The 57,286-nt window shown below is 44.9% G+C and carries 61 protein-coding genes and 2 other annotated features (2 of these 63 cut by a window edge); of the genes, 14 read left to right on the top strand and 47 right to left on the bottom strand.

What is annotated here, in order from left to right:
• The 5 genes from KNQ14_RS03865 to KNQ14_RS03845 form a co-directional block, all read right to left on the bottom strand.
• Positions 1-155: the start of a potassium channel family protein gene (locus tag KNQ14_RS03865; RefSeq protein ID WP_023468857.1), read on the bottom strand. It extends 514 nt beyond the left edge of the window; only the first 155 of its 669 coding nucleotides appear in the window; its start codon is at positions 153-155; its stop codon lies off the left edge, out of view.
• A gap of 104 nt (positions 156-259) precedes the next feature.
• Positions 260-1,282: a cytochrome d ubiquinol oxidase subunit II gene (locus tag KNQ14_RS03860; RefSeq protein ID WP_214859687.1), complete on the bottom strand. Its 1,023-nt coding sequence runs from the start codon at positions 1,280-1,282 to the stop codon at positions 260-262.
• Positions 1,283-1,294: 12 nt separating this feature from the next.
• Positions 1,295-2,692 (bottom strand): cytochrome ubiquinol oxidase subunit I, encoded by a 1,398-nt coding sequence (locus tag KNQ14_RS03855; protein WP_023468859.1) that lies wholly within the window; start codon positions 2,690-2,692, stop codon positions 1,295-1,297.
• A gap of 234 nt (positions 2,693-2,926) precedes the next feature.
• Positions 2,927-4,039 carry an N-acetyldiaminopimelate deacetylase gene (locus KNQ14_RS03850; protein ID WP_023468860.1) on the bottom strand — a complete coding sequence of 371 codons (1,113 nt, stop codon included), beginning with the start codon at positions 4,037-4,039 and terminating at the stop codon, positions 2,927-2,929.
• A complete protein-coding gene (locus tag KNQ14_RS03845; RefSeq protein WP_029342184.1) occupies positions 4,023-4,913 on the bottom strand; it encodes a transcriptional regulator CcpC in 891 nt (296 codons plus the stop codon). The genes KNQ14_RS03850 and KNQ14_RS03845 overlap by 17 nt, the downstream gene beginning before the upstream one ends.
• A 65-nt stretch (positions 4,914-4,978) precedes the next feature.
• Between KNQ14_RS03845 and KNQ14_RS03840 the strand changes: the two genes are divergently transcribed.
• Entirely contained in the window at positions 4,979-5,374 is a 396-nt protein-coding gene (locus KNQ14_RS03840; RefSeq protein WP_029342185.1) for a disulfide bond formation protein B, read from the top strand.
• Positions 5,375-5,629: 255 nt separating this feature from the next.
• Here the strand turns inward: KNQ14_RS03840 and KNQ14_RS03835 are convergent, their stop codons facing one another.
• From KNQ14_RS03835 to KNQ14_RS03805, 7 genes are all read right to left on the bottom strand, one after another.
• Positions 5,630-6,901 (bottom strand): FAD-dependent oxidoreductase, encoded by a 1,272-nt coding sequence (locus KNQ14_RS03835; protein WP_214859678.1) that lies wholly within the window; start codon positions 6,899-6,901, stop codon positions 5,630-5,632.
• A gap of 115 nt (positions 6,902-7,016) precedes the next feature.
• Entirely contained in the window at positions 7,017-7,835 is an 819-nt protein-coding gene (gene nadE / locus KNQ14_RS03830; protein ID WP_149427639.1) for an ammonia-dependent NAD(+) synthetase, read from the bottom strand.
• Between the two features lie 33 nt (positions 7,836-7,868).
• Positions 7,869-8,315 carry a BsuPI-related putative proteinase inhibitor gene (locus tag KNQ14_RS03825; RefSeq protein ID WP_149427640.1) on the bottom strand — a complete coding sequence of 149 codons (447 nt, stop codon included), beginning with the start codon at positions 8,313-8,315 and terminating at the stop codon, positions 7,869-7,871.
• Positions 8,316-8,395: 80 nt separating this feature from the next.
• A complete protein-coding gene (locus tag KNQ14_RS03820; RefSeq protein WP_023468866.1) occupies positions 8,396-8,608 on the bottom strand; it encodes a hypothetical protein in 213 nt (70 codons plus the stop codon).
• Between the two features lie 360 nt (positions 8,609-8,968).
• Positions 8,969-10,060: a conserved virulence factor C family protein gene (locus KNQ14_RS03815; protein ID WP_214723676.1), complete on the bottom strand. Its 1,092-nt coding sequence runs from the start codon at positions 10,058-10,060 to the stop codon at positions 8,969-8,971.
• Between the two features lie 86 nt (positions 10,061-10,146).
• A complete protein-coding gene (locus tag KNQ14_RS03810) occupies positions 10,147-10,860 on the bottom strand; it encodes an alpha/beta fold hydrolase (RefSeq protein WP_214858068.1) in 714 nt (237 codons plus the stop codon).
• A gap of 8 nt (positions 10,861-10,868) precedes the next feature.
• Positions 10,869-11,426: a GNAT family N-acetyltransferase gene (locus tag KNQ14_RS03805; protein ID WP_214859676.1), complete on the bottom strand. Its 558-nt coding sequence runs from the start codon at positions 11,424-11,426 to the stop codon at positions 10,869-10,871.
• A gap of 132 nt (positions 11,427-11,558) precedes the next feature.
• Here KNQ14_RS03805 and KNQ14_RS03800 point away from each other — a divergent pair, with 132 nt between their 5' ends.
• The 4 genes from KNQ14_RS03800 to KNQ14_RS03785 all read left to right on the top strand — a co-directional run bounded on the left by KNQ14_RS03800 (position 11,559) and on the right by KNQ14_RS03785 (position 15,444).
• On the top strand, positions 11,559-12,290 hold the full coding sequence (locus tag KNQ14_RS03800) for a hypothetical protein (RefSeq protein WP_050677560.1): 732 nt from the start codon (positions 11,559-11,561) through the stop codon (positions 12,288-12,290).
• 247 nt (positions 12,291-12,537) lie between these two features.
• Complete coding sequence (locus KNQ14_RS03795; protein WP_050677561.1) at positions 12,538-12,831, top strand: hypothetical protein; 294 nt, start codon at positions 12,538-12,540, stop codon at positions 12,829-12,831.
• A 346-nt stretch (positions 12,832-13,177) separates the two neighbouring features.
• Complete coding sequence (gene brnQ, locus KNQ14_RS03790; RefSeq protein WP_214858069.1) at positions 13,178-14,503, top strand: branched-chain amino acid transport system II carrier protein; 1,326 nt, start codon at positions 13,178-13,180, stop codon at positions 14,501-14,503.
• A 65-nt stretch (positions 14,504-14,568) separates the two neighbouring features.
• A complete protein-coding gene (locus KNQ14_RS03785) occupies positions 14,569-15,444 on the top strand; it encodes a DegV family protein (protein WP_214805206.1) in 876 nt (291 codons plus the stop codon).
• A 55-nt stretch (positions 15,445-15,499) separates the two neighbouring features.
• Here the strand turns inward: KNQ14_RS03785 and KNQ14_RS03780 are convergent, their stop codons facing one another.
• From KNQ14_RS03780 to KNQ14_RS03770, 3 genes are read right to left on the bottom strand one after another with little or no spacing between them, the layout of a single operon-like run.
• Positions 15,500-15,997, bottom strand: a complete 498-nt coding sequence (locus KNQ14_RS03780; RefSeq protein ID WP_214859674.1) for a hypothetical protein — start codon at positions 15,995-15,997, stop codon at positions 15,500-15,502.
• A complete protein-coding gene (locus KNQ14_RS03775; protein WP_214859672.1) occupies positions 15,997-16,617 on the bottom strand; it encodes a phosphatase PAP2 family protein in 621 nt (206 codons plus the stop codon). The genes KNQ14_RS03780 and KNQ14_RS03775 overlap by 1 nt, the downstream gene beginning before the upstream one ends.
• The gene (locus KNQ14_RS03770; RefSeq protein WP_034786059.1) at positions 16,617-17,159 is read right to left on the bottom strand and encodes a phosphatidylglycerophosphatase A family protein; all 543 of its coding nucleotides are present in this window, start codon (positions 17,157-17,159) and stop codon (positions 16,617-16,619) included. The genes KNQ14_RS03775 and KNQ14_RS03770 overlap by 1 nt, the downstream gene beginning before the upstream one ends.
• Positions 17,160-17,304: 145 nt before the next feature.
• On the opposite strand from KNQ14_RS03770, the gene KNQ14_RS03765 reads away from it, so the two are divergent.
• Positions 17,305-17,817, top strand: a complete 513-nt coding sequence (locus KNQ14_RS03765; RefSeq protein WP_023468877.1) for a YjcG family protein — start codon at positions 17,305-17,307, stop codon at positions 17,815-17,817.
• A gap of 4 nt (positions 17,818-17,821) precedes the next feature.
• On the opposite strand, the gene KNQ14_RS03760 is transcribed toward KNQ14_RS03765, so the two are convergent.
• A complete protein-coding gene (locus KNQ14_RS03760; RefSeq protein WP_023468878.1) occupies positions 17,822-18,040 on the bottom strand; it encodes a hypothetical protein in 219 nt (72 codons plus the stop codon).
• Between the two features lie 110 nt (positions 18,041-18,150).
• Positions 18,151-18,924, bottom strand: coding sequence for an enoyl-ACP reductase FabI (gene fabI / locus KNQ14_RS03755; protein ID WP_029342212.1), 774 nt, complete (start codon positions 18,922-18,924; stop codon positions 18,151-18,153).
• Positions 18,925-19,068: 144 nt separating this feature from the next.
• On the opposite strand from fabI, the gene KNQ14_RS03750 reads away from it, so the two are divergent.
• A complete protein-coding gene (locus KNQ14_RS03750) occupies positions 19,069-20,238 on the top strand; it encodes an FtsW/RodA/SpoVE family cell cycle protein (RefSeq protein WP_029342211.1) in 1,170 nt (389 codons plus the stop codon).
• 50 nt (positions 20,239-20,288) lie between these two features.
• Here KNQ14_RS03750 and KNQ14_RS03745 read toward each other — a convergent pair whose 3' ends face one another.
• From KNQ14_RS03745 to yjbM, 3 genes are read right to left on the bottom strand one after another with little or no spacing between them, the layout of a single operon-like run.
• Positions 20,289-21,176, bottom strand: coding sequence for an RluA family pseudouridine synthase (locus KNQ14_RS03745; protein WP_214859670.1), 888 nt, complete (start codon positions 21,174-21,176; stop codon positions 20,289-20,291).
• Between the two features lie 18 nt (positions 21,177-21,194).
• The gene (locus KNQ14_RS03740) at positions 21,195-21,998 is read right to left on the bottom strand and encodes an NAD kinase (RefSeq protein WP_023468882.1); all 804 of its coding nucleotides are present in this window, start codon (positions 21,996-21,998) and stop codon (positions 21,195-21,197) included.
• A gap of 10 nt (positions 21,999-22,008) precedes the next feature.
• On the bottom strand, positions 22,009-22,653 hold the full coding sequence (yjbM, locus tag KNQ14_RS03735; RefSeq protein WP_035396676.1) for a GTP diphosphokinase: 645 nt from the start codon (positions 22,651-22,653) through the stop codon (positions 22,009-22,011).
• Positions 22,654-22,749: 96 nt separating this feature from the next.
• Between yjbM and KNQ14_RS03730 the strand changes: the two genes are divergently transcribed.
• Positions 22,750-23,331, top strand: coding sequence for a CYTH domain-containing protein (locus KNQ14_RS03730; RefSeq protein WP_371743322.1), 582 nt, complete (start codon positions 22,750-22,752; stop codon positions 23,329-23,331).
• A 94-nt stretch (positions 23,332-23,425) separates the two neighbouring features.
• A complete protein-coding gene (locus tag KNQ14_RS03725) occupies positions 23,426-24,217 on the top strand; it encodes a DsbA family protein (RefSeq protein WP_029342209.1) in 792 nt (263 codons plus the stop codon).
• 218 nt (positions 24,218-24,435) lie between these two features.
• Here the strand turns inward: KNQ14_RS03725 and pepF are convergent, their stop codons facing one another.
• The 3 genes from pepF to cls all read right to left on the bottom strand — a co-directional run bounded on the left by pepF (position 24,436) and on the right by cls (position 28,783).
• Entirely contained in the window at positions 24,436-26,238 is a 1,803-nt protein-coding gene (pepF, locus tag KNQ14_RS03720; protein WP_050677569.1) for an oligoendopeptidase F, read from the bottom strand.
• 64 nt (positions 26,239-26,302) lie between these two features.
• On the bottom strand, positions 26,303-27,253 hold the full coding sequence (locus KNQ14_RS03715; RefSeq protein ID WP_214859668.1) for a competence protein CoiA family protein: 951 nt from the start codon (positions 27,251-27,253) through the stop codon (positions 26,303-26,305).
• Positions 27,254-27,271: 18 nt separating this feature from the next.
• Entirely contained in the window at positions 27,272-28,783 is a 1,512-nt protein-coding gene (cls, locus tag KNQ14_RS03710) for a cardiolipin synthase (protein WP_214859666.1), read from the bottom strand.
• Positions 28,784-28,851: 68 nt separating this feature from the next.
• Here cls and KNQ14_RS03705 point away from each other — a divergent pair, with 68 nt between their 5' ends.
• On the top strand, positions 28,852-29,574 hold the full coding sequence (locus KNQ14_RS03705; RefSeq protein ID WP_058705426.1) for an SDR family NAD(P)-dependent oxidoreductase: 723 nt from the start codon (positions 28,852-28,854) through the stop codon (positions 29,572-29,574).
• A 62-nt stretch (positions 29,575-29,636) separates the two neighbouring features.
• Here KNQ14_RS03705 and mecA read toward each other — a convergent pair whose 3' ends face one another.
• From mecA to KNQ14_RS03690, 3 genes are all read right to left on the bottom strand, one after another.
• Complete coding sequence (gene mecA, locus KNQ14_RS03700) at positions 29,637-30,272, bottom strand: adaptor protein MecA (RefSeq protein WP_369815310.1); 636 nt, start codon at positions 30,270-30,272, stop codon at positions 29,637-29,639.
• A 162-nt stretch (positions 30,273-30,434) separates the two neighbouring features.
• Positions 30,435-30,833, bottom strand: a complete 399-nt coding sequence (gene spxA, locus KNQ14_RS03695; protein WP_012370920.1) for a transcriptional regulator SpxA — start codon at positions 30,831-30,833, stop codon at positions 30,435-30,437.
• Between the two features lie 172 nt (positions 30,834-31,005).
• On the bottom strand, positions 31,006-31,143 hold the full coding sequence (locus KNQ14_RS03690) for a hypothetical protein (RefSeq protein WP_023468890.1): 138 nt from the start codon (positions 31,141-31,143) through the stop codon (positions 31,006-31,008).
• Positions 31,144-31,367: 224 nt separating this feature from the next.
• Between KNQ14_RS03690 and KNQ14_RS03685 the strand changes: the two genes are divergently transcribed.
• Positions 31,368-31,901 carry an HD domain-containing protein gene (locus KNQ14_RS03685; RefSeq protein ID WP_029342203.1) on the top strand — a complete coding sequence of 178 codons (534 nt, stop codon included), beginning with the start codon at positions 31,368-31,370 and terminating at the stop codon, positions 31,899-31,901.
• A 46-nt stretch (positions 31,902-31,947) separates the two neighbouring features.
• On the opposite strand, the gene KNQ14_RS03680 is transcribed toward KNQ14_RS03685, so the two are convergent.
• From KNQ14_RS03680 to KNQ14_RS03660, 5 genes are all read right to left on the bottom strand, one after another.
• Positions 31,948-32,901, bottom strand: coding sequence for an ABC transporter ATP-binding protein (locus KNQ14_RS03680; protein ID WP_029342202.1), 954 nt, complete (start codon positions 32,899-32,901; stop codon positions 31,948-31,950).
• A complete protein-coding gene (locus tag KNQ14_RS03675) occupies positions 32,901-33,974 on the bottom strand; it encodes an ABC transporter ATP-binding protein (protein ID WP_029342201.1) in 1,074 nt (357 codons plus the stop codon). Before KNQ14_RS03675 ends, KNQ14_RS03680 begins: the two co-directional genes overlap by 1 nt.
• Before the next feature lie 27 nt (positions 33,975-34,001).
• Positions 34,002-35,033 (bottom strand): oligopeptide ABC transporter permease, encoded by a 1,032-nt coding sequence (opp3C, locus tag KNQ14_RS03670; RefSeq protein ID WP_029342200.1) that lies wholly within the window; start codon positions 35,031-35,033, stop codon positions 34,002-34,004.
• Positions 35,033-35,959: an oligopeptide ABC transporter permease gene (gene opp3b / locus KNQ14_RS03665; protein WP_029342199.1), complete on the bottom strand. Its 927-nt coding sequence runs from the start codon at positions 35,957-35,959 to the stop codon at positions 35,033-35,035. The genes opp3C and opp3b overlap by 1 nt, the downstream gene beginning before the upstream one ends.
• A gap of 334 nt (positions 35,960-36,293) precedes the next feature.
• Positions 36,294-37,907: a peptide ABC transporter substrate-binding protein gene (locus KNQ14_RS03660; protein WP_214723694.1), complete on the bottom strand. Its 1,614-nt coding sequence runs from the start codon at positions 37,905-37,907 to the stop codon at positions 36,294-36,296.
• Positions 37,908-38,178: 271 nt separating this feature from the next.
• Between KNQ14_RS03660 and KNQ14_RS03655 the strand changes: the two genes are divergently transcribed.
• Both KNQ14_RS03655 and trpS read left to right on the top strand, forming a co-directional pair.
• Complete coding sequence (locus tag KNQ14_RS03655) at positions 38,179-38,559, top strand: DUF3899 domain-containing protein (RefSeq protein WP_029342197.1); 381 nt, start codon at positions 38,179-38,181, stop codon at positions 38,557-38,559.
• 56 nt (positions 38,560-38,615) lie between these two features.
• Positions 38,616-38,821, top strand: a binding site (T-box leader).
• Between the two features lie 51 nt (positions 38,822-38,872).
• Positions 38,873-39,874, top strand: coding sequence for a tryptophan--tRNA ligase (trpS, locus tag KNQ14_RS03650; protein WP_149427655.1), 1,002 nt, complete (start codon positions 38,873-38,875; stop codon positions 39,872-39,874).
• 97 nt (positions 39,875-39,971) lie between these two features.
• Here the strand turns inward: trpS and KNQ14_RS03645 are convergent, their stop codons facing one another.
• The 15 genes from KNQ14_RS03645 to recD2 all read right to left on the bottom strand — a co-directional run bounded on the left by KNQ14_RS03645 (position 39,972) and on the right by recD2 (position 56,130).
• On the bottom strand, positions 39,972-41,615 hold the full coding sequence (locus KNQ14_RS03645) for a peptide ABC transporter substrate-binding protein (RefSeq protein ID WP_214859664.1): 1,644 nt from the start codon (positions 41,613-41,615) through the stop codon (positions 39,972-39,974).
• 203 nt (positions 41,616-41,818) lie between these two features.
• Entirely contained in the window at positions 41,819-43,375 is a 1,557-nt protein-coding gene (locus KNQ14_RS03640) for a peptide ABC transporter substrate-binding protein (protein WP_214859662.1), read from the bottom strand.
• Positions 43,376-43,472: 97 nt separating this feature from the next.
• Positions 43,473-44,711, bottom strand: a complete 1,239-nt coding sequence (fabF, locus tag KNQ14_RS03635) for a beta-ketoacyl-ACP synthase II (RefSeq protein WP_214859660.1) — start codon at positions 44,709-44,711, stop codon at positions 43,473-43,475.
• A gap of 1 nt (position 44,712) precedes the next feature.
• Entirely contained in the window at positions 44,713-45,657 is a 945-nt protein-coding gene (locus KNQ14_RS03630; protein WP_050677578.1) for a beta-ketoacyl-ACP synthase III, read from the bottom strand.
• A gap of 107 nt (positions 45,658-45,764) precedes the next feature.
• Positions 45,765-46,463 carry a 5'-methylthioadenosine/S-adenosylhomocysteine nucleosidase gene (gene mtnN / locus KNQ14_RS03625; RefSeq protein ID WP_023468903.1) on the bottom strand — a complete coding sequence of 233 codons (699 nt, stop codon included), beginning with the start codon at positions 46,461-46,463 and terminating at the stop codon, positions 45,765-45,767.
• A gap of 52 nt (positions 46,464-46,515) precedes the next feature.
• On the bottom strand, positions 46,516-46,989 hold the full coding sequence (gene greA / locus KNQ14_RS03620; RefSeq protein ID WP_029342224.1) for a transcription elongation factor GreA: 474 nt from the start codon (positions 46,987-46,989) through the stop codon (positions 46,516-46,518).
• A 56-nt stretch (positions 46,990-47,045) separates the two neighbouring features.
• Positions 47,046-47,693, bottom strand: coding sequence for a uridine kinase (gene udk / locus KNQ14_RS03615; RefSeq protein ID WP_023468905.1), 648 nt, complete (start codon positions 47,691-47,693; stop codon positions 47,046-47,048).
• Between the two features lie 16 nt (positions 47,694-47,709).
• Positions 47,710-48,348, bottom strand: a complete 639-nt coding sequence (locus tag KNQ14_RS03610; RefSeq protein WP_023468906.1) for an O-methyltransferase — start codon at positions 48,346-48,348, stop codon at positions 47,710-47,712.
• Positions 48,349-48,419: 71 nt separating this feature from the next.
• Positions 48,420-49,568 carry an endolytic transglycosylase MltG gene (mltG, locus tag KNQ14_RS03605; protein ID WP_149427657.1) on the bottom strand — a complete coding sequence of 383 codons (1,149 nt, stop codon included), beginning with the start codon at positions 49,566-49,568 and terminating at the stop codon, positions 48,420-48,422.
• A gap of 78 nt (positions 49,569-49,646) precedes the next feature.
• Entirely contained in the window at positions 49,647-49,940 is a 294-nt protein-coding gene (locus KNQ14_RS03600) for a DUF1292 domain-containing protein (protein WP_023468908.1), read from the bottom strand.
• On the bottom strand, positions 49,927-50,214 hold the full coding sequence (locus tag KNQ14_RS03595; RefSeq protein WP_023468909.1) for a DUF1292 domain-containing protein: 288 nt from the start codon (positions 50,212-50,214) through the stop codon (positions 49,927-49,929). The genes KNQ14_RS03600 and KNQ14_RS03595 overlap by 14 nt, the downstream gene beginning before the upstream one ends.
• Before the next feature lie 14 nt (positions 50,215-50,228).
• On the bottom strand, positions 50,229-50,651 hold the full coding sequence (ruvX, locus tag KNQ14_RS03590; RefSeq protein ID WP_023468910.1) for a Holliday junction resolvase RuvX: 423 nt from the start codon (positions 50,649-50,651) through the stop codon (positions 50,229-50,231).
• Entirely contained in the window at positions 50,648-50,917 is a 270-nt protein-coding gene (locus tag KNQ14_RS03585) for an IreB family regulatory phosphoprotein (RefSeq protein WP_029342229.1), read from the bottom strand. The genes ruvX and KNQ14_RS03585 overlap by 4 nt, the downstream gene beginning before the upstream one ends.
• A 34-nt stretch (positions 50,918-50,951) precedes the next feature.
• Positions 50,952-53,594, bottom strand: a complete 2,643-nt coding sequence (alaS, locus tag KNQ14_RS03580; RefSeq protein WP_214859651.1) for an alanine--tRNA ligase — start codon at positions 53,592-53,594, stop codon at positions 50,952-50,954.
• A 57-nt stretch (positions 53,595-53,651) separates the two neighbouring features.
• Positions 53,652-53,862 (bottom strand) — a binding site (T-box leader).
• A gap of 42 nt (positions 53,863-53,904) precedes the next feature.
• Positions 53,905-56,130: an SF1B family DNA helicase RecD2 gene (gene recD2, locus KNQ14_RS03575; RefSeq protein WP_023468913.1), complete on the bottom strand. Its 2,226-nt coding sequence runs from the start codon at positions 56,128-56,130 to the stop codon at positions 53,905-53,907.
• A 116-nt stretch (positions 56,131-56,246) separates the two neighbouring features.
• On the opposite strand from recD2, the gene KNQ14_RS03570 reads away from it, so the two are divergent.
• On the top strand, positions 56,247-56,795 hold the full coding sequence (locus tag KNQ14_RS03570; protein WP_214859649.1) for a VOC family protein: 549 nt from the start codon (positions 56,247-56,249) through the stop codon (positions 56,793-56,795).
• Positions 56,796-56,839: 44 nt separating this feature from the next.
• Here KNQ14_RS03570 and KNQ14_RS03565 read toward each other — a convergent pair whose 3' ends face one another.
• On the bottom strand, positions 56,840-57,286 hold the 3' portion of the coding sequence (locus KNQ14_RS03565) for a tetratricopeptide repeat protein (RefSeq protein WP_064299569.1). It continues 219 nt past the right edge of the window; 447 of the gene's 666 nt are visible here — the last part of the coding sequence; its start codon lies off the right edge, out of view; its stop codon occupies positions 56,840-56,842.

Genomic DNA, 57,286 nt, shown 5'->3' with positions numbered 1-57,286 from the left:
TCCGCGATGACGGAATGCGTCGCAATTCCCATGAATTCGTTGACGCGCTCCTCGTCGGAGTCAATCGCTAAGACATCATAGCCATTTTTCGATAATTCACGGACAATCGAGCCACCAAAGCGCCCTAGTCCAATTACTGCAAACTCTCCATTCATTTTCACAACTCTCCTTCACAATCGCTCTTCCTTAGTAGTGTACCCGATTCAATTTAAAAATACTATAAACGCCCCTGCGATTCGCAGAGGCGTTTATTCATCCATTATTTTGAGGATTTCCCACGTACATAATCGTTATCGAACAGGAAGAGTCGTAAAATCAAGTACAACGCCGGAATCAAGAGTAAGAGTCCGAAGATGAAGACAACGACGAGTGCGGAAGCCATTGTTTCGTTAACGACCGCTTTGTTGATATCGATATATGGATACAAGATGTATGGTAAGTGCGTATAACCGTAACCAAACCATGCCACTCCATACTGTAGCATGACCGCGACGAAAGCAATTCCGTAATTCTTCTTCATGTAGACGAGTGTCACCGCAACGAGGAAGAAGATGAAACTAGCAGCGAACCACCACCAGTTCCCGTTTAAGATGTTCTCATAGTGCCATGCCGCTTGATTTTTCAATCCAAAGAAGACGAGTGCACAGACAATAATCGTCGGACCACTCCAGAAGAGTGCCCATTTACGAATTAGCGGAGTAGCCCCTTCATCCTTCGCTTTATCTGCGTAGAACAAGAGGAACATCGCACTGATATAGAGGACGGATACGATAGCGAGTGCTACGACCGACCAAGAGTAAAAGTTCGTAAATAATTTTGTTCCTAAAAACTCGACTGTTTCATTCGTTTTACGAATGAAACCACCTTGACTGATCGTCAATGTCGTTGACATCGCCGCCGGAATCAATAGACCAGTTGCTCCATATAAGAACGTATAGAACATGCTGTCGTTTGATCCATAATTGGCAAATGCATAGAAGCTACCACGAATCGCAATCAATACGAGAACGATCGAGGCTGGCACGAGCAGTGCCGTACCGAAATAGTAAGCGGTATCCGGGAAGAACCCGACTAGTCCGACGAAGAAGAATACGAAGAAGACATTCGTTACCTCCCACACTGGTGAGAGATAACGAAGAATCAATCGATTCGTTAAATGATCCCGCTTCGTATATTTTGAATAAAAGGCGTAAAATCCAGCACCGAAGTCAATTGAGGCAACGATGAGATATCCGTACAGGAAAGTCCAGAGGACCGTAATTCCTAGTGTTTGAACGTCCAAATCGTTCCCTCCTTACTTGTTATCATCCACGAACATAGCTTCCCCACGTGCGTGGTGGTTTTCAGCAAGTTCTTGAAGTTCTTTTCCAACCGGGTTTTTCTTGAACATCCGTAATAATACGACTGTACAAATCGTACCGAGCATCAAGTACAAGGCACTGAATAGAATCAACATCGGACCGACGGCAGTTGATGTCGTCGCCGCATCTGCTGTCCGCATGATGCCGTAAAGTGTCCAAGGTTGGCGACCAATTTCAGCATACATCCAACCTGCTTCAATGGAAATCATCGCCAGAGGTCCACCGATGAAGACACCTCTTAAAATCCATTTGTTATAAGGATTTAATTTTTTCAAACGGAATGCCAAGATGAACAAGGCAGAGATGGCAGCCAAATACATACCAATCGAAACCATGATATCGAAGAAATAGTGAACGATCAGCGGTGCTTGATCTTCTTTTGCGAACTCATTTAGACCAATGACTTCTGTATCTGGAGCTCCACCCGCAAGGATCGAGAGTGCATATGGGATTTTGACGGCTCCCTTGATTTCATAACTACCGTCTTCTTGCTGATCAAGTATCCCACCAAAGATCAATTCTGCTTCACTTGTCGTTTCAAAATGCCATTCAGCAGCCGCGAGTTTCTCTGGCTGATATTTCGCCAAGTATTTCCCTGAGAAGTCCCCGACAAGTGCAGTCGAGAAGGCAAAAATCAATCCAGCCATAACCGTTAAGCGAAGTGCTTTTTTGTGATACGCTGTTTCCGCTGCTGAGAGTGTTTTTTTGCGGAGTAAGTGGAACGCCGCGATTGCCGCCAAGATGAAGGCGACTGTCAAATAAGCCGATACGATGACGTGTGTTGCTTTTGTAGGTGTTGCTGTATTGAACATTGCTTTTAATGGTTCAATTTGCGTTAGCGTTCCGTTGACGATCTTAAATCCTTCTGGTGAGTTCATGAAGGAGTTGACCGTCGTAATGAAGAATGCTGATGCTGTCGCACCGATGACGACTGGAATCCCGATCAACCAGTGTAACCATGGGTTTTTGAATCGATCCCATGTATACAGGTAAATACCGAGGAAAATCGCTTCAAAGAAGAATGCGAATGTTTCCATGAACAGTGGTAATGCGATCGTTTGACCAGCCACTTGCATGAGTGACGGCCAAAGTAGTGATAATTGCAATCCGATGGCCGTCCCTGTCACGACACCGACTGCGACGGTAACGACGTATCCACGCGTCCACCGTCTTGCTAATAAAATATAATCCGGATCTTTGCGTTTCAGACCGATGAATTCAGCAGCGAGTACCATGAGTGGTACCCCGACGCCAATCGTCGCGAATATAATATGAAACGCTAATGTGAGCCCTGTCAACAATCGACTGAGCAATACGGGATCATTGAACATGTATATAGCCCCCTCTTCCTAAAACATACTTCTCTATATGGTCTATAACCGTATCATAGAGAACATAACCCTTTATGTCTGTTTATAATGTTTGATGTAACAAATTGTTCACATGTGCACGTGATTTTTTTCACAAAATGTTCGAAAACTCCTATTCTTACATATATAAAAAGCTCTCCCATTCTTGATTTCGAAAGGGAAAGCTTAATGTCCTTCATTATTTCATAAAACTTTTTAAACATATTCTCGGAAATAATGATCGAGTAAATCAATCACAAATGGAATCGCGGATTCATCCGGATTCAAGGTTGGTTGGTGAAGTCCAGATGTCGGATTGTCGACTCCGAGCCAAAACATCATCCCTGGAATTTCCTTCAACATGAATCCGAAGTCTTCTCCTGTCATTGCTGCATCACATTCAATGTAGTTCGCATTCATCTTGACGAATGATGAAAATTTATCAACGATGTGTCGGTCATTGACGACCTCGTAATAACGATTTCCGAATTGTAGATCAATCTTGACGCCAAAGGAAGCTTCGATTCCTCGAATGATGTCACGAACGCGTCGTTCCAGTTTTTCCATGTCTTCTCCATTGAGTGCGCGCATCGTACCGTCAAGAACAGCTCTACCGGCGATGACGTTTTCCCGAATCCCGGCATCGACCTTTCCGATCGTAATGACGCTACAGTTCATCGGATTGATCGATCGACTGACGATTGTTTGCAATTGCATGATTAAGGCTGCTTGCGCAACGACCGTATCAATCGTCAAATGAGGAAAGGCCGCATGACCACTTTGACCATAGATCGTGATATGGACTTCTCGAGCACTCGCGAACAAGACGCCGGGACGGCTCGCAATCGTACCGACTGGATATTCCGGTGCGACGTGAAGACCATACATCTCACTTGGACGATATTTTTCAAACAACGGACTTTTAATCATCGGTTCTGCCCCGCCCGGACCTTCTTCCGCTGGTTGGAATAAAAAGACGACATCATCCATGACCGGCAATTCAATGATTCGTTTCATCAATCCCAACGCAATCGACGTGTGCATATCGTGACCACAGGCATGCATGAAGCCTGGATGTTCCGAACAAAATGGAAGACCTGTCGCTTCTTCGATCGGTAACCCATCAATGTCTGCACGGTACCCAATTGTCCGATTTCCAGTCAATCCTTTCACTCGAACGAATACTCCCGTTTCAAACGTGTCATACGTGACACGATCTGGTGGATAGGCACGAATTTGTTCCAATATAAAAGCTTGCGTCTTAAATTCCTTGAACCCTGGTTCTGGTATTTTATGAAGCGCGCGCCGCATTTCAATGGCGTATTCCATCTGACTGACTTCCTCCTTCTTCTTTTACGATATCCCAAAATGCTTGAACTTGTTTTAGTTCAAGCATCGATTCCGTAGACAAAATCCATGTATCTCGCTTTAATATTTTTCCAGACGATGTTTTTAAAGGAAGCTGCATGACTTCATTTGATTGTTGGATCGTCGACTCGGGTAAAATCGCAAATCCAATTCCATGTAGAGCCATCTGCTTACATGTCTCGATTTGATCGACGACCAACGTCCGAGATGGTGGACTTGCGAACCGATCTTGCCACCATTCTAAAATTTCCTGATAGTACGTTGAGTCACTCTTGAACTGGATGAATGGTCGATCCGTCACGCGTAACTGTTCGATTGACGTCAACTCACTATCGACTAAATAGAGCGGATCCGAGAAAAGACGTTCTTTGACACCTTTCCAGTCCGGGTTTCCACGAATGATCCCAATATGAAAATGTTCCTCTAACATATGACGCATCATCTCACTGGACCATCCCGTGACAAGCTGAACACGGACATGCGGATAACGCTCAACGAATCGTTTTAAGACACGCGGGAGCCAATATTGCCCCATGATGGAAGCGACGGCAATCCGAAGCGTTCCATAAACGGCACCCTCTTCTGCTGTCAATTCACTTTTTAACTCAAGTTCCTTCCGATTCATCTCTTTTGCGAGACCGATTACTTTTTCTCCTTGTGGTGTGATGCTTAACCCACGCGATGAACGAATGAATAATTTTGTTCCCCAGCGTCTTTCAATCGCAACGAGACGTTGACTAAGCGCAGGTTGCGAGACGAATAATCGTTCAGCAGCGCGCCTCATATTCAATTCTTCCGATAAGGTGATCAACATTTCCATTTCCGACACTTGCAATGTGAGATTCGACTCCTCATGATATAAGATGGCATTAGTTTAACACGTTAGAAAGGACGATACATATGACACGCTATCATTTTATGTTCATCATCTCAACGATTGCAACGCTTGGCAGTCTCTATTTCAGTGAAATTCGCGGATTCATCCCCTGCCCTCTCTGTTGGTGGCAACGACTATTCATGTATACGACTGCCTTTTATTTGCTCATCTCGCTATTCCGGTCGAAAACGATTGATCCGCTCTTCGTCCGCCTGTATGTGCTTGCCGGCTTTGGTGTCGCCTTGTACCACGTCATCCTTGAGCGCTTACCCGATGGCGAAGCGTTATGTACAAGCGGCTGTCTCATCAAGTGGGTCAACTATTTTGGTTTCTTGACGATTCCGATGATGAGTCTCATTGCCTTTACATTACTCTTGGTTCTAGCATTCTATCCAGCACGTTCGAACAATGAAGCATAAGATGGGGCTGACTCAAAAGTCAGTCTCTACAAAGATAAGTGTGGCAGAATGATGATCTGCCATCCTTATCTCGTAACAAAAAGAATGACGCGTCACACGCCACTCCTACAGGAACAAGCGCATTTATGCGCTGTCAGAGACGAACAAGACCCGCTTTCCTGCTTCAACGAAGCAGGAAAACTGGCTTGTGTCTCGCCTGAGGAAAGGGCGTGAAAAGACGCGTCATTCTTTTTTTGAGTCAGCCCCCGTTTGACATCACGTCCAGCGATTGAAGACGCTCACGGCACTTGAGAACGCAAGCTCCGAGAGTTGTCCCGTACCTTCACACCAGTCCCCGACGAAAGCGACACCTGCATGATCCGGAATATGAGTCGCAAGCGGCGTTTGCCCCATTTTCCATTTGATTTCTTGTACGACTGCTCGTTTGATCGTTCGTTCTGCGACGATACGTTGTCGCCAATCTGCAAAATGAACGTCAAGCATCTGTTCAATTCCTGTTCGGACATGTTCAATATAATCAGGATCCTCAAGTCGATCGTGTTCAAGGTAGGCGATTGCTTGAAGGACTTGACCATCCTTCGGTGCGAGACTTGCATCATAATGTGATAAATCCGTGATGAACGCTCGATGCGAACGGTCGTAGATGTATGAATACGGTGTTTGAATATACGGATGAAGTCCAAGATCATACACGAATACTTCTACCGGTTCATGACTTGCATACGGTGTAACAAATCGTTGAATGGCAGTGGGAGTCGCCATTTTTAAGATTTCACGCGGTGGTACAGCAAAGATGATCCGTTCGACGTTCCATTCTTGTTTCTTTCGATCACGTACTAAGAATCCTGTCGTAGTCGATTCGACTGCTGTTATTTTTGTTTTTTTCAGGATCTCTCCGCGGTTCTCTAGAATGATCCGTTCCAACTCCTGTACTAACCCTTGCCATCCTCCTTCGATGTATGAGACAGGCTTTCGCGTCCGAAAAAGTTTTTGATAATACTCGAAATAGACGTCTGACGGAATTTTTTCGGGTTCTGCCGTAAAAAAGTTCGTTGATGCCAAATCAAGCATCAACTGTGCCACTTGTTCATCGACTCGTTCTGTTTTTAACCATTGCCCGATCGATTGTTGCGGATCCCCTCGTTCGACTCGTAAAATCGTTTTAATGATTTCCCATGTGAAACGTACTTTGTTCGTTCCTTCGATGACTTCTGTTTTCAATAATCCCCAGGCATTCGCAGGAACTGCCGTCAAATGACCTGAAAACTCATATTTCGCACGACTCGCTGAGAAATCCAGCCACGTCACTTCGATACCGAGCTGTTTCGTTAGTTTGCGAAGAATCGATTGATCGCGTCCATAAATCGCATGAGCACCGTAATTAAACGTAAATCCTTTTACGGTTTGAGAGGTGGCACGTCCTCCAAGTAATCCCGCATCCCAAAGCATGACCGGCGTTCCTTGTTTTGCGAATAATGCAGCTGCCGTCAAGCCGGATAACCCTCCACCTATAATCCCAATCGCCATACTCTCGCCTCCTTAATCATCGTTTCTCTTCTTTTCCCATAACAATTGAAGAAGAATCGAAGAACATGAAAAAAGACGTGATTTCACGATTGAAATCACGTCTCCTTATTTTGGATTAGGCTTTCCACCATTCATCGAGTGGTGAGACCGGCATATGATGCTTATGCCCAACACGTTTATACTGCGTCTCTAACTTTTCTTGACTTGCTTCTGAAATCGTCTTTCCTTCCAAGTAGTCATCGATTTCTTCATATGTCATACCAAGTGCCACTTCGTCTGGTAATGCCGGACGATTTTCTTCAAGATCTGCTGTCGGAACTTTTTCAATCAAGACTTCTGGTGCGTTCAAGTAACGTAAGAGTTGTTTCCCTTGCCGTTTATTCAGTCCTGTCAATGGCGTCAAATCACATGCACCATCACCATGTTTCGTGTAGAATCCCGTCACGAATTCAGCTGCATGATCCGTTCCAACGACTAAACAGCCATAATGAGCGGCTAAATCATACTGGCTTTTCATTCGCTCCCGCGCTTTCGTATTTCCTTTACTAAAGTCGGAAAGTTCTGCACCTGTCGCTTCTTTGAACGCCTGCATCGATGCTTCGACTGCTGGTTTAATGTTCACACGTAGCGAATGATCCGGTTGAATGAACGTCAAGGCTGTCTGTGCGTCTGCTTCATCTTGTTGTTCCCCGTAAGGCAAGCGGACCGCATAAAATGCGACATCTTTTCCCTCTTCTTTTCGTAACTCTTCAACTGCCAGTTGGCACAGACGACCGGCGAGCGAAGAATCTTGTCCCCCTGAGATGCCCAGTACGAATCCTTTTGCACTTGTATGCTTGAGATACGCCTTCAAGAAGGATACCCGCTCGTTTACTTCTTGTGCTGGGTCAATGACAGGCTTTACTCCTGTTACTTGGATGATTTCTTGTTGCATGAATCGCTTCACTCCTTCACATTATGTTGATCGTCATTTCGAATCAATCATTTGTTGGTCCGTCGTTTGTTTCGCACTTGCTCCTTTAAACTGACGGATTGTCGATACGCGAACTTCCGTGCTATCACCTAAAGAGGAGATCGGTAATTCAACTGTATACTGTTTCGTTTCACGTTTCGTGAACGTATCCTTTTCAATCGCTTGCGTGAATACTTGCTCTTTCTCAAAATCATACGTTACGTGTTGTTTCGCATCAATTAATTGAGCCTGAAAACGTTGTGAGGAAGGATACGTCACGTTCACACTGTGATCATTTGGATTCGTTAAAGAAATGTTTAATTGCATCATGTCGTCCTGCTTTGTCGTTTTGACTGCAATCTGAATCGGTTCGTTCGTGGTTGTTGTTGCCTGTTGTTTCTTTTCTTGGCAACCTGCTAAACAAACAGTAAGCAGTAGCAGAATGAAAACGAGACGTTTCATCTCATCCCTCCTTTTATCTCTAATAATTTTATCACAAAAAAAAGCGAGAGAGGATTCTCCTCTCTCGCATGTTTATCCACTTATGCCACAGGTAAAGTCGATGGATTCATCTTGAATGAAAACAATTGCTCTAATCCTGTCGCAAACAGTTCGTCACAAATATCCTCTGCCGCGTTTGCTGGCGCGACTAATGTAATCGTACGACTGTCGATTGTTTCGATCGTTACATATACCCCTGTTTTTGTCCGTTCCTTGTATCCTACTGCTAAATCTGTTTCAGCGAAAAGTAACATATCCCCGATTCTCCCCTTTTCTCATTCATAATGCCCAGCCAAGAGATGACCTACATGATTCGAATTCGTTATTGTAGATTAACTGTACCAAAGGGCAGGAAAAAGAAGAAAATTGTCATTCGACATTTCATTTCAAAACAATATTTCAATTTCATCAGGGATATTTTGGAATGCTTGATTTAGTTGTTAGATGCAAGCGTTTTAATAAGCATTTCCAACACATTTCATTTCGATTTCAAAAAGATGACAACATAATTTTGATTATTTTACCAGCGTTTTTAGACAACAGGGAAAATATACCTAGACAATTGGTGACTCATTTTGTCGAATGATTCTTTTAAGCAATTATTTTTTAAGTTCTTATGAACTTTCATCTATCATTCGATTCATTTGCTGCCAAACCGTTCCTAGGGCTTCTTCCCCACTTTCGATCCGAGTTAATGCGAGTTCGGCTTGTAGAGCCACTTCATATTCCCGGTCTCGAATGGCTTCACGCAGTCTTGGAATTGATTGTTCCGTTCCGACATCAAACAGGAAGCGAGCAGCTCGCCAGCGTACTAATTTATTTTTATCCGCTAGCGCTTCCATCATCATTGGTTCAGCTTCCGGCATCGCCCAATCTGAAATCGTATCGCCTGCTGTCCGGCGAACGATCCCTGACGGATCATGCAGTGCACTCGTCAAATACTCTAACAGTTCTTCACGGTGATCTTCGAACATCCCAAGCTTTACGATCGCTTGACGTCGAATTTGCATCTTCTCATCCTGTAACAGGCGAGCATAAGCTGGAACCCATTCCATCTCAACAGGTAGTTCATCGAGCGCCGCGAATCGTTCTTTCCAATCGGATGATTGAATCGCTTGACCGCTAAACGTAATATCTTCTCCTGCTGCGAGCGACTTGAGACGTTCGAGACGTTCGACTGGATAGGCAATCTCAATCTCATTCGCTACTTCACGCAAGCTTTCGTCAAGGTCACCGTATCGAGGTGCTTGTTCTACCCAGCGTCGATCGCTAATGACATTTTGAACGAATGGTTGGACGAATAGCGCTGCTTCTCGGAAACGTTCCGACAGCCCTTCTCGTTTTTCTTCTAATCCTTTCACACCTTTGATTTGCATCGGTACGCCTAAAATGAATTGCACGAATAGATGGACAGGCTCATACTCAGCATCTGTCTCGTGTTGTTCAACGTCATTTAACGTTTCACCGAACGCACGTCGTATATCGATGACAAGCGAGCGCCAATCATATTTTGGATAACGCTCGATCGATAAAAAGTCACTGACCTGATAAACGAACTTAACGCCAGGTATTTCAAGTAATCGCTGAATGTGTTCCGGTGCGCCAAAGGCATGCTCGAATGTCTGCCCCTTTTCCGAAAAGACCTCATCAACGATGACTTTCATGTTATTTGGACTTGGTGTTGGTTCAATCGCTACGATTTTCATGTGTATCCCCTCCACTTCTATCATTTCAGATATCTCATCTGAAATGCAAAGCAAATGCCCTACAGACATGACCGTAGGGCAAAAACTTACTTGAATGCTTCTTCGATGATTGCAACGAAAGCATCCGGTGTCTCAAGCATCCCCATGTGTCCACTGTCTGTTGACCGATGTATGAGATGATCATTCTTTGGTGCAAATGCGCTTTCCTCTGAAATCAGTTGATCTTTCGTGCCGTGAATGATGACACCCTTCACGCTTGCTTTCGTCAAGACCTTCGTCATATCTCGCCGATCTCGCATCGCAGAGAGCGCACGGATAGCTCCTTCGACCGTCATCATGTACCCGATCTCAAGTGCTTCAGCGACAGCGAACTCATCTGCCCCTTCAGCGAATAAGGATGGAACAAGACCATTGACGAATTCTCTAACACCGACTTCTTCAACGCGCGTGATGTTTTGATTTCGTTTTTGTTTCGCTTGTTCATCATCTGCTTTAGCTGTCGAGTACACCAGACCGTATCCACTGATTTGATCCGCATACCCTTCTACGATTGCAGCTGTGATATATCCACCAAATGAATGCCCGATGATGATCGGCTTTTCGATACCACGTCGATCAAGTTCATGCATGACCCATTCGGCAAAGCCTTCAATCGTATCCGGACCAACATCAAGTCCCTCATGCCCCGGTAAACTTAGTGGTAATACATCAAAGGAATGTCGTAAATTTGCCTCTACCCGATTAAAATAATCTGTTCCTCCTGTAAATCCATGCAGGAGTACGAGTGTTTGTTTTTCCATTGACTACCTCATCCCTTCCATTCAGATGCGAGCATACGGTACATCGTCAAATCCATGAAACGACCATGACTGTATGCATAATCTTCTAGTAATCCTTCTGCTTTGAATCCTAATTTTTGAACCAATGCGTTAGAAGCGAGGTTTTCAGGTGCGACGAGGGCGCTGATTCGATGGAGAGCAAATTCTTCAAAGCCATATGTCAGAACAGCTCTTGCCGCTTCCGAAGCGACACCACGTTGCCAATAATCTTGACTAACTTCAAAACCAATTTCAGCCCGATGGTATTGAGACAGCCAGTTATGAAAACCGATCGTCCCGATCAATTGATTCGTTTGTGCATCAGCAATTGCCCAGCGAATCGCTTTACCTTGCGTGAACTGTTCTTTAAAGTAACTGATGACATTTTTAGCTTCATAGACCGTCATGAGTGGATCTGATCCGTAATAGTACATGACTTTATCGTCCGATAGGATTTTAAACAATTCGCGTGCGTCACGGTTTTCGAGCTCACGTAATATGAAGCGCTCGGTCCGCAATTCCGGGAAAGGCTTTCGCAAGCCCCACATGCTCCATCACCTCTCTTTATGCTTCTCTATGTAGTATGCCCGTTTTCAGAAGTAAATATCCTTTCAGGCAATTCGAAGTTTTGCTACTATTAAATTATGAAGTAGTTAGTCATGGAAAGGAAGCGAAGTGGTATGTCGAGTGCGTTACTTTACTTATATGAGGACGAGGAAAATCAACGATTAACGATGTCAGGAGTACACTTCTCTGATTTCGCTGCAGCCGTCGATTTGAAACGTCCTTTACTCATTTCAGGAAGTGATTTCAAACAGACGAAACAATCGTTTCGAACGATGCTTCATTACATCGAAGCGCATGAGATCGAACAGTTTTCACAATCAACGGATGTCCAGCGTCATCCTTTGACTGCTATTGATATTCGATCTTCCCATTCGCTCGATGTATTGACGGATGTCGAAATCGCGGAATTATTATTTTTAATGCATATGAAACGAGGGACACCGCTTCCTTTCCTTGACTCGATCGAGAATGAACTGGTCTATTTTAGCGAACACGATGGGCTTCATGCTTCTGTTTACTTGAAGGATTGGTCAAGGGTAGAACAACTTATCTCCGATCTCGTACAACGGAAATTTCGTCAGCACGCACGATCCGTTGCTTCGATCGCCTTAACGGCTGAAATCATGATTCATATCCGTCATCTCCTCAAAGAAGGAGTATTGATTGATTTTGAAAGTGCAAAACGGTCTGTTTTCTCAAGAAATATCACGATTCCTGTATATGTAGCAGGACGCTACGAAGATATGAGCGTATTACATGAAGATTTTGAAGCGGAGAAAGAATCGATCCTTCGACGAGGAACGCTTGTTTGTCGCAAGAAAAAATGGAGTTTTGAGTTAGATTGACCTTTAGCATCTTTTTCTTTTAGAGAAGGATGCTTTTGTTCTATTTGAATTTCACATGATGATTCCCTCTTAACAGGTATTCCTATCCATATGACAATATTGTTAAAAAATTTTTCGAATTTTCACACAAAATAAGACTAGCATCTGGTGAAGACTTCGCTATAATGAGGATAACCTTTTCAAGATAGAAGTTAGACCCGGTTTTTTATAGGGACAGTACTGGAATCAACAGAAGGAGGAATTCAATATGGATCAGTTAAAAGTGAACGGAATTGGCTCATTCACGAAATTTGCGACAAATGGAAACATCCTGAAATTAAAGGATGCGACACTCGGTGAAGTAAAATTGTCGCTGAATGAAGCGAGTTCAATGACCATCGCCCCTGTCGATGAAGAAAATGGACTTTTCATCATTAAAGGGCAACAGCAGGAATCGCTTGTTGAACTGACGTTACCACGTCAATCCTGTGAGGTCGTTCACGCTTGGCTCCTCCATAAATTGAAACGCCACAAAAAAACGCGCTCGATTGCAACGAGCTGATGTGTAACGTAAAACGTCTTGAGTAGAGACCCTTATCTCTCCTCAAGACGTTATTTGTTTTCAAAAATTCGGCGGTGAATTTTCAGAAAATATTGTTTTATTAATTTCTTCATGTTATCCTTAGAAAAATTCAAACAGGAGGTTTTAAACATGACACACGCAACGCTCATCCAAGAACGACTGATTGTGATTAAGAGTAGGGACTGAAGATTCATTTCTCGTTTGAGAAAATGAAGATCCAGGCCCTTTTCGTCATTTCGACAAGGCGTCTGAGCAAACGACGCCTATCCACAAATTTAGTGGATGAGGCTTTTTTTATGAAATTAGGATGAATGGAGGACAACACATGTTTAAGACAAAAGATACATTTGCTCTAGGATTTATGATTTTTGCTTTATTTTTCGGTGCGGGTAACCTGATCTTCCCACCGGAACTCGGTGCGCTTGCGGGTTCACAGTTCCTTCCTGCCATCCTTGGTTTTATCGTAACGGGTGTCGGTCTTCCTTTGCTCGGCTTACTTGCAGTTGCCTCTATCGGAGGTGGCATCAAAACACTTGCTGCACCACTCCCTCGTTTTGTAGGTGCTGCCTTGACGTTCGCACTCTATGTTGCGATCGGTCCCTTTTTCGGGATTCCGCGAACATCGGTTGTCACGTATGAGCTCGGAGTCGTACCATTCCTTGGTGCTCCCTCACAAATGACGTTGATCATCTCATCGAGTCTCTTTTTCCTTGCCACACTTTATCTTGTACTACGACCAGGAAGATTACTTGAGATCATCGGGCGTTTCATCACACCATTATTACTGATTGCTCTTGCAGCATTAAGCATCAGTAGCATCATTTCGCCACTTTCGAGTGTCTCTTCACCAAACGAAGCGTATGAGACGACTGGACAGGCATTCATTCAAGGTTTCCTTCAAGGATACTTAACACTTGATGCACTCGGTGCCTTGGTATTTGGTGTCGTCGTACTGCATACATTGAAAAGCCGAGGCGTTCATGAACGAAAAGCACAATTTAAAGTCGTCACTCGTGCCGGAATCATCGCTGCCACTGCTTTGACTCTCGTCTATGTCGGACTTGGAATGATCGGACGTAACACATTTGCCGCCATCGGAAAAGTTGATGGTCCAGCACTTCTTCAGCATTATGCAAATACTGCCTTCGGCTCAATCGGTTTAGCTGTACTTGGTCTTGCGATCTTGCTTGCATGTTTGACGACATCAGTTGGTCTCGTCACCGCATTTGCAGAATATATGATGACGATTTCCAACCGTGTATCTTTAAAAGCGGCAAGTATCTTCACGACTGCTCTTGGTCTTACGGTATCCATCGTCGGATTGCAGACATTGTTATCCATCGCTGTTCCGGTATTGATGTTCCTTTATCCAATAGTCATCGTCTTGATCGCATTGACATTCATGCGTCACCTGTTCCGTCGTAAGTCGGTTGTTTATCAATCAACTCTTGGTGTAACGATTTTCTTTTCATTCTGTAGTGCGTTGAATCAACTTTCGCTTTTCCCGGGAAATCTTAAAACGTTCTATCAATCTTTACCTTTAGTGGATCAAAGTTTAGAATGGTTATTCCCAGCACTCATCGCCTTCGGTATCAGTTCATGGTTTGGACACGTTTCCAGTGCTTCTATTACACAAAAACGCGCTAGCTAGTGATTCCGCTTTCATCGCTATGGTATGATGAACAAAATGGTTCTATTAATGGAGGCGTCATATACATGGATAAGATTGCTTGGATTACCGACAGCATGGCTTTTTTTGAGCCAGGAGAGGCTGAAAAAATCGGAGTCCATGTGATACCGACTTTACTCATCTTAAACGGAGAGTCTTACCGGGAGTATGTCGATATCTCGATTGAACAGCTTGATCAAAAAATGCGAGAAGATGCTCACGCTTCACCGACGACTTCTCAACCGTCATTCGGTGACTTCGTGACCTTGTATGAACAATTACTTGAAGATGGCTATGATTACGGGTATGCGATTCATATCACGAGTGGATTGAGCGGAACGTATTCGAGTTCCGTCGCTGCAGCTGAAGCTGTCGGTTTCCCTTTATACGCGATTGATTCGTATACAGGTGCTGCGAATCAGCAAGAACTTGTCCGGATCGCACAACGACTCGTTGCTGCTGGTAAAGGTCCCGATGAAGTCATGTCTACGCTTGAGACATTCAAGCACAAATCGCATTTTTATCTGATCATCGGAAATATGGAGACGATGCGACGGAGCGGACGTGTCTCTGGAAGTCAGTTTTTATTAGCAAACATGCTCAATATTAAACCAATCGCTCAATTTAATGAGGAAGGACGGCTTGTCCCATTTAAAAAGGTCCGTTCCATCAAAAAAGCTTTTAAAGAAATGGTCAGTGAAATTTCATCAAAAGTCAGTGCTCATGGTGTATATGATCGGACGCTTTATGTCAGTCACACGCTCGCTCATGCCGCTGCTGAAGAATTACGGCGCTTGATTTCTACAGAACATCCGGAGCTTCAAGTACGCATTACCCAATTTGGTCCTTCCATCTTGGCACATGCTGGTGCTGAGACGGTCGGTGTGTACTGGTTCGATGAGATTCCTTTACCAACAACTTGATATCTTGCACGAAACGATGAAAACCGGACGGTCTGCTTGAGACCGTCCGGTTTTTTCATGTCGTTTCATACTTACGAAATAGTTCTTCTAATAATACGGCTTCGTCCGTCGTCCGTTGAATCGGCTCATGTGGAAGTGTGATTACTCTGGATAACGTCTCAGAAGGATATACATCAATCGAAACTTGTTCCATTTCGATGAGATACTCAAGGATGGAATCAAGTGATGTCTCCTTATTGAATTGACGAAGCCAATTTTCATATCGACGATCCACTTTTCCTTCTTTAAGCAAAATCTTTCCACCGTCAATGATCGCCCACTTCGGTGGCGCATCGATTTGAAAGAGTTCCAACTGCTGGTACTCTTCCATCGTTCGTTTCGTCACCGGAACAACACCGTTAATTGACACTAACCGTTTTAATCTAAGATGCGCTCGCATCGTCATGAAACGAGGTCGCCCAGCGACTCGCTCGACAAGCAACGTCGGCTTGTCGATGGAGCGCATCGTCTCTTCATCAAATAATAAACTATGATCAACATCTAACAGTAACATCAAGCCACTCCTTTTTTTCTACGGGAGACGATGAATGCATAGGAGCTACATAAAAGAATCGCGGCAAAACAATATCCACCGATGACATCTGAGAAATAGTGAACGTTTAAAATGATTCGAGAAGCTCCCATGGCGAGGAATAATCCAATCGTCACGATCGATACAAGTACCTTCCCACCTGTTTTCAAATGACGAAACGCAACGACGAGAAATCCGGCATAGACGGCAAAAGCCATCGCTGAGTGACCACTCGGAAAACTGTATCCTACACCACCAACCAGTTCATTTAATGAGGGGCGCTCTCGGACAAAGGCGAATTTAACGACTTGATTCAATCCACCTACTGATACTGCCATGAACACATACCAAATACTTGCAATGCGATCTCGCCACAAAACATAACTCAGTATTCCAAGTAAGACCGTCATCGTCATCGCCCCTGGACCTGATCCGAGTTGAGTGAACCAAGAAACGTAATCCCCTGGGACGTGTTGCGACATATATGACGATAATTGAGCATCAAATAAAAAATAGCCTGTTGTCCGAATGGAGACAGCGATGATCACGAATAAGACGACAGCAATGGATGCACCTATCCACGCCGCTCTTGCACCCCGCATCAGTATGTTCCCTTACGTTCTTCTAATTCTTCTGCTGAATAGTCTTCCTTATCTCGCAAACGATGCGCTAGTCGTCCGGATGCATTTGCTGCGATGGCCGCGACGATATCATCCATGAACGTGTTGACTTTTCCGTCCCCAAGCTTCGTATCGAGTTCTTTGATAATACCGACCTTTGCTTTATCCAAATAGCCGAACGTCGTAACCGCAATCGAACCATACGTGTTGACGGCACCAATCGCAATCGTCTCATCTACGCCAAATAGCCCTTCATCGCTTTGGATGATGGACAGGAGGGGTTCTGATAATAACCCTTTTTCCGCCAAGATGTCTAGTTCTGCTCCGACGAGAATCGCATGTTGTAATTCACGTTTTTCAAGAACACGTTCTACTGAACTGACACATGTTTCAATTGTCAGATCCACCGTGTAGGGGGCCTGCATTTGGTAAACGATCTCAGCGATTGCATGAATCGTCACCCCTCGTTCATGTAACTTATCGATAGCTGCCTGTTTGACCTCTTTTGAATGTGTTTTCTTCATGACTATATCCACCTCTCCAACAAAGTACTTCATTAGTATACACGTATTCTGAACCTCCTCTCAAACTTCTTTGACATCGACGCCAGAATCCGTCATGATTATTTTGTAAAGCGTTATCATTTCAGGGGAAAGTAGGGGATTTTCGATGAACATCGGGGTTGTATTGTTTCCATCGAAACGCGTTCAAGATTTTGCAAATTCATACCGAAAGAGATATGACTCGAAGTATGCACTGATCACACCTCATATCACGCTACGGGAGCGGATGGAAGTCGATGAGACAGAATTAGACCACATCGTGACGGAGTTGAATCGAATCGCGTCCGAAACGAAGCCTGTCAATTTGCACATCCAAGGAGCTCGTTCGTTCCATCCGACGAACAATGTCTTGTTCCTTAAAGTAATGCCGACGGATGAGTTAGAACAATTACATCGCGCTTTGCATACAGGACCACTCGAACATAAGCCGAAATACGATTTCTTGCCACACATCACAATCGGTCAAGAACTGTCGGATGTCGAACTGTTCGATGTACTAGAACGTCTCAAGATGGAAGATATCCGTTTCCAAGAGGACGTCACGAAAATGGCTTTATTGTATGAACTGGAGAACGGTGCTTGGAGTGTCTATGAGACATTCCGCTTCACAGGTCAATGAATGATTAAACTTCCCGGTCGAAGCTTCGACCGGGAAGTTTTAGTTCTGGTAATACACCGTATGCATTTGCCTGTTCTTCTAAAAAGTCGTCCGCTTCGTGTTCGCGGTAAGGGTCAGTTGGGCGTATCGGTTGAACTCGAGCGACTGGTTCAGTCTTTAGCTGTGGATCGACACGTACTTGACGATTGACATATTGTACGACTGTAAAATCGATTGCGTTCATCCTCTGCACTTCCTCTCTCCTTCAACATGTTCATATTTGACACTTCCCCGATCCAGCACAAAAAAAACCAAGCCCCCTTCTCAGGAAAGCTTGGTTCAATCTGTTATCTTTTAAAGAATGTGGAATCCACTATCGACGTGAAGGATTTCTCCTGTCACCCCACTCGACATTTGTGAAAGCAAGAACAGTCCACTTTGACCAATTTGTTCTGTCGTCACGTTACGATGAAGTGGCGCACGTTCTTCGATGCTATCAAGAATCGAATTGAAATCGCCGACACCTTTTGCGGATACTGTCCGAATTGGACCAGCTGAGATCGCATTGACACGAACGCCTTGCTGACCGTATTCAGCAGCGAGATAACGAACGCTTGCATCTAATGCGGCTTTCGCAACACCCATGACGTTGTAGTTCGGAACCATCTTCTCACCACCGAGGTACGTCAACGTGATGACGGATGCATCTTCCGTAAAGAAATCTTTCGCCGCTTTGACGACTGCTGTTAAGCTGTAAGCTGAAATATCAAGTGCTTGCGCGAACTGTTCACGCGTTACCCCAGAAAATTCACCACGAAGCGCTTCTTTATCCGCGAATGCGATCGAGTGAGCAATCCCTGAAATCTTCCCGTGGTCCGCATGAATCGTTTGGAAGACCTGTTCGATTTCTTCATCACTTGTAACATCACACGTATAATAAGAAGCTGGACGTGATAATTCTTGTCCTAATTTTTCAAGTGGTGCCTTAAAACGCTCCCCGACATATGTAAATGCCAGGCTTGCTCCAGCAGCGTCGAGCGCACGTGCGATGCCCCATGCAATCGAACGTTGGTTGATGACGCCCATGACGACGTACGTCTTGCCTTCGAGTGAAGGATAAATATTCATGATAAAGTCCCCCTTAAATTAGTACCTGGTAATAAAACCTATCTTCAGGTTACAAAAACGTAACGCTTCTGTCAACCATCGCTCTTGATATTGCGGATTTGATAAATTACGGTAATATAGAGAATGATAGAAAGTAGGGATGAAATGAATCGATTCAAATCATTTACACAACGTTATGATCATACGTTGCTTTTTTTACTCGCCTGTCTGATGGTCATCAGTATTATCGCCATCTATACAGCACAACCTTCGCTTAAAGGTGCGATCAGTGCCATCAACTTCTCTGCCAAACAAATTCAATGGTACGTCATCGGCTTCATGGCGTTATCGGTCGTCATTTTCATCGATTATGAACAGTTGAAGCGATTCCACTGGTTTTTATATGGAGCAGGTATCGTATCATTGATCGGTCTTGTCATTTTCCGTGGTACACCAATCGTCACTGAAATCAAAGGGGCATACGGTTGGTATCAGTTCCCCGTTATCGGTACGGTTCAACCGGCTGAGTTCATGAAGTTCTTTTTGATCGTTACGCTCGCTGCCGTCATTACCGAGCACAATGCGCGTTATGTTCAACATGAAAGAGATCTCTTGTTACTTATCAAGTTAGTCGCGGTTACAGCCTTGCCGCTCGGTCTTATCATCATTCAGCCCGATTTAGGGATCGGTTTGATTCTATGCGTCATCTTAGCATGTGCGATGTTGTTATCCGGACTAAACTGGAAATGGCTTTTGACGATGTTCGGTCTGTTCGCAGGAGCCGTCATCATCTTCTTTTACCTGTTCTTTTTCCAAAATGATTTACTCGCAACCTTTTTCCCAGGTCACGCGATGAACCGGATCATGGCTTGGTTGCAACCGTTCGAATATGCGGATGATCTGTCGTACCAGCTCGTCCAAGCAATCAACGCGACAGGTTCAGGGCAAATGTTCGGCGTTGGATACGGGAAACTGCAAGTGTTCGTTCCGGAATTGCATACAGACTTCATCTTTACGACGATTGCCTCTCACTACGGTTTCATCGGGGCTGCCATCGTCTTGATCGTCTTGTTCCTGTTCGTCTATCGCTTGATTCAGATTGCTCTCGAGACAGCTGATCCATTTGGTACCTATATCGTGACAGGATACGTCGCGATGTTTACGTTCCAAATTTTCCAAAACATCGGGATGACGATTGGTGTCTTACCGATCACAGGTCTTCCCCTACCGTTCATCAGTTATGGTGGATCAACGATGATCGTAAACCTCGTCGGTCTAGGATTGATCATGGCAATCGCCTCTCAATCTCGGATTTCCATGTTTGATGAAGACTAAACACAAATAAAAGGCAGTGGACCAAGTCCATTGCCTTTTATTTGTGTACTTTATCCTTCCAATCGAAGATCCTCAGGAAGTGGTGCTTCAAAACGAACCTGTTCTCCCGTCGCAGGATGAAGGAACGTTGCTGACGCACTATGAAGCGCCTGACGCGGAAGTAACGGGTTCCCTTGATACATCGTATCGCCAATCAAAGGATGCCCAAGAAAAGCAAGATGGACACGAATTTGGTGTGTCCGACCTGTCTCTAGTCGGATATCGAGTAATGAGATTTCTTGGTCAAAGGCTCGAACTAGACGGCTATTTAAGATATGCGTAATGGCTCGTTGACCATCTGGTCGTACCATCCGTTCCATGAAGGAATGATCGGTTTGACCAATCGGTTGATCAATTGTTTGTACCGGTACGTTTCCCGGTGCATACGCTAAATAATGTCGTTCTAATTCATTGGATCGTTGCATGAGACTCATCCGGTGATGGGCAAGCCCATGTTTCGCGAACAAGACAAGACCACTCGTATCACGATCGAGCCGATTAACGATATGGATTGCATACGGAATTCCTTGTTTTCGGTAATAACCAAGGACATAGTTCGATAATGAGCGTTCCGGATGCAGTCGAGACGGAATCGATGCCATGCCCGGCGGTTTATTGACGACGAGCAACCAATCATCTTCAAACAAAATATCAAGTTCCCCTTCTGTCGCCACCATATCCGGTGCTGGTGTCTCTTCCGGGAAGAAGACATGGACATGATCACCCGCGTGTAAGACGTCGTGGACGTTAACATGCTGACCATTACGCGTGATATCCCCATGATTTTTAATCGATACTAACATTTTTCGCGAAATCCCTAAGCGGGTCGTACAAAAATGACTGACACGCCAGCCATCCTCGATGTCAGTCACCATCTGTTGTAGCTGAAATCCATTCATGTTTCCATTTCCTTTACTTTAACGTCTTTCGTCTGCCAGGAAAGATTCCCGCACCCGTTGCCAGAACGGGAAAGAACGAAAACGAGCAAATTTCACTTTTTTATCAGAGACCCGGCATCGAATCGATGTCACGTTTTGATGAATGATTGAAGCATAGTGGTCATAGGTCATCTGAAAATCAATCGGATTGACGGGACGAATTTCGACATCATGATGTTTCGGTAACAACATCGGTGAGCCGATCGTCCGGTAAACACGATTGTTGATGGAAGCCATCTCTGTAATTTGAATTGCTTCGAGCGCCGGGTGAACGATCGCTCCGCCGAGTGCCTTATTGTACGCTGTCGAACCAGACGGTGTTGATACACACAACCCGTCCCCTCGAAATGTTTCGAAGTAGTCGCCTCGAATCGATAAATCGCAAACGAGCGTCTGATTAAAACTTTTAATCGTACATTCATTCAAGGCAAGCAGTTGGTTGTGTGAACCGTCCGCATAATCAATCGAGAGTTCAAGCAACGGGTATTGAACCGTCGCTAAATCCTGCTTCGCGATATGATCAATCAGTTCATCCATTTCTTCAGGGCGCCAATCCGCATAAAAACCAAGATGTCCCGTATGAATCCCAACAAGCGTAATTGTCTCTACTTGATCGAGATACGAATGAAACGCCTGTAACATCGTTCCGTCTCCACCAATCGAGACGACGATTTCCGGCTGGCTGACATCAAGAATACATCCCCGATCCGTCAATGCCTGCTCGAGTTGCTGTTTCAGCGCATGAGATCGCTCATCATCACGAGCCGTGATTGCAAAACGCATGGTCATCCCCCTACTCTTTTAATCGTTCAGACGCCTTAGCGTCGCGTTGAAAGACGAGTTGTGCATCTTGGATTTCTACTTTCAGCTGGCTCATCTCCGCATCAAGCAAAAATGCTGCCTCTGCTGCACGACGCAGACGCTCACGCGTCTCTTCTGGAATATTTCCTTGGTACTTATAATTCAACGAGTGTTCAATCGTTGCCCAGAAGTTCATCGCAAGCGTTCGAATTTGAATCTCGACTAACGTCGGAACTTCACCTTCGATCGTCTGTACCGGATAGGCAATGATGACGTGATACGATCGATAGCCACTATCCTTTTTTTGCGTAATGTAGTTCCGTTCTTCGACGATTTTAAAATCTCCGCGCGAGCGCAGCAGCTCAAGGACATGAATGATATCATCGACGAATTGACACATGATACGTAATCCGGCGATATCCTGCATGTCTTGTTCTAATGACTCACGCGCAATTGCTTTTCGTTCCGCTTTTTGAAGAATGCTCTTTACAGGTTTGACCCGTCCTGTGACAAATTCAATCGGTGAATGTTCTCCCCGTTGCTGAAATTGTTTACGAATCGCTTTTAGCTTAACTTTCAACTCATCGACCGCGATTTGATACGGTGCAAGAAATAAATCCCAATTTTCTTTTGTCATCTGATTTGTCACCACTTTTAATCGAATAGTATTGGTTCACTGCCTGTTCCTACCTCATTCATGTTATCATATTTTCAGACATTCAACTAGAAAGGCGTGATTCCGATTAGACAAGAATTGGAAATCGAATTCAAGAACTTATTGTCTGAACAAGAATATCTATCGTTATTTACCCATTATGCGTCAGCTAAACAACCTATTTGGCAAGCAAATGATTATTTTGATACGCCTGATTTTGAACTTCGAAAAAAAGGTGCTGCTTTACGGATTCGTGAGAAAAAACAAGGGCTCGTACTGACTTTAAAACAACCCCATAAGGAGGGGTTGCTTGAAACGCATGTCACGTTATCATCAACTGAAGCAGAAGATCTATTCAAATACGGTCTAATTCATTCCGAAGAGATGAACGAACAGCTAAAGTCATTTGATTTACAGGGATCTTTGGAGCATTTAGGTCGATTAGAGACAGAACGAATCGAAACCGTGCTCCCGGAAGGATTGCTTGTCCTTGATAAAAGTCGCTATCTCGGACATACCGATTATGAGTTAGAGTTTGAGGTCAGCAACTTCGAACAAGGGCAAAAGGATTTCGAGCGAATTCTTTCAGAACACGACATTCCACAGCGCAAAACAAAAAATAAAATCGTTCGCTTCATGGAACGTAAAGCGCTTTCTTGATTTTTCGTGTAAGAATGAACAAGCAAAACCTTTGCTCTTTCTTTTTTTTCGTTGCTAAAATAGGGTAACGATAACAACAGGAAGGGGTGAACGGATGGAACACGCACAATGTAACGGATCTTATTGTTCATTGGACGAACCATCGATTCAACAACCGACGAAACCTCTGGAAATCTATCATTTTCTAGATGTGACACAAACGGATGGTTTACGGTTGATACCCGTCCTCAAGAAGCTAGAGCTAGAATATGGTCATCTGTTCCGTCTTCGGACGATTGCAACGATTCCATGTGCTCCATCACGATCTGCATGCGATATGTCACCACTCGTCATTCTAAAAGCAATTGAACTTCAAGGAAAGACGTTTGGTATGCGATTCATGCGACGCCTTCGAATGCTTCATAACGTCGAAGGAGAAAGTGCTTATAGTCGGCCATCATTGATGCGGCTAGCAGAGGCTTTAACGGAGTATGGTTTGGATTTAGAAGAGTTTCATCGTGATGTCTCGTCGGATACGATTCAGCAAATGCTCGAGAAAGAAACCGAACTAGTCACCGAATGGGATGTTCGGATTCTTCCAACACTCGCTTTTGTCGGAGACGAAGAAGCGATCAAAGCAGAAGGACCTTATGAGTATTTGGTGTATGTCTCGATCTTAAGTGAATTACTAGATCATACGATCGAAAAACAACCGAAGCCACCACTCGAACAATTCTTGAGACGGTATGAAACAGCAACAACGGCTGAAATCGCCTTTATTTATGACGCTCCTGAATCCCAGATTGAACACGAATTAAAAAAACTGGTCTTGCAACAAAAATGTGCTTCTCTATCGTACTGTGATGGAAAAGTATGGCGTCATTTAAAAGATTCGGCACACGCATGATGAAAACAATAAAAAGGACAGTTCAGCGTGCTGAACTGTCCTTTTTGTGTTCAATCATAGACAAAAGAAAAAATCCCTCATGACGAGAAGGACTTTTTCTTTTGACCACTGGATGGGGGAAAAAGAGAATCGACTGGGGAATGTGACCCTCTTCACAATATAAGTATATCGTGGACTTCGCCTCTTTTCCACTATTTGTTCACTTTGTCACAAAGATGTCACTCTGCTAACAAAGCTTCAAATTCATCTAGGACACGTTCAAATTGACGCAGTGCTGCTTCAACTGGTGCTTTTGTTGTCATATCGACACCCGCAGCTTTTAGTACTTCGATTGGATAATCACTTGATCCCGCTTTTAAGAAATTGTTGATGTATCGCTCCACAGCAGGTTGTCCTTCTTCTAGAATCTGATCCGTCAAGGCAGCAGCAGCAGAAATGCCCGTTGCATACTGATAGACATAATAATTGTAATAGAAGTGTGGAATCCGAGCCCATTCTAGACCGATTTCTTCATCTAAGACAATTTCTTCTCCGAAGTATTTTTGATTCAACGCATAATACGTTGACGTTAGGAATTCCGGTGTCAGCGATTGTCCAAGACGAGCCGCATCATGAATTGCATGTTCGAACTCGGCGAACATCGTTTGTCGGAACAATGTTCCGCGGAAGGTTTCGAGTTGATTGTTTAATAGATAGAGTTTTTCTTTACGATCCGTTACTTTCTTCAATAAATAGTCGTTCAACAATGCTTCATTCGTCGTTGAGGCGACTTCTGCGACGAAGATTGAATAATCACCATATGGATACGGTTGAGATTTCCGCGTGTAATAACTATGGACGGAATGTCCGAATTCATGTGCGAGTGTAAAGAGGTTGTTGATGTTGTCTTGCCAGTTCATCAAAATGAACGGCTGTGTATCATAAGCACCAGAAGAGTAGGCTCCACTCCGTTTACCACGCGTCTCCCGGACATCAACCCAACGTTCAGACAATCCTTCTTCAAGGATGTGCTTATACTCTGCTCCGAGCGGCGCGAGCCCTTCGACCATCAATTGTTTCGCTTCCTCGTAAGAGACTTTCATCTCCACCTCAGAAACGAGCGGTGTGTACATATCATACACGTGTAGTTCATCGAGTCCGAGCACTCGCTTACGTAGGGCGACGTAACGATGGAGCAATGGTAAATGCTCATGTACCGCTTCAACTAATCCATCATATACGGACTCAGGAATCGCATTACCGTGTAAAGCTGCTGCGCGTGCCGATGGGAACTTTCGGACATCCGCATAGAAGTTGTCTTTCTTAACTGACCCAGCAAGTGTCGAAGCGAGCGTATTCGTGTATTTTGCATATGTTCCATACATCGCTTTAAATGCGGCTTCACGGACCGAACGATCAGATGATTCCAGGAATGTGATGAAGCGACCATGTGTCAACTCTGTCTCTTCTCCGTCTTCCCCTTTGATTTTCGGGAATGTCAGATCTGCATTGTTCAACATACCGAACGTCGTACCGGATTGACCGAGTACTTCTCCTGCCTTTGCAAGAATCGCTTCTTCCGCTTCCGTCAGGACGTGTTCACGCTCTTGATTCAATTCATCAAATGCATGACGATACATTGCAAGATCTGGATTCTCATTAAGATACGTCTCAATCGTTGACTCAGGTACAGCTAACAATTCTGGTGTCATGAAAGCAAGCGTTGCCCCGATTTGCGACGCGAGCGTTCGAGCACGGTCGTTCATGGCTTGGTAGAAGCTGTCTGCTGTATTTTCGTCATAACGCATGTGCGCGTATGTATAAAGCTTATAAAGGCGTCTTGAGACTTCGTCACGTAACTGTAACCCTTCATAGAGTGTTTCTGCACTCTGTCCAAGACGACCCTTATACTCGACGAGTAATGGAAGCATCGCTTTCACCGATTCGAATTCTTCTTCCCACGCTTCGTTCGTTGCGTAAATCGACTCTAGATTCCATGTTTCTGTAACGTCAACATCTTGACGTGTTAATACTTCTGCCATTTCCCTCACTCCTTTAATTCAGTTATACCTGTTTTCTTTTCGACAAACAATCGAAGTGCTCCTGCTAAAACAGCTTATTCGCCTCCTCAATCCGCTCCATCCATTCCCTGACGAGAGCACCAATCAAATCTCTTTCAATCGATAGATTCAATTTGTGAAGCAGTTGATTTATGACATATTCCAGACGGCTCAAAGTGTACCGCCCTTTTATCTCTAAAAAGACGACGATTTGAAATTCAAAGGGATGGACGGGTAGAAATAATAGACGTGTGATGGGGAGAAAGGCAAAAAAGGGAAGATTTTGTAGATGGAAACCTGATTGATACAGTGGGATCTTGAGGATGCGTGGAGGTAATGAAGGATAAAAAGGACGTCGACGATAGCGATGAACGATTCCTTGCCATCGAGCGATTGAAAATTTCCGAGGAAATGATGAAGGTTCTTTCGAAAGAAAATCAGATAATGAGAGCGGTTGAACCGTACAATAGACATGATGTTTTGCAAAAGGAACCGGATGTCGAAATCTCCGGATTTGATTCTCGACGATCAGATCCAAGTAATCATGTTGTAAAAATGCTTGTCGCATCCAACCTTGCAATCGCAACGTGACACCATGTGAAGGATGAAATCCGATCCACCGAACCGTTTGTTCTTGTTTCGCATCAAGCCTGGCTCGTCTGATCCATTCCTCTGCTGACATCGGAGAACGTTGAATTTCAATCCCGATTTTCTTTTCTGGTATCCACAGATCAAAACGTCTCTCCCCAGTCATCCATTCAATTTCGACTTGGATACCTGCGTTTATTAAAGAATCGGCAATGCGCTTTTTCCAGGACATATGAACACTACTTTCTCCTGAACAAGCTGAGATATGTGCAAAATGTGGTCGTCGTCCTTGCCTGACGCGCAAGGGCTTCAGGCAATACGGACAACGTAAGGACATCGCTTTTAATTCATGGATGGGAAATCTGTGAATCATGATGCGTTTACCAGAAGCATCAATGGCTTCAAACATCTGAATCGTCCCCTTTTTCTAGAGTAACGGTGAGAATAAACGTGAAATCGATTCAATCAATCGACGGCGTAATGGACGCCGATGGAACATATCAGCATCAACTTGTGTCGAATGGCTAAAATCTTCATAAAAATCACGTGTTAGTTCATGGACAGAGTTCGTTCCATATAAGAAAGCATTCACTTCGAAATTCAAATGAAAACTACGTAAATCCATGTTCGCTGTCCCAATCGTTGCGATGGAGTCGTCAACAACGATGACTTTAGAGTGCATGAACCCTTTATTGTACTCGTAAATTTTCACACCAGCTCGTAGCAAGTCATCAAAATATGAACGGCTCGCATAAAATACGATTTTATGGTCTGGAAAGCTCGGTAGCAGAATACGAACATCAATCCCAGCCATAGCAGCTGTCTTCAGTGCTGTCATGAGATCTTCGTCGGGTATCAAATACGGGGAAGCAATATAGACCGATTCACGCGCTTCCGTGATGAGCCCGAAGTAAAGTGATTTCATTGCCTCATGTGGCTCATCAGGACCGCTCGCAATGATTTGAACACCCCCTGTTGCTTCTTCAACGTACTCAAGTGGCTCCATGTAAAACGGTGTAAACAGCCGTTCACCTGTCATGTAATACCAGTCTTGGAGAAAAATCAGTTGGAGTTCAGAGACAGCCTCTCCCCTTACGAGAAGATGGGTATCACGCCAAAAACCAAAATGTTGATCACGACCGATATACTCATCCCCAATGTTGATTCCGCCTGTAAATGCAACCGTTCCATCGATGACGACGATTTTCCGATGATTCCGGTAGTTCGATTTACTCGAAATAAACGGTAAGACGACAGGGAAAAACGCGCGAACCTCAACGCCAGCCGCCTGCATCTTCTTGAAATAATGCTTATCCGTCGAAAAACATCCGACGGCATCATAAAGAAAACGGACCTCGATTCCTTGCTCGGCCTTTTCAATCAACGCTTCCTGTAACTGAAGCGCAAGTTGATCATCCCGTACGATATAGTACTCCAAATGAATATGATGCTGTGCTTGACGAATCTCTTCTAAAAGAATCGGAAACTTTTCCTGACCATTCGTCAAGATTCTTGTATGTGTATTATACGAAATCGGAAGACGACTGATTGAATCGATAAGTGTCACAACTTTTCCATAACGCCCTTCTTGGAACACTGATTGGTGTACCCCTGCCTTAAACTGGGTACGATATTTAATGTAAGACTCCTCATCAAGCATTGCCTTCAGTCGAAACATTCGTTTTCGGCGGTAGTTCTGACCAAATGTGAAATACACGAATACGCCAACGACAGGCAATGCCATCATGACGAGTGCCCAGACGAGCGTTCGTTCTGGGTTTCGATTTTCGAGTAGAATGATGACGAACACGCTCATGACGACCAAAATGATGACGATGGACAGCCATCCTACCATATAGACACTCCAATAGTAGGATAAAAAGGCAATCAAGCCGATGGTCAAGATGAGGGTCATGAGAAGTTGTACACGTCGTAGCATGAATCCCCCTCCTTTTATGTAAGTAGTACAAATCGTATTTAAACTGATGACAGAAAGGAAGCGTTTAAATGGGTACGTATATCATTACTGGTGCAACAAGTGGAATTGGTGAGGCAACTGCCCTTCAACTCATCCGGGAGGGACATACTGTCCTTGCGATTGGTCGTAATGAAGAAAAAGGATCCTCGCTTGAATCAAATGGAGAAGGACGTTTATATTTCTTCCCTGTCGACTTAGCTGATTCCTCTGCAATCGATGCGTTCTTTGAAGAAACACAAGAAGATTTCCCAGAAATCGATGGTATTTTTAACAATGCAGGTACTTTCGGGAAACCCGTTGCACCTGAACGTGTCTCCGATCAACAAAAAGAAGTATTCCAAGTGAACTATCACGCACCCGAACGAATCATCCAGCTCGCGACGAAACGCTTTTCAAAAGGTGCTTCCATCGTCAATAATAGCGCCATCGTAGGTCATGTTAAGTTTCCAGCAATGCTACTGCCTTACGCTTCGTCTAAAAGTGCTTTACTGACGCTAACAAAGACATACGCCGCCCGCTTCCATGGTAAGTACCGATTTAATGCTATTTGCCCGGGACCAGTCGATACAGCGCTCAGTCATGCGTTATATGGCGGGAAAGATAAATTTGACCTCGCAATGAAACATCACCTTCGAGGTGAGCCTGCACAACCTTCTGAAATCGCTGAGGTCGTTTGTTTCTTACTATCAAATAAAGCAAGTTACATCAACGGTCAAGCGCTCATCGTAGATGGAGGCTATACCCTCACTTAATACCAGAACAAAAGGAGGTATCACGATATGTGATCCTCCTTTTCCTCGCACTTTTTCTGACCTTAGTTCGGAAAATGTTTCCGAATGAACGGAAAGACATCTGAAGCAATGATCTGTTTCCCGTATTCAGCTACAGGATGTATCGTTTGTTCGCTGAACTGGAGATACTCTGCGATTAAACTCATGACGTTTTCTTGCGCTTCTACGTTCACATCATCTTCGAAATGAACATGCAGTAAATAGAGTCCATCTTTCTGATAAAGCGCTGTTTCAAGTTCTGCGAATACAGGAGCATTCGCATATTGGCTGAGCGCGATGATATGTTCGAAATCGCGAGTTTCAAATAAAACATCTTGGCTTAACTCTGTATCTTTATCTTCTGTCTCAGACATCGCTGATCGTAAAAGTGAATCGAGTTCGTCTTCATCGACTTGCTCACCATCAACTGCATTTTTCGCGATCGTTACAGTGACTTCAAGACCTTTTTCAAATGCTTGCACTTGTATCCATAGTGGACCTTCGAAGGAGATGGACTCTTTTTCATTCGCTTCGTCCATCATCTGCCAGAATAACTGTTCTCCCCGTTCCCGGTTATACCAAATCTCATCTCGGGCAAAACCACGGCGTTCGATGTCGGTGTACGTGATGAAGAACTTGACCGTATTGTCATTGACGCGTTCGATTTTCAAACTGTCCACTCCTTTCTTCTCGTTCCTTATCTAGAATACGAACGAGGACATGACTTGGATTTATAGTTTTGAATCCGAAGGATATATTTCTATTCCTTTGTTATCTTTATTTTAACCTTTTTTATCGGTAACAAAAAGCACACTGCTCACGAAGCAGTGTGCTTTTTAAAATTACTCGTTTACGAGACGCTGTGCTTCCAAAAGTTGGAATGTACGCACCTTGCGCGGTAAGAATCGACGGATTTCATCCTCGTTGTATCCCACTTGAAGGCGTTTTTCATCAATCAAGATTGGGCGACGCAATAATCCCGGATATTCTTGAATCAAATCGTATAGATGCTGCAACGATAAGTTTTCAACGGAAACATCGAGTTTCGAGAAGACTTTTGAACGTGTTGAGATAATCTCGTCCGTTCCATCTTCCGTCATACGAAGAATCTGTTTGATTTCATCGAGCGATAATGGTTCTGAAAAGATATTACGTTCAACGAACGGGATTTCATGTTCTTCAAGCCACGCGCGTGCTTTCCGACAAGAAGTACAACTTGGTGAAGTATAGAGTGTTACCATTGAAAAACATCCTCCCCCTGATTTAACATCATTCAATACCTATGTGAATAAGCAGATATTGATGATGGTTCTATTACTTGACAGTTTACATCTAATAAAGCAGAAAACCTAGCTTTTTTATAAAGATGAAAGAACTTTTCGTAAAAAAGCTTGTTAAAGCCACCACGTGGCTTTAACAAGCTGGCGTGTGATCAAATGGCTGAGAAATCGTCTCTTTTGCTTTAGGAAGTTTCATTTCTTTCAGTTTTTTCTCTAAAATATCCCGCAAAAGGCGCTTCTTCAGCTTTTTCTTCTTGTCACGTTCTTTCATATTCCGACACCCCAATCGGCCCGAAACAGAACTAACAACCATACGAAAGCAAAATAATCATCTTCTACATTAGTAAGTATACCACGTATCTCAAAAATCTATTCCTACTTTAAGCAATTAAATATGTGAGATTGTCGATTGAGGAATGAAAAACAGTTGCAATTTCTTTCAAATTTCTGTAGAGTGTATAGAAATATCAACGCTCAGAAAGGAGTTTTTCATTCATGGCATTAACACTTGTCACGATTCTCGATCATCCGATCGCTCAAAAATATTTATCTCGTTCTGGCTTGAATCATGCGATTTCAGTAGCGGAACGCGCACTGACGCTTGCTACGAAACGCGGCTTAGATGCTGACACTGCTACGAAGGCAGCACTCTTACATGATATCGGTCATTACGAATGGTATACCGATGGCACTTGGAACTATGATTTATATCGCCAAAATGATATTCATGCCATTAAAGGAGCTGAACGTGCTCACAAACTATTGATTCGCCTTGGTGAAGAACCAGCACGTGCAAAAGAAATTGCTCTCGCTGTTCTTTTGCATACGGATTCTTATCTTCCACCAGGTGCGATCAATCGAACACCTCTTCAACAACTTGTCCATGATGCGGATACGCTGGAAGAACAGCCGGGCGGACTCCATCATTACGAAAAAATTGACTTTGAAGAAGCCATGCGTCGTCTTGATGCAATCGATGCAGTCGTCCATCGATTTGCTCATCTACCGCGTATCGCATCAGAAAATTAAAAGGCATTTCCACGATCAACGTGGAAATGCCTTTTTGCTTTAACGATTATACGAGTTGCGCTTGGTACGCTTCAAGTTCTGCATCCGTCATCGAAACGAAGTGACCTGGCTCGATTTCACGAAGTGGTGGAATGCTCGAATCTTCATCCGATTTCCCAACCGGTCCACTCGTCGGACGATCAAAGATAATCCGTTTACGTGTCCGCTCGTGCTCTGGATCCGGAAGCGGAATCGCAGATAAAAGTGACTTCGTATAAGCATGAACAGGATTCTCATACAGACGATCCGCATCACACAATTCAACGAGGTGACCCTGATACATAACACCAATCCGGTCTGAGATATACTTAACCATCGATAAATCGTGGGCGATGAACAAGTATGTCAAACTGCGATCACGTTGCAGTTTTTTCATCAAGTTGACGACTTGGGCTTGAATCGATACGTCGAGTGCTGAAATCGGCTCATCCGCAATGATGAAGTCCGGCTCTACAGCAAGTGCGCGTGCGATACCAATCCGTTGACGCTGACCACCTGAGAACTCGTGCGGGTAACGACTCGCGTGTTCTTTCGTCAAACCAACAGTCTCAAGCAAATCATATACACGGTTATTGCGCTCTTCTTTTGAGTTTGCTAAACCATGAATATCGATTCCTTCAGCGATGATATCACCAACCGTCATCCGTGGATTTAACGATGCATACGGATCTTGGAAGATCATTTGCATTGCACGGTTGAATTTCAATTTGTCTTTACGTGATTTCTTACCATGAACGTTTTCACCTTTGAAGATGACTTCGCCGTCTGTCGCTTCGTATAAACCAATGATCGAGCGACCAGTCGTAGACTTACCACAGCCTGACTCTCCAACGAGGCCAAGTACTTCGCCTTCGTAGATATCAAATGAAAGTCCATCAACCGCTTTAACGACGCGTCCACGTCCAATATTGAAATGTTGCTTCAAGTTTTTTACTTCAAGTAATTTATTACGGTTTTCCATTATTTCAGACCGCCTTTCAGAAGCGATTTTGAGAACACGCTGTCCGGACGGTATTTTAACGCCAAGTCACGGATTGCAGCAGGTGGTTCGACGTATGGAGCTTGTGGATGTAGCAACCACGTCGCCGCTTCGTGTGTATCTGAGATTTTGAAGAAAGGTGGTTCTTTCTCGAAATCAATCTTCATCGCATATTTGTTACGCGGTGCAAACGCATCACCGACTGGTGGATGCATCAAGTTCGGTGGAGTTCCTGGAATCGCAGGAAGATCTTGTGAACGGTCATCAGATGGACGTGGCATTGAACCTAGTAGTCCCCAAGTATATGGATGACGCGGCTCATAGAAGATCTCATCTACTGTACCTTTTTCAATCAATTTACCAGCATACATGACGGCTACACGGTCAGCCATGTTCGCTACGACACCTAAGTCGTGCGTAATGAAGATGATTGCTGTACCCGTTTTTTGCTGAATGTCTTTCAATAACTCAAGGATCTGAGCTTGAATCGTAACATCGAGTGCAGTCGTCGGCTCATCGGCAATCAACACTTTCGGATTACATGCAAGCGCGATTGCGATGACGATCCGTTGACGCATCCCACCCGATAATTGGTGCGGATATTGTTTCAGACGCGCTTCTGGATTCGGAATTCCTACGAGTGTCAAAAGTTCGAGTGTACGCTTTTTCGCTGCGTCGCCTGTTAAGCCTTGGTGACGTTTTAATCCTTCAGCGATTTGTTTATAAATCGTCATCGTCGGGTTAAGTGATGTCATCGGATCTTGGAAAATCATTGCGATATCACGACCGCGGACTTTTTGCATTTCTTTATCCGAAAGCTTAACGAGGTCACGACCTTCAAATAAGATTTCACCTTGTGTGATTTCACCTGGTGGGTTTGGAATCAAACGCATGATCGCTTTTGAAGTAACCGATTTACCAGAACCAGACTCACCAACGATTGCGAGTGTCTCGCCTTTTTTCAAATCAAACGATACACCGCGGACGGCTTGTACCGTCCCGGCATACGTATGGAAAGCGACATTCAGGTCGCGAACAGATAAAATAGTTTCCATTGTGAATGAGCTCCTCTCTAGTTTCCGTTAGCGTCGTAAACGTGGGTCGAACGCATCACGCAGTCCATCTGCCAACATATTGAAGCTGACCATGAGGAGTACGATGACCGTCGATGGAACAACGAGCAAGAATGGGAACGTTTTGAGTTCTTTGTACCCTTCGTTGATCAATGTACCGAGTGACGGTTGTGGTGGTGCAAGTCCTAAACCGATGAAGCTTAAGAACGCTTCGAAGAAGATCGCACTTGGAATCGTGAACATAAGTGAGATGATGATCGTTCCCAAGGTATTTGGAATCAAGTGTTTAAAGATCAATCGTGCGCTAGAAGCACCAAGTGTCCGTGCTGCAAGAACGAATTCTTGGTTCTTTAGTTTCAGGATTTGACCACGAACAAGTCGGCTCATCCCGATCCAGCCGGTAATCGTCATCGCAAGGATGATCGTCGTGATCCCTGGTTCAAGAATCAAGATGAACAAGATGATCAAGATTAAGTTTGGTACACCTGTTAAAATTTCAGCAATCCGTTGCATGATGTTATCGACACGCCCACCGTAATAAGCAGAAATTCCGCCGTATGTGACACCAACGAGAACATCGATGAGTGCTGCCATCAAACCGATGAACAACGAGATCTTCGTTCCTTCCCAGACACGTGACCAAAGATCACGACCAAGGTGGTCCGTTCCGAACCAGAAGTTCTCCGTCACTTGTTTTTGTTTATAAAAATCAATCGGCGTATCACCAAGTGTCGCCATACCGTCAAAACCAGCCCACTCTAAACCAGTAACTTTAGGTGGAAGTTTAGCTTGTGTGATTGTTTGGGTATAAGGGTCATTACCAGACAACGCAGGTCCGACCAATGACATGATTGCGATGATGATGATGACAGCAAGTGAGAGAATTGCCGCTTTGTTCTTGCGTAGACGCATCCAAGCATCTTGCCAGAAGTTTAAACTTTTACCAGCAAGACGTTCCCCTGCTTGTTCATTGAACTCAACGTGTTGGAACAGCGATGAATCAAACTGTTCTGCTTTTGCATTTGAATTTTGTTCAGCCATTATTTGTTACCCCCCAAACGGATCCGTGGATCAACGACACCGTACAGCAAATCGACGATCAAAATCATGAGAATGAAGACTGCTGAGAAGAACAACGTCGTACCCATGATGACTGTGTAGTCATTTTGTGTGATTGATGATACGAAGAGTTCACCAAGACCAGGAACAGAGAAAATCCGCTCAATGACGAGTGTTCCTGTAATTAACGCGGCAGTCATTGGTCCAAGAATCGTGATCGCCGGAATCAAGGCGTTCCGAACCATGTGTTTCCAAGTAATCGACTGACCATCTAGGCCTTTTGCTTTAGCTAACGTGACATAATCCTGGTTCGTAACTTCTAGCATCTCTGTTCGGACGAATCGAGCAATTGAGGCTGTAACCCCAAGTGATAACGATATGGTCGGCAAGATGGTATGCGCCGGGCTTTCCCAGAACGCGACTGGCAAAACGCCCCATTTCACGCCAACATAGTATTGAAGGAGTGAGGCGAATACGAAGGACGGTACCGAGATTCCGATAACCGATACGAACATCGCACCGTAATCGATCACTGTGTTGTGACGAAGTGCCGCGACAACACCTAAGACGAGTCCTAACAGTACTCCGAGTACTAATGCTTGAACTCCTAATTGAGCCGATGGTCCAATTCGTTCAGAGATTAAATCCGTTACCGGACGGCTATCATATTTGAATGAAATACCGAGATCTCCTTGGAACAAGTTAACCATATACGCTGCATAGCGTTGTGGCAGTGGATCATTCAAGTTGTACTTATCCCGAAGGATGTTCAACTGTTCAGGAGAAAGTTTCTCCTGGTTTTGGAACGGTGAACCTGGTAGCAGATCCATCAGGAAGAAAGTGAACGAAGCGATGAGTAAAAACGTCAGTACGCCGTAAACCAGGCGTTGAGCTAAATAACGGCCCATAAGATGGCACCCCCTATAAAGATTTTCTGTTTTTTTCGAAACATCAATAAAATCAGTATGACCCACAATTGTCGGAACATTCAAGAATTTTGTCATAAAAATTTAAAAATTCTTTTTTTATTGTGCTTTGATTTGATGTTCGCTTGGATGTTTTTCTAATTTCATCCAATAGTCAGAATTTTTCGTTTGATTCCATTATACTTTGCTAACAAAGTAATTAGAACTACTTTTTTACGAAACTTTCACATTTTCGATAAAAATGAGTTTCCATTCATAAAAAGTAGTATAAAACAGGAGCGTACCCGAACTGATCAGGGGACGCTCCCATTCTCGATTACTTAATATCAACGTATTTGTATTGGAAATCTGCTCCGAACACTTGACGGTTGAAATCTTTAACCGTCGGACGGCTCAAGTATGCAGAACCAGCTTGATAGATTGGCGCGATGGCTTGATCTTTCTCAATCAATTGTGCTTCCGCTTGTTTGAAGAGATCGAGACGTTTGTTTAAGTCAGACTCTTCATTCGCTGCGTTCAACAATTTATCATAAGCTGCAGACTTGTACTTGACGTCGTTTTGGCTATTCGTTGATTCGAAGATAGAAAGGTTAGACATTGGATCCTGATAATCCGGGCCCCAAAGTGAGTATGAAACCTGGTAGTCGCCTTTTGTTTCAAGGTCGAGTTTATTCTTGAACGGTTGTTGTTTGATTGAAACAGTGACGTTCGGAAGATTTTTCTCGATTTGACCTTTCATGTACTCACTGATCTTCTTCGCATCTTCATTGTCGAATGAAAGAAGTTCAATCGTCGTTTTCTTATCGCCGTTTGCTTTTTTCCAAAGATCTGCTGCTTCTTTTCCATCACGATCGAACCAGTTGATGTCGCTCGTATAGTCTTTACCAGACGCATCTTTGATGAATTCTTTTGGAATGAAGCTTGTTGTTGGAATCGAACCGTTCGCAAGAAGCGTATCTGTGATTCCTTTTGGATCGATGGCACGAGCAATTGCTTTACGTGCATCAACATTTTTCATCGTTGCATCTTCGTTATTGAACTTCAGATAAGCGATTGAAGAACGAAGAGCTGTCTTGAATTCAGGCTTCGATTTGTAAGCTTCAACTTGCTCTGAAGTCAAACCAGCGTAATCGATATCATTTGAATCATAGAGGTTTACTACTGTTGACGTATCCTTGACGACACTGACCGTAACTTCGTCGAGTTTGACAGCGTCTTTATCCCAGTAGTTATCGTTTTTCTTCAGCACTCGTTTTGAATCCGTTTTCCAAGATTCCCAAACGAAAGGACCGTTATAGAGTAATTTATCTGGTTTGAGCGAGAAGTCTTTTTCATTCTTTTTGTAGAAGTCTTCACTGATCGGTGAGTACGTACCAAACGATGTCAGTGAGAGGAAATACGGCGCTGGACGCTCAAGTTTTACTTCTAACGTTTTGTCGTCAAGTGCTTTAACACCGAGTTCGTCGACAGCTTTTTTACCCTGTGTAACATCAGCGCCGTTTTTTAACGTGTCAAAGATGTACGAGTAACTAGATGCTGTTTTCGGATCAGCAGCACGTTTCCAAGCGAATTCGAAATCTTGTGCTTTGACGGGTGAACCATCAGACCATTTTGAATCACGAAGTGTGAACGTATACGTCAAGTTATCACTTGAGATATCTGTTTTTTCTGCAAGTGCTGGAATCGCTTTGCCGTCTTTATCGAGACGGTAAAGACCTTCCATCGTATTCCCGATCATGTTGAAAGCGACAGAATCCGTAGCTTTCGCTGGATCCACTGTCGTGATATCCGAAGAGTCTGTTAAGCGTAGATTTTTCTTTCCGTCTGTAGAACCTGAATCACTGTCTCCGCCACCTGTCGAACATCCAGCAAGCACTGCGCTTCCTGCAAGCATGACTGATAATGCGAGACCGACTGTTTTTTTCTTCATCGGTAAGTCATCTCCTTTTCAATTTCCAAGTTGCCATAATGCCTATGACATCAATAACGTCCCGTCGAAACTGCAATGTATTCCCCAAAATGCATTGACCTAGTTTCAAAAACTTAAACGAAGTGATAAATTGATTTTATGTGAGAATAGCATTAACGTCAAGTAAATAGTCACACTATTTGCTATTTTGCATCATTCGTTTGTTACCGATTCGTAACAGGATTAAAAATTTCGTATACTAAGGTTATCAATGCATTTAAGGGGGATTTTCATGCGATCGACCTATTTCCGACCGGTCATCATTGCGGTCATTCTAGTCTTACTTTATACGATATGGGCGACTATCACCGATTCGACGCACGGTATTTTGTACCATCTATCTGGTGGATTATTCATTGGAGGCTTTTTGCTTATGGCAATCGGATTCTTTTCCAACATGTCGGCTAACGGCTTCTTCCGTGGCATGACAGCCGGATTTAAAAAACAACGGGAAGCGAAGCTTCGAGAAATTGATGGCGATTACTACGAAGATGATGACGAAGAGGAAGAAGTCCTCCGTAAAAAGCAAAACCGGGCTTCTGCCCGAACGAAACCCTATGTTTCTAGTGGTATTATCTTCATCATCGTATCGCTGATCATCTCTTACTTTTAATCGAAATCACCGTGACGTACCTTCTATCGTATGGTAAACTTAAGTGAATTAAACAAGAAAACACGACGACAAAGAGTAGTAACTTAGGTACATCCCTTTCAGAGAGTCCATGGTGCTGGAAATGGACAGGTGATGCCTACGTGAATGGACTTTCGAGTGGCTGATTCGAATCAAGTAGAGTCAGATGGGTTTGCCCATTACAGCAAATTGAGCGGCTATGCGAATAGCAACTTGGGTGGCAACGCGATGAATCGTCCCTTGATTTTCAAGGGGCGTTTTTTATTTTGATTTTATTATTTGGAGGGATTTCATTATGAAAACGATTTTCTCAGGTATCAAACCAACGGGAACAGTAACACTCGGAAATTACTTAGGTGCGATGAAACACTTCGTGAATTTACAGGATGGTCATGATGCGTATTATTGTGTCGTTGACTTGCACTCGATCACGGTCGATATCGATCGTGTCGAACTGATGAACAATACACGCGCCCTTGCTGCACTTTATATCGCAAGTGGTCTGAATCCAGAAAAATCAACAATCTTTGTTCAATCAGAAGTCAAAGCGCATGCACAACTCGGCTGGATGTTGACGTGTCTCTCCGGGATGGGTGAGCTCGAGCGTATGACACAGTATAAAGATAAATCACAAGGAAAAGACCGAATCGGTGCAGGATTGTTTGTCTATCCAACACTCATGGCAGCTGATATCCTACTCTATGATGCGGAACTCGTTCCAGTCGGTGATGATCAAAAACAACATATTGAGTTAACGCGTGACTTGGCTCAACGTTTTAATAGTCGTTACTATGAGACGTTCACATTACCAGAACCAATCATCGCTGAGTCAGGAGCACGAATCATGAGCCTGACGACGCCAGACAAAAAGATGTCAAAATCTGATCAGAATCCGAAGGGCTTCATCTCGATGCTTGACGCACCAGATGTCATTCGTAAAAAAGTGAAGTCAGCCGTCACGGACTCGGAAGGTATCGTCAAATTCGATCGGGAAAATAAACCAGGTGTATCGAATTTGCTTGAGATCTACTCTTTACTCGCTGGCATCTCGATTCCTGATCTCGAAACCAAATACGAAGGTTCAAACTACGGAACATTTAAAGCAGATGTCGCGGAAGCTATCATTTCGGAACTTGAACCGATTCAACAACGCTACTATGAATTGATTGATTCTGAAGAACTCGATCAGATTCTTGACGCTGGGCGTGACCGTGCTGAAGCCGTTGCTGCTAAAAAGATCGCGAAAATCGAGAAGGCAATGGGTTTACAACGGAAACGTGCTAAGGTAAAAAAATAAGTCTTCTTCCAAAAGAGATCGGAATGCTCCGATCTTTTTTGATATTTTCAAACAAAAAACTGCTTCCGAATTAAATCGGAAGCAGTTTTTATTTTGCTTATTTTCCTTCGATCGAAGCCCATTTGTACGAGAAGTCTGCGCCGAAGTTATGCTCGACGACACCTTTGACGTATGGTTTAACGAGGAATGCACGTCCACGCTGATAAACAGGTGAGATCGCTGCAGAGTCGAGAAGGATTTTCTCAGCTTCTTGCAATTCAGACCAGCGTTTTGCTGCATCTGTTTGTGTTTGAGCATCTTTGATGAGTTTATCAAACTCTTCATTTGACCACTTACCACGGTTGTATGGTCCGTCTGTCAAGAAGAGATCGAGGAACGTCATTGGATCTTGGTAGTCAGGTCCCCAGCCCGCGAATGAAAACTGGAAGTCCCCTTTGTTTTCAAGATCAAGTTTGTTTTTGAATGGTTGTTGTTTGATTGTGACCTTCATACCTGGAAGGTTTTTCTCAAGTTCACCTTTCAAGAACTCACCGATTTTCTTAGCATCGTCGCTATCGTAGTTCAAGAGTTCAAGATCAACCGATTTTTGACCGATTTCCTTAAGTCCCTCTTCCCAGAGTTTTTTCGCTTCGTCTGCATTGTATTCGTTGAATGCTGGATACTTATCACGGAAGTCTTTTCCGTCAGCATCTTTCGCGAAATCTTTCGGTACGAGATAGTTCGCTGGAAGTGATCCGTTTGCGAGGATGACATCTGTGATCCCTTTTTTATCGTAACCCATGTCGATTGCGCGACGGATTTTTTCGTTATCAAGCGCTTTTACCTTCGTGTTGAGGTAGAGGTAGAAGATTGTTGATTCGCCTTTTGTTTTGAATTCTTTATTATCTTTGAACTGGGCAACGAACTCAGATGTTAAACCTGTGCGATCGATGTCACCTTTTTCGTAAAGGTTAACACCAGTTGCAACTTCTTTAACGACCTTAACGTTGATCGTTTTAAGTTTAACGGCATCTTTATCCCAGTAGTTATCGTTTTTGACCATTTTCCAGCCTTGCTCACGTGTCCACTCTGTTAATTTGAATGGTCCGTTATAGAGCGCTTTGTCTGCAGTCGAACCGAAGTCTTTCCCGATTTTCTTCGAGAGTTCTTCTGATTTCGGCATGAAAGGTCCGAATCCAGTGAGTCCGAGGAAGTAATCTGCAGGTGCTTTTAACTTAACTTCGAACGTTTTGTCGTCGATTGCTTTGACGCCGACAGCATCACGCTCGCCTTTTTTCGTGTTGTACTCTTCTGCACCTTCGATGTTATAGAAGACATATGCATACTGTGAAGCGTTCTCTGGATTAAGAACTTCTTTCCATGCATATTCGAAGTCTTTAGCTGTGATTGGAGTACCGTCGGACCATTTCGCATCACGTAATTTGAACGTGTATGTCTTTTTGTCTTCTGATACTTCATGACTTTCAGCGATACCTGGTGTTGGTTGCTGTTTGTCATCAAGACGGTAAAGACCTTCCATCGTGTTGTTCAACACGTTGAATGAAACTGCATCTGTTGAAGTCGTCGGGTTAAGTGTCGGGATATCCGAACCTTCAATCAAGTTAAGCGTTTGATCACTAGATTTTTTGTCTGAACCTGTGTCGCCCGATTTGTCGCCTGAATCCGTTGTCGAACAAGCTGCGAGGAACGCACTTGATACGAGAGCTACCGATGTAGCTAAAGCAAAACTTTTCTTCTTCATGTTACGATGACCCCCCTAGGTTTCTAAAAATGATACTGTCAGGTTTTTGACCGAAAAAAAAAGAATTACTATATTCGAATCAAACCCTTCGTTACAAATAGTTTACAATGTTCTGATAATTTTGCAAACCTTTTATCCGATTTTTCTAAATATTTTTTCAAAAAAGACTGGGACCTCATGAAAAAATGGTCCCAGCTCAGTAATTATTTTAGAATTTTCATTGCACGAAGTAGGTATTCCGGTCCATAAATCGGTACTTCGATTCCTTGAATCGTATCAGAAACATATAATTTCTCTGTCGTCTGATACAAAGGAACGATGACGGCATCTTGATTGATCAACTGCCTTTCAGCTTGATGATACAATGCTTGTTTTTTCTTCATATCTCGTACCTGCCGTGCTTTTTCGATCAGTTGATCGTACGTGTCGGATTGATAGTTTACGGAATTCAACGGATTATCTGAGACGAACTGGTTCAAATATGCAAGTGGACCTGGATAATCCGGCATCCATCCCGTTAACGTCATCGCATACTGAGCCGACTGTTCTTTATCGATCTTCTCTTCAATCCCAACGGGTTTAAGAACGATATCAATATCAGGCAACTGTCTCTCAAGATACGTCTCAAGTTGTTGGCCAATCCGCTTCGCCTGTGGGTCCTCGAAGTTCAGCATCTCGATTCGTTGTTTCTTCTGTTGTTTACCATTTTCTTTTTTTACTTGTACCGGTTCTGTCATTAATACATTCGTATCTGTGACGACGAATCGATTCGTCGGAATGCCTGCATATCCTAAAGGAAGTTGAACGGACTCTTTTTCCATCAAGGCGTAAGCAATTCGTTTTCGGAGTGTCTTTTCGCGGAAGGCTTCATTTTTTTGATTAAATGCGATATAAAAGACACCGCTCCGCTTTTTTTGATAGGTTGGTCGAGAGACTTGATCTTCTTGTGTCTCGACACTCTCTTGTAACGGAAGAATCGCTGCTTTACTGTTCTCATACGTACTCCATTGCGTCTGATGATCAGAGATGATGCGGCTTTTCACTTCCTCGACTGTGACAACATTTTGTTGATGATACTGGTTGTTTTTCTTAAGCGTATATCCGTTTTTAGACATCTGTTCTAGTGTAAACGCACCATTACCCGTGAGGTCTTGCCACTTCTTGGATTCGGGTTGTGGATAAAAGACGGACATCGCGAGTAATTCTTTTAGATTCGAAACCGGCTGATTCAGCGTGATGACAAGTTGATCGCGTCCTTTCGCCTTTACACCTAAACGCTCTGGCTTCATTTTTCCGTCATTGACGGCACGTCCATTTTCAAACACTTCAAATAAAAAACCATAAGGAGAATTTGTTTTATTAGCTGCGACACGTCGGAAACTATCGACAAAGTCTTGTGCCGTGATCGGCTGCCCCTGCGCATTTTTCGTTTGTTTGAGTTGAATCGTATACGTCAGACGATCTTTTGAGACTGACATATCCTGAGCCAATCCTCTACGGACGGATGTCCCAGAAGTAAAAACATATAATCCTTCATAAAGTTGTGCCAATAGCGTCTGAGAACGGCTATCCGTCGCTAACGCAATATCGGATGTCTTCGGAAGTGATGATTCAATTAATTCAACCTTCACTGCTTGTGACTCCTGATCTGTTTTCGTCTTTTGAGATGATGATAGACGGTATATGAGCGTACCACTGAGACCAATCAATAAAAATAGGATCAGTATCATGATTGATGTTTTTCTTGTGATGTTAGTCATAAACGACTCCTTTCTGCGTCAAACACGCATTTCTTTATTGAATCAGAAAATCAGTAAAAAAGCGACCCCCTCGTTTTTCCAAGGGAATCGCTTAAGCTTAAGCTTCGTAACGTTTGAAGACGAGTGATGCGTTGTGTCCACCGAACCCAAGCGAATTGCTCAGGGCGTAATTCAATTTAACGCTCCGTGCACCTTCTGTCACGTAATCAAGATCACAGCCTTCACTCGGCTGTTTGAGATGAATCGTTGGGTGAACGGTTTGTTCTTGTAACGATTTGATCGTCGCAATCGCCTCGACGCCACCAGCGCCACCAAGTAAGTGACCAATCATCGATTTCGTCGAGTTGACGACAAGTTGTTTTGCCTGTTCACCGAAGACACTATGGATTGCTTTTGTTTCAAGAATGTCGTTCATCGGTGTGCTCGTTCCGTGTGCATTGATGTATCCGACTGCTTCTGGTGCGATACCTGCATCTTGGATTGCCATTGCCATCGCACGCGCTCCACCGTCTCCATCTGGATCTGGAGCTGTGATGTGGTAGGCGTCAGCTGTTAATCCATACCCACTGACTTCAGCATAGATTTTTGCGCCACGTGCTACCGCATGCTCGTACTCTTCAAGAATCAAGATGCCTGCCCCTTCTCCCATGACGAATCCATCACGTCCTTCGTCAAACGGACGGCTTGCTGTCTCAGGATCGTGATTCGTTGACATCGCTTTGTTGGAACAAAAACCAGCAAACGCTAAGTTCGTGATTGGCGCTTCCGCTCCACCAGCGATCATGACATCTGCATCGCCTCGTTCGATGACACGAAGTGCTTCCCCGATGGCATTCGTTCCTGAAGCACATGCTGTGACAGAACAATTATTCGGCCCCTTGGCTCCGGTATAGATCGATACCTGACCGCTTGCCATGTTCGGAATCATCATCGGAATGAAGAACGGGCTGACACGACGGTGTCCACGCTCGAAGTAAATCTTCGCTTGTTTCTCGATTGTCTCCACGCCACCGATCCCTGATCCAATCCAGACACCTGCACGTTCAGCAATCGACTTGATATCAATTTCAGCATCTTTTACAGCTTCCATACTTGCAACGAGTGAGTAATGAACGAAGCGGTCCATCTTACGTGCTTCTTTTGCCTCGATGAATTCTGTCACGTCGAAGTTCTGCAATTCGCCAGTGACCTTCGTCGGATACTCATCGATATCGAGACGCTCCATCGGTCGAATCCCGTTCGTTCCTTCTTTTAATGCTTCCCAGAATGTATTGGCATCGTTTCCGATTGGTGTCAGTGCTCCGATTCCTGTGACTACAACGCGTTTTCTCATCATCTTATGTGTTCTCTCCTTTAGTCCAAGTAATGTATGCTGCTCCCCAAGTCAATCCGGCACCGAATCCAGCAAGTACGAGCTTCGTACCAGGTGTCAGGCGTCCTTGTTGACGTGCTTCTTCGAGTGCAAGTGGGATCGAAGCAGCCGATGTATTCGCATGCTCATCGATGGTGACGATGACTTTCTCTTGTGGTATATGCAGTCGTTCGCACGCTGCATCGATAATTCGCAGGTTTGCTTGATGCGGAATCAAGATATCGATGTCTTCGAGCGTACTATCCGCTTTTTGAATGACTTTTTCAACGATTTCCGGTAATTTACGAACGGCGAACTTAAAGACTTCACGACCATTCATCTCGATTGGTCCATCGATGTCCTTAAACAACAGATGAGCGCCACGTCCGTCTGTCCCGAGTTCAAAAGCATTAAGCCCCGCTTGCTCAGTTGGTCCGATGACGACTGCCCCTGCACCGTCTCCAAATAAGATGGCAGTTGACCGGTCTGACCAGTCGACGATACTCGACATTTTTTCAGCACCGATGACGAGCGCATGTTTTCCTTCGACTGTTGCTAACATGCTAGCAGCTGTTTGTAATGCAAAGATGAAACCACTACATGCCGCACTAATATCGAATGCAGTCGCTCCTCGTGCTCCAAGACGCTCTTGAACGATACAGGCAGTAGATGGAAACGCCCGTCCTGTTGCCGTTCCGACGACGATCAACCCGATGTCCTCTACTGTCAATCCAGCATCATCAAGCGCTTTCTGAGCAGCTTCTGTCGCTAAGTCAGTGACATCCACATCATCGGCTGCAATCCGTCGTGCCCCGATTCCTGTCCGTGTCCGAATCCATTCATCGCTCGTATCGAGCGTCGTTGCTAATTCATCGTTCGTCACGCGCCGTGACGGCAAAGACGTTCCTAATCCTACAATCCCGATCTTCATAAGGCATCCCCTTTTGTTATTAGTATCTGGTACTAATATAAAGCGTTAATATGCTTTTGTCAAAGAAAAAAGGAAGAGCATGGTCTCCCGTGCCCTTCCCCCATACCTCATTCTGCTAACGTCCGTACGACTTCCATGACCATTTTAGCGGAATTGATTGACGCAATCTCGAGGAATTCATCAAACGAGAGTGACGCTTCTTCATTGGCGCTATCTGAAATCGAACGCGTTACGACAAACGGAACACCGAACTGATGACAGACCTGTGCGATTGGTGCTGCTTCCATCTCGACGGCTGCGACTTCTGGGAAGTGCGCCTTGATTTGAGCAGAGCGCTCTGAATCGTGGATGAATGAATCGCCTGTCGCAATCAATCCATGAACGACGCGAATCGCATCCATCCGCTCGATGACGGCTTCTGCCGTCGCAACAAGCTTCGGATCTGCTTGATAGGCAGCTGGCATTCCAGGTACCTGACCATATTCGTATCCAAATGCCGTCACGTCGACGTCGTGGTGACGTACTTCTGTTGAGACGACGACATCCCCGACCGTTAAGCCTTCCTTGAATCCACCTGCTGAGCCCGTATTGATGACAGCACTTGGTTTGTAGTGGTCTAGCAATAATGTCGTCCCGATCGCAGCGTTCACTTTCCCGATTCCTGACTTCAAGATGACGACAGGAACGCTATTTAAAAGCCCTTCGTAAAAATGATAGTTTGCGATGACTGTATCTTTACGTTCTGATAACTCATTACGCAATAAGTTGACTTCCTCTTCCATTGCGCCGATGATTGCGATTGGCATAATTCATTCCTCCATCAAACAGAAAGCCGGATTGCTCCGGCTCCTGTGTTCTTTATTTGATCGATGTAATTTTTACTGCGTATTCGCCGCCTGGTGCTGGTACAGAGACTTGATCTCCGACTTGGTGCCCCATTAAACTTTTCGCGATTGGTGATTCGTTCGAGATTTTACCAGTGAACGGATCTGCTTCGGCACTACCGACGATCGTGTACGTATCTTCTTCGTTATCTTCAACACTTAAGAAAGTGACCGTCGTTCCGATACCGACAACCGAGATATCTTTCTCTTCTTCTGAAATGATGGCAACATTACGAAGCATCTCTTCAAGTTGAGCGATTCGGCCTTCGACCATCGCTTGCTCTTCTTTTGCTGAATCGTACTCTGCGTTCTCTGAAAGGTCACCGAACGAACGGGCAATCTTGATGTTCTCGACGACTTCTTTCCGGCGGACTGACTTCAATTCATTCAATTCATTTTCAATGTTTGCTTTACCTTCAAGCGTCATGTAGTATTGCTTTTCTGCCATTTTTGTCACGCTCCTTTTTATTCCACTAGTATAGTATATTCACATCTTTTTTGGAATCAATATCCTCTTTGATCGAGTGCTGAACGATAATCAAGAATCGCTCGAATCTTCGTCACGAGTAAATCGATAGCGACATGATTCTCGCCGCCTTCCGGTACGATGATGTCCGCATACCGTTTTGTTGGTTCACAGAACTGCAGATGCATCGGACGAACGACGTTCGTGTACTGCTCAACGACTGAGTCGATTGAACGTCCACGTTCGTTGATATCGCGTTGCATCCGACGCAGAATGCGAACGTCCGCATCCGTATCGACGAACACCTTGATATCCATTAGTTCCCGTAACCGTTCGTCTTCAAGCGCTAAAATTCCTTCTACGATGATGACATCGCGTGGTTCGAGACGAATCGTTTCTTGTGCCCGTGTGTGGGCGACATAATCATATACCGGTTTTTCAACGGCAATGTTTTCACGGAGCGACTGAATGTGCTCGATCAACAGACCATTATCAAAAGCGAACGGGTGATCATAGTTTGTCTGATACCGCTCCTCCATTGATAAATCACTTTGATCTTTATAATACGCGTCCTGCTCAATCATGACGATTGATTCACTTGGGAACGCATCGACGAGTGAACGTGCCACCGTCGTCTTCCCTGAACCCGTTCCGCCCGCTACGCCAATTACTACCGGTTTTTGCATGTCATTCGTTCCTCCATCATTTCGACTTTTTCCGACTGACGGATACACCGTCACCGAGCGGAAAAATCGTCGTATCGTATTGTTCTTGTTCCATCATCCAGACCGTGAATTCCTTGACGAGACGCACGAGTCGACGTCTTCTTCGATCGAATGTCTTCGGATCAGACTCGAGGACATCTCCGTGTAAGAAGAGATTATCCGTATAGAGCACGCCGCCCTCAGGAATGAGTCGCCCATATCCTGCAAAGAATTTTTTATATTGTCCTTTAGCTGCATCAATGAAGACCGCATCGAACTGGTCTTCAAGCGTTTCGGCTAATTCTACTGCATCACCAAAAATGATGTCAATCCGGTCCGCCACATCTGACCGGGCGATGAAGGTTTTTGCTTCTTCATACCGCTTTGCATTCCGCTCAATCGTCGTAATGCGCGCATCCGGTAGCGCACGGGCCATCCGAATCGCACTATATCCGATTGCGGTTCCAACTTCTAGAATGCGCTTCGGTTGTTGTAACCGCAGGAGCGATAACAAGACTTCGGAACCTGTCAGTTCGATGATTGGTATATGATGTTCTTCCGCATAACGCTCCATTTCTTCTAACAGAGCATCTCGAGGATGAATCATTGATTCGACATAGGTCGTGAAATCATTCACGCCATTCACTCCCTCTTCCGCATAAACAGGTTGACTTGAAGCGAACTTCCCGCTTCAACCCAACCCGTTGCTCATTGCTCTTTACTCGCTTCGTATTCCACCCATTCCGGCTTATACTTAACGACGTTTCGTTGATGTTCTTCGTATGTCTCTTCGTATAGAATCTGTCCTCGTGGATGTTTATCACTTGGTGGACGGGCGAAGAAATAGACATATTTCGTTTTATTCGGATTTAACACGGCAAGTACCGAATCCTTACTGACCGTTGAAATCGGACCAATCGGAATCCCTTCGTACTTGTACGTATTGTACTTCGAATTGTTCTCGAGATCCTTTAGCGTCGTTAAGGCCGTATTTTCACCTGTGCCATACCAAACCGTTGGATCCGACTGTAACTTCATACCGTCATCCAATCGATTTTTGAAGACACCAGCGATTTCACGACGATCATCTGCTGTCGCCGCTTCACGCTCGACCATGGAACCGAGACTGAGTACTTCATGGAAGGTCATGCCAGACTTTTGAATGGCATCCTCATTCTCATCGTAGACTTTTTCTGTTTCATCGAGCATCGTCTCGACGATTTGATCAATGCTTTTTCCTTTATCAAACTCATACGTTGCTGGGAAGAGGTACCCTTCAAGTGCATACAGGACACCATTCTTCTTCACTTCATCCGTCAACATCGGATATTTTTCAATCATGCTGTCGATGAATGTCGCATCCGTCAATTCTTTACGTACCGTCTCTTCCTTGAAGTTCGTTGCTTTCGCGATCAAAGCAATTTGACGATCCATCGTGATGCCTTCAGGTAACGTGATTTTCACATCCGCTGCCTTCATGACCGTTCCCGTCTTTAATTCATTGATGATTTCATCCGGGGACATGGCTTGTGACAGTGTATACGTACCCGCCTGGAATGACGATTCATTCTTGTAACGGACGTAGTAACGGAAAATCGTCTCGTTTGCGATCAAGTCTTTTTCCTTTAGTAAAGAAGCAATCGAACTCGTCCCTGCTCCTAAAGGAATTTCGACTTTGACGGATTTCGTCGCTGTTTCATCGACTGGTTCAAGCGCATTTTTCAAAAAGACATAGACGACCGCACTGGCAACTAGAAAAATCGTCAACAATACAGAAAGGATGATTAGCGTAATCCGGCGTGATGTCCGGCGTCGCCTTTTTTCGATTTCAGCATTTTGCTTCCATTCGTTCTCCATCGGTTCCTCCTTCTTCTCTTAAAACAAGGTGACATCGTAAGAGAAAGTCTCTTACGACGTCACCTGTCATGAGTCGGGTTAGTCTAACTGGTCTTCGAGCGTGTTAAAGACTTCTTCGATTTCATCCCAAGTCGCTGTATCGTCTTCATCGATTGGTACGAGGTTGAAGTCGTTATCTCCATCACCGTATTCGTCGAGTTCGTAAACGAAGATGTCGACTTCTTCTGCTTCGTCATAGTCTGCTCCGATTGGCTCGAGGAAGATGTATGTCTTGCTCGAACGTGGGCTTTCATAACGCAGACGTTCTACGAATTCGAAATCATTTCCTTCGCCGTCCGGAATTACGTAACGTGTTGGTTCATTCTGTTGCATCAGTGATCCGCTCCTTTAACGCAAGCTCGAGTTCATCCCAAGTTTGCTCATCATTTTCATCGATCAGGCTCAATTCGAAATCATCTTCGCCTTCTCCATATTCATCGATCTCACAGATGATCAGATCATCTGCTCCTTCGTCAGGGTTACCGATCATTTCAAGAAACAGATAGGTTTTTCCTGTACGTTCACTCGAGTAACGGTACCATTCTTCGAAAAGATGTTCGCCGCCCTCTTCATCTGGAAAGAGATACTGACGTTTTTCTTCAGCCATCGGTTTCTCCCCCTTCATCGGTTCGTCCGATCCAAGTACGATTGCAGGATCATGACGGCAGCCATCTTATCGATGACTTGTTTACGCTTTTTACGGCTGACATCGGCATCGATCAGCATCCGTTCTGCTTGCATCGTCGTCAACCGTTCATCCATGAAGACGACTTCAAGCCCGGTATGCTGTTCGATTTCCTTCGCAAAAGCTTCACTTGCTTCTGCGCGGGGACCGATGGAACCGTTCATGTTTTTCGGAAGACCAATGACTAGGATTTCGACATTGTATGTCTTCATGATGACATCGAGCCGTTTGAAGGCTTCTGGATAATCTGGTTCCGTCCACTTGACCGTCTCAACGCCTTGCGCCGTCCAGCCCATCAAGTCACTGACCGCTACCCCGATCGTCTTCGAACCGACATCTAGTCCCATTGCACGTTTCATTTTGAATTTCCACTCTCCGCCAAATAAGATTTCACGAGTTCTTCGAGCAATTCGTCGCGTTCAATCTTACGAATTAAATTACGTGCGTCATTATGACGAGGAATGTAAGCAGGATCTCCTGAAAGGAGATAGCCGACGATTTGGTTGATCGGATGATATCCTTTTTCTTCTAAAGCATGATAGACCGTCAACAACACATCACGTGTCGCTGCTTTGTTATCGTCTTCCGGAAAGTTGAATTTCATCGTTTGATCCATCTGACTCACGTTCATCACCTCTTTCATATACACTACGTTTCTATTATGCCAGTGATTGCACGTATTGTGAAGCGTACGCGAGTGCTTCTTCTAATTTCGACGCATCTTTTCCGCCAGCTTGAGCCATGTCAGGGCGACCGCCACCGCCACCACCGCAGCGTGTTGCGACTTCCTTGATCAATTTACCAGCATGATAGCCTTGGTCGATTAAATCTTTTGAGACGCTTGCGACGAGATTGACTTTCTCACCCTGCGCACTTCCGAGAACAATGATTGCTGATCCGAGCGAGCTCTTCAACTCGTCCATCATACCGCGAAGAGCATCCATATCTGAGACGTCGACACGTTTCGCAAGCACACGCACACCGTTGATTTCCTCAACATCGTCCTTGAGCGAAGCAGCTTCGATGTTCGCGAGTTTTGCTTGCAACGATTCGTTTGCCCGTTCCGTCTCACGGAGCTGTTGTTGCAGTGCTTCGATGCGAACAGGAACTTCTGTCGTCTTCGTCTTCAAGACAGCTGCTGCTTGTTCGAGTGTTTCCAAGTGTTGATTCATGACACGATATGCGCCTGCACCCGTTACCGCTTCGATTCGGCGTGTACCTGCACCGATCCCAGACTCTGAAACGATCTTGAACAAGCCGATTTCTGCTGTGTTCCCGACGTGGATACCGCCACACAACTCGATCGAGTATGTGCCTGCTGAGACGACACGGACCGTTTCACCGTATTTCTCACCGAACAATGCCATTGCGCCTTTTGCTTTTGCATCAGCGATGTTCATCTCTTCGATATCAACCGGTAGTGATGCCCAGATTGCTTGGTTGACGTCTTGTTCAATCTTCGTCAACTCTTCTTGTGTCACTGCACCGAAGTGTGAGAAGTCGAAACGAAGTCGATCTGGAGAAACGAGTGATCCCGCTTGGTTGACGTGTGTTCCGAGCGTATCTTTCAATGCTTTATGAAGCAAGTGTGTTGCCGTATGGTTTTTCGTGACGGCTTTACGCTCTGCTGCTTCGACTGTTGCAACGACGTCTGCAGCTTCCGTTGCGATCCCTGTACGAATGATGACCGTATGCAAGTTTTGACCGTTCGGCGCTTTTTGAACATCTTTGACATCAAGAACGAAGTCTTTGCCTTCGATTGTTCCTGTATCCGCGACTTCACCACCACTTTCAGCGTAGAACGGTGTGATGTCGAGAATAACTTGTGCTTCTTCACCAGCAGCGACTTCTGTGACTCGTTCTCCATCATGCACTAAAGCGATGATTTTCGCATCCGCCTTAAGGTCGGTATAGCCGACGAACGTACTTTTATCTTTTAGCGTCGAGAGGACTTCCGATTGCTGTTGCATCGAACCACTCTCTTCACGCGCTGCACGTGCCCGCTGACGTTGTGCATCCATCGCTAGTTTGAAGCCTTCTTCATCAACAGACATCTGATGATCTTCCGCATACTCGACTGTCAATTCGAGTGGGAAACCATACGTGTCATACAGACGGAACGCATCTTCACCACTGATGACATGCTCACCGTTTGCCTTAGACGTCTGAGCGACCGTGTTCAAGATTGCAAGACCGTCATGCAGTGTCTCATGGAAACGTTCTTCTTCGTTTTTGATGACGCGTTTGATGAAGTCCGCTTTTTCTGGCACTTGTGGGTAGAAGTCGACCATGACGTTTCCGACCGTATCGACGAGTTCATACATGAACGGACGCTCGATTCCAAGCATCTTCGCATAACGAACCGCACGGCGTAGTAAACGACGAAGGACATATCCACGACCTTCATTCGAAGGAAGCGCACCATCACCGATCGCGAATGATACGGTACGGATGTGGTCTGCGATAACCTTGAATGCTACATCCAGTTTTGAATCGTCACGGTAGATTTTACCGCTGATTTCTTCTGTCTTATGAATGATCGGCATGAACAGATCCGTATCGAAGTTCGTCGGCACGTCCTGCATGACACACGCCATCCGTTCGAGTCCCATCCCTGTATCGATGTTTTTACGCGGAAGTTCCGTGTAGTTGCCGTGTCCATCGTGGTTATACTGACTGAAAACGATATTCCAAATCTCGAGATAGCGTTCGTTTTCGCCGCCTGGATAAAGTTCTGAATCGTTCGGATCGTCTCCAAAAGCAGGTCCACGATCGAAGAAGATTTCCGTGTTCGGACCAGATGGACCTTCACCGATTTCCCAGAAGTTATCTTCAAGTGGAATGATCCGCTCAGCGGGTACGCCGAGTTCAAGCCAGATTTGACGCGCTGCGTCATCTTCCGGGTGAATCGTGACCGAGAGACGTTCTGGGTCAAGACCGTACCAGTCATCACTCGTCAAGAGTTCCCAGCCCCATTTGATCGCATCTTCACGGAAGTAATCACCGACAGAGAAGTTTCCGAGCATCTCGAAAAACGTATGGTGACGTGCTGTTTTCCCGACGTTTTCGATATCGTTCGTCCGGATTGATTTTTGTGCGTTAACGATACGTGGATTATCAGGAATGACACGACCATCGAAATACTTCTTGAGTGTCGCAACCCCTGAGTTGATCCACAAGAGCGATGGATCCTCGACCGGTACGAGTGAAGCACTCGGTTCGATCGCATGCCCTTTGCTTTGGAAGAAATCAAGATACATCTGACGGATTTGTGCACCCGTTAATGGTTTTAGAGCTTTCATGAACAGTTACCCCCATTGGTTTTATTTGGACGCAAAAAAGCGATGTCTTCATCCCTGAAAAGGGACGAAAGCATCGCTTCCGTGGTACCACCCTCGTTCGTAAGCAATCCATTGCTTACCTCGAACATCTGATAACGGGGATGACCCGCAGGTGTTTACACCCGACTCCGGAAGGAGCTTCAAAGGGACTCGAGAAAGTGATTGCAGCAGACTCACTTCTCTCTGGACTCGAGTTTTCCTTTTACTTATCTTCCATCAACGTGTTACGTCCATTCATCTATCGTGATTATTACCTATCGCACAGCATCCGTCAAGTCTTTGTCACACCACCGAGTCGTTCAATCAATCGTGTTCGGCGCCGAGGCTCCTCTTCTTGCGACGCTTTATGAAACGCTCGTGGGTCGCCGAACAATAATAAACTCGACTTCGCACGAGTGACCGCCGTATAAATCAAGTTTCGGGAATGCTTGAATGCCCCTGTGAAATAGACCGGCATCAAGACGATCGGAAACTCTGATCCTTGTGCCTTGTGAATCGTAATCGCGTAGGCATGCGTGAATTGATCCCAGTCACTTCGGTTGTACTCGACTTCCGTCTGGTCGAAGCGGGCGATGATCTTATCCACCTTGTCGACGTTTTCTTTGGCGAAGAAAATATTGACGATTTCGCCGATATCTCCGTTATAGACGTTCTCTTCCGCATTATTGACGAGCTGAAGAATCTTGTCCCCGGTCCGGTAAATCCGCGTGCCTTGTTTGACTTCGCGTTTCTTTGGTTCTTCCGGATTGTAGACACGTTGCAAGGCGACATTCAGTTCGTCGATTCCGACCTGACCACGGTAAGTCGGTGCCAAAACCTGAACATCGAATTTCGAATACCCTTTTGCAAGTGCTTTTTCCGCGAAGGCTGAGATACCGCGTAACGTCTCTTGCGGAGACGCGGTGTAAAAGCGACGATCCGCAAGTGGTGATAACAAATCAGCTGACGTCGTCCGGTTCTTCAAATCGTGCGCGAGCCGTAAAATCGAAGAATCTTCCGCTTGGCGATGGACGACGTTCAAACGAACGACGGGAATCCCTTCCGTATCCATCAAATCTGCCAGCACCTGCCCAGGACCGACGGATGGTAACTGATCGCGGTCACCGACGAACAAGATTTTCATGCCGTTCGGCACAGCACGGAGCAGACTCGATAACAAGTAGATATCAATCATCGACGACTCATCGATGATCAGTACTTTCCCCGTGATCGGCTGATCTTCATTTAGCTGAAAGTTCGTTCCGTCATACTTCAATAGACGATGAATCGTCATCGCTGGGACGTCCGTTGCTTCCGATAGACGTTTAGCGGCGCGTCCGGTCGGTGCGACAAGAACGTACGGATAGACATCCCCCGTCTTGACGCGACTTTTCTCAAGCGGCCAATCATGAATTTCTTGCAGGGCATGTAAAATTCCCTTGATGACGGTCGTCTTACCGGTACCGGGTCCACCTGTCAGAACCATTAACGGTGCTTTGACCGCCAACTCGATCGCTTCCCGCTGTTGCGCCGCATATTCCATGCCAAACTGTTCTTCGAGGTGCCCGATTGCTTCAAGGATCGTCGCGACATCGACTTCCTGTTCGGCACCGTTCGCCATGACCCGCGCCAGTTCCTTCGCCGCCCGAACTTCGGCATAAAAGATCGTCGGTAAATACAGACAGCCTTCTTCGAGCTTGACCTTATCTTCAGCGAGCAACAGTTCAATCGCTTGTTCCAGCCGTTCCCCTGGGTCTTCACCAAGCAACCGGGGCGCCCGTTGCAATAGCGAGTCGACTGTCGCAAAGGCATGTCCCTCTCCTGCTTCTTGTTCTAATATGTGCATGATCGAAGCAGCGACGCGCTCCGGGTGTAATCCGACGAGTCCGAGGTGTGATGCGATATGATCGGCTGTCTTAAAACCGATCCCATTCACTTCATACATCAAGGAATATGGATTCTCTCGTATTCGCGCCATGGCGTCCCCTTCGTAAGCAGCATAAATCTTTGCCGCTAGCTTCGGTGTAACATCAAACGGTGCTAAGAACAGCATCAACTGATCGACACCGTATAACGTAGCGAGTCGACTCAAGATGATGTCAGCTTGTTTTTGTTTTAACCCAGGCACCTGATTCAGTACCCGTTCATCTTTCAAAATGAGATCCACTGCTTCTTCTCCGAGAGCATCGACGATATTTTTCGCTGTCTTCGGACCAATGCCGGTGAACGAACCATTCGTCAAGAAGCGGATCGTCGCATGTTTTGTCATCGGAACCGATCGCCGAATCAGCTCCGCCTTCAGTTGTTTTCCGAATCGGGGATGATCGACGAGACGACCGAATGCTTGATACGTTCCTCCGAGTTCGATCCCAACCCCAGTACCCGTGATGACGAGCTCAGTTTCTTTCAGTTCAAAGTTCTTTTCTTTGACGGCGACCAATACAATGGAGTGTGCTTCTTCTTCAGAAGAAAAGAGCACACGTTTGACGCGCCCGACGACTTGATGGGGGTGCTCCATCACTCCACCTTCTTTCTCTCTTTTTCATTCGCTGCTTTCATCATAGCATTCGTTTACCGGATTTTAAATCAGGGAAAGATACCCTGAAACATTTCGTTAAGAGGAGGAGTTTAAGGATGGCACGTTTACCGATTGCAGGATTGTGTGAATTAGTACTTGAAGTCGAGGATATGGATCGTGCGGTCGGCTTTTGGAATGGGACACTTGGTATTCCGATCGTCGAGCAATGGGCTCCTGAGGACGCTGAACCGAGCAAAGAACAATCTAAGCAAGACGGGGTTTGGGCAACGTGGCTCTACATTGGCGGTAACACTCGACTCGGTCTGTGGCTGAAACGGGACTTTACGATGGAAGAACGGACCGTCAAACACTTACCAGTGTCCGAATGGGACACGTTGTACGATGAAGGTGGTGTCCATGTCCACTGTGCTTTCTACGTTGAGAAGGACGAGTTCCAGCAAGCCTTGAATCAATTGCGGGAAGCATCGATCACCGTGAAGCTCAGAGAATGGGACGAACAGGAGACCTCGAATCAAAAAGAGCATTCTGCTTATTTCAAGGATACGGAAAATAACGTCATCGAACTGTACACGAAAAACATGGATGAAGCCTATGAAGACTTTTCCGGTCCACCACTTCGTGTCATCCGTGAAGTTGGGAATTAAATAGCATAAAAAAGACGACTCCAGGCGGAATCGTCTTTTTTATATCAGTCTGCTTGTTTTAATAACGCATCCATCTTCGCTTTCGCGTCCCGCGCAAGGGCGTGTTCCGGCTGGTAGGCAAGAACGGCTTCGAGTTCTGCATAACAGGCTTCCTGTTGACCAAGGAAAGCAAGGGCAATCGCATAATTGTATCGTGCATCCGTATGCGTTTCGTCAAGCATCAAGACGTGCTCGAACATCTCGACCGCTTCTTCCAACTTCTCGTTTTGCGCTAAGGCAAGTCCGTATTGGAATGCGATCTCGATATCGACACCGTTTAATTCTGACGCGCGTTGTAGACGAGGTAAGCCACGTACTGGATCACCAAGTTTTTGATACGTCATCCCCAGCATGAAATGGAGATCCGCGTCGTCAAGTCCATATAATAACGCTGCCCGCAATGATTCCTCTGCTTCGACGAGTTTGTCGGCAGCAAAGAACAGCGCCCCTTT

The sequence above is a fragment of the Exiguobacterium sp. s161 genome, from assembly GCF_018619045.1.
In the GTDB taxonomy this organism is placed as follows: domain Bacteria; phylum Bacillota; class Bacilli; order Exiguobacteriales; family Exiguobacteriaceae; genus Exiguobacterium_A; species Exiguobacterium_A indicum.
The sequence above is the reverse complement of the archived record's forward strand: the minus strand, read 5'-3'. Positions and strand labels throughout refer to the sequence as shown.

Coding starts and splice junctions, on each gene's coding strand:
- KNQ14_RS03765 (WP_023468877.1), top strand. CDS start 17,305: ATGAACATCGGGGTTGTATTGTTTCCATCGAAACGCGTTCAAGATTTT.
- KNQ14_RS03570 (WP_214859649.1), top strand. CDS start 56,247: ATGGCACGTTTACCGATTGCAGGATTGTGTGAATTAGTACTTGAAGTC.
- KNQ14_RS03780 (WP_214859674.1), bottom strand. CDS start 15,997: ATGTTACTGTTAGATGTTGATCATAGTTTATTATTTGATGAAGAGACG.
- KNQ14_RS03705 (WP_058705426.1), top strand. CDS start 28,852: ATGGGTACGTATATCATTACTGGTGCAACAAGTGGAATTGGTGAGGCA.
- opp3C (WP_029342200.1), bottom strand. CDS start 35,033: ATGGCTGAACAAAATTCAAATGCAAAAGCAGAACAGTTTGATTCATCG.
- KNQ14_RS03645 (WP_214859664.1), bottom strand. CDS start 41,615: ATGAAGAAGAAAAGTTTTGCTTTAGCTACATCGGTAGCTCTCGTATCA.
- KNQ14_RS03775 (WP_214859672.1), bottom strand. CDS start 16,617: ATGCGGGGTGCAAGAGCGGCGTGGATAGGTGCATCCATTGCTGTCGTC.
- KNQ14_RS03745 (WP_214859670.1), bottom strand. CDS start 21,176: ATGAATGGATTTCAGCTACAACAGATGGTGACTGACATCGAGGATGGC.
- udk (WP_023468905.1), bottom strand. CDS start 47,693: ATGCAAAAACCGGTAGTAATTGGCGTAGCGGGCGGAACGGGTTCAGGG.
- KNQ14_RS03600 (WP_023468908.1), bottom strand. CDS start 49,940: ATGCAACAGAATGAACCAACACGTTACGTAATTCCGGACGGCGAAGGA.
- KNQ14_RS03750 (WP_029342211.1), top strand. CDS start 19,069: ATGAATCGATTCAAATCATTTACACAACGTTATGATCATACGTTGCTT.
- greA (WP_029342224.1), bottom strand. CDS start 46,989: ATGGCAGAAAAGCAATACTACATGACGCTTGAAGGTAAAGCAAACATT.
- ruvX (WP_023468910.1), bottom strand. CDS start 50,651: ATGAAACGTGCAATGGGACTAGATGTCGGTTCGAAGACGATCGGGGTA.
- opp3b (WP_029342199.1), bottom strand. CDS start 35,959: ATGGGCCGTTATTTAGCTCAACGCCTGGTTTACGGCGTACTGACGTTT.
- recD2 (WP_023468913.1), bottom strand. CDS start 56,130: ATGGAGCACCCCCATCAAGTCGTCGGGCGCGTCAAACGTGTGCTCTTT.
- KNQ14_RS03740 (WP_023468882.1), bottom strand. CDS start 21,998: ATGCGTTTTGCAATCACGGCTCGTGATGATGAGCGATCTCATGCGCTG.
- yjbM (WP_035396676.1), bottom strand. CDS start 22,653: ATGACAAAAGAAAATTGGGATTTATTTCTTGCACCGTATCAAATCGCG.
- trpS (WP_149427655.1), top strand. CDS start 38,873: ATGAAAACGATTTTCTCAGGTATCAAACCAACGGGAACAGTAACACTC.
- KNQ14_RS03715 (WP_214859668.1), bottom strand. CDS start 27,253: ATGTTTGAAGCCATTGATGCTTCTGGTAAACGCATCATGATTCACAGA.
- KNQ14_RS03800 (WP_050677560.1), top strand. CDS start 11,559: ATGTCGAGTGCGTTACTTTACTTATATGAGGACGAGGAAAATCAACGA.
- KNQ14_RS03840 (WP_029342185.1), top strand. CDS start 4,979: ATGACACGCTATCATTTTATGTTCATCATCTCAACGATTGCAACGCTT.
- KNQ14_RS03785 (WP_214805206.1), top strand. CDS start 14,569: ATGGATAAGATTGCTTGGATTACCGACAGCATGGCTTTTTTTGAGCCA.
- KNQ14_RS03815 (WP_214723676.1), bottom strand. CDS start 10,060: ATGAAAATCGTAGCGATTGAACCAACACCAAGTCCAAATAACATGAAA.
- KNQ14_RS03805 (WP_214859676.1), bottom strand. CDS start 11,426: ATGTGGGGCTTGCGAAAGCCTTTCCCGGAATTGCGGACCGAGCGCTTC.
- KNQ14_RS03630 (WP_050677578.1), bottom strand. CDS start 45,657: ATGAAGATCGGGATTGTAGGATTAGGAACGTCTTTGCCGTCACGGCGC.
- KNQ14_RS03655 (WP_029342197.1), top strand. CDS start 38,179: ATGCGATCGACCTATTTCCGACCGGTCATCATTGCGGTCATTCTAGTC.
- KNQ14_RS03595 (WP_023468909.1), bottom strand. CDS start 50,214: ATGGCTGAAGAAAAACGTCAGTATCTCTTTCCAGATGAAGAGGGCGGC.
- alaS (WP_214859651.1), bottom strand. CDS start 53,594: ATGAAAGCTCTAAAACCATTAACGGGTGCACAAATCCGTCAGATGTAT.
- KNQ14_RS03640 (WP_214859662.1), bottom strand. CDS start 43,375: ATGACTAACATCACAAGAAAAACATCAATCATGATACTGATCCTATTT.
- mltG (WP_149427657.1), bottom strand. CDS start 49,568: ATGGAGAACGAATGGAAGCAAAATGCTGAAATCGAAAAAAGGCGACGC.
- KNQ14_RS03825 (WP_149427640.1), bottom strand. CDS start 8,315: ATGAAACGTCTCGTTTTCATTCTGCTACTGCTTACTGTTTGTTTAGCA.
- nadE (WP_149427639.1), bottom strand. CDS start 7,835: ATGCAACAAGAAATCATCCAAGTAACAGGAGTAAAGCCTGTCATTGAC.
- pepF (WP_050677569.1), bottom strand. CDS start 26,238: ATGGCAGAAGTATTAACACGTCAAGATGTTGACGTTACAGAAACATGG.
- brnQ (WP_214858069.1), top strand. CDS start 13,178: ATGTTTAAGACAAAAGATACATTTGCTCTAGGATTTATGATTTTTGCT.
- KNQ14_RS03690 (WP_023468890.1), bottom strand. CDS start 31,143: ATGAAAGAACGTGACAAGAAGAAAAAGCTGAAGAAGCGCCTTTTGCGG.
- KNQ14_RS03725 (WP_029342209.1), top strand. CDS start 23,426: ATGGAACACGCACAATGTAACGGATCTTATTGTTCATTGGACGAACCA.
- KNQ14_RS03680 (WP_029342202.1), bottom strand. CDS start 32,901: ATGGAAAACCGTAATAAATTACTTGAAGTAAAAAACTTGAAGCAACAT.
- spxA (WP_012370920.1), bottom strand. CDS start 30,833: ATGGTAACACTCTATACTTCACCAAGTTGTACTTCTTGTCGGAAAGCA.
- KNQ14_RS03685 (WP_029342203.1), top strand. CDS start 31,368: ATGGCATTAACACTTGTCACGATTCTCGATCATCCGATCGCTCAAAAA.
- KNQ14_RS03795 (WP_050677561.1), top strand. CDS start 12,538: ATGGATCAGTTAAAAGTGAACGGAATTGGCTCATTCACGAAATTTGCG.
- KNQ14_RS03810 (WP_214858068.1), bottom strand. CDS start 10,860: ATGGAAAAACAAACACTCGTACTCCTGCATGGATTTACAGGAGGAACA.
- KNQ14_RS03835 (WP_214859678.1), bottom strand. CDS start 6,901: ATGGCGATTGGGATTATAGGTGGAGGGTTATCCGGCTTGACGGCAGCT.
- KNQ14_RS03760 (WP_023468878.1), bottom strand. CDS start 18,040: ATGAACGCAATCGATTTTACAGTCGTACAATATGTCAATCGTCAAGTA.
- KNQ14_RS03820 (WP_023468866.1), bottom strand. CDS start 8,608: ATGTTACTTTTCGCTGAAACAGATTTAGCAGTAGGATACAAGGAACGG.
- mtnN (WP_023468903.1), bottom strand. CDS start 46,463: ATGCCAATCGCAATCATCGGCGCAATGGAAGAGGAAGTCAACTTATTG.
- KNQ14_RS03660 (WP_214723694.1), bottom strand. CDS start 37,907: ATGAAGAAAAAAACAGTCGGTCTCGCATTATCAGTCATGCTTGCAGGA.
- KNQ14_RS03770 (WP_034786059.1), bottom strand. CDS start 17,159: ATGAAGAAAACACATTCAAAAGAGGTCAAACAGGCAGCTATCGATAAG.
- KNQ14_RS03850 (WP_023468860.1), bottom strand. CDS start 4,039: ATGGAATACGCCATTGAAATGCGGCGCGCGCTTCATAAAATACCAGAA.
- fabI (WP_029342212.1), bottom strand. CDS start 18,924: ATGAATATTTATCCTTCACTCGAAGGCAAGACGTACGTCGTCATGGGC.
- KNQ14_RS03855 (WP_023468859.1), bottom strand. CDS start 2,692: ATGTTCAATGATCCCGTATTGCTCAGTCGATTGTTGACAGGGCTCACA.
- fabF (WP_214859660.1), bottom strand. CDS start 44,711: ATGATGAGAAAACGCGTTGTAGTCACAGGAATCGGAGCACTGACACCA.
- cls (WP_214859666.1), bottom strand. CDS start 28,783: ATGCTACGACGTGTACAACTTCTCATGACCCTCATCTTGACCATCGGC.
- KNQ14_RS03675 (WP_029342201.1), bottom strand. CDS start 33,974: ATGGAAACTATTTTATCTGTTCGCGACCTGAATGTCGCTTTCCATACG.